The sequence below is a fragment of the Mesorhizobium sp. M0909 genome (genome assembly GCF_040319515.1).
Classification (GTDB): Bacteria; Pseudomonadota; Alphaproteobacteria; order Rhizobiales; family Rhizobiaceae; genus Mesorhizobium.
Genome location: NZ_JAMYOA010000005.1, coordinates 166,115 through 223,785, shown reverse-complemented (window position 1 = coordinate 223,785; position 57,671 = coordinate 166,115). Strand labels below are relative to the sequence as shown.

At 60.9% G+C, this 57,671-nt stretch carries 48 protein-coding genes and 2 pseudogenes (2 of these 50 running past the window's edge); 24 read left to right on the top strand and 26 right to left on the bottom strand.

The features are described from left to right. A protein-coding gene (locus tag NKH83_RS09855; RefSeq protein ID WP_352480481.1) for a type I secretion system permease/ATPase crosses the window boundary here: on the bottom strand, positions 1 to 808 show its 5' end (the start). The gene continues 944 nt to the left of window position 1, outside the view; the window shows 808 of its 1,752 coding nt (coding positions 1-808); the start codon lies at positions 806 to 808; the stop codon falls past the left edge of the window. Between the two features lie 406 nt (positions 809 to 1,214). Here NKH83_RS09855 and NKH83_RS09850 point away from each other — a divergent pair, with 406 nt between their 5' ends. Beyond that, positions 1,215 to 1,907: a N5-glutamine methyltransferase family protein gene (locus NKH83_RS09850; protein WP_352803661.1), complete on the top strand. Its 693-nt coding sequence runs from the start codon at positions 1,215 to 1,217 to the stop codon at positions 1,905 to 1,907. An 85-nt stretch (positions 1,908 to 1,992) separates the two neighbouring features. Here the strand turns inward: NKH83_RS09850 and NKH83_RS09845 are convergent, their stop codons facing one another. The 7 genes and pseudogenes from NKH83_RS09845 to NKH83_RS09815 form a co-directional block, all read right to left on the bottom strand. Beyond that, the gene (locus NKH83_RS09845) at positions 1,993 to 2,259 is read right to left on the bottom strand and encodes an acyl carrier protein (RefSeq protein ID WP_254819389.1); all 267 of its coding nucleotides are present in this window, start codon (positions 2,257 to 2,259) and stop codon (positions 1,993 to 1,995) included. 56 nt (positions 2,260 to 2,315) lie between these two features. After that, the gene (locus tag NKH83_RS09840) at positions 2,316 to 3,872 is read right to left on the bottom strand and encodes a class I adenylate-forming enzyme family protein (protein ID WP_352651107.1); all 1,557 of its coding nucleotides are present in this window, start codon (positions 3,870 to 3,872) and stop codon (positions 2,316 to 2,318) included. Next, the gene (gene asnB, locus NKH83_RS09835; RefSeq protein ID WP_352803658.1) at positions 3,869 to 5,890 is read right to left on the bottom strand and encodes an asparagine synthase (glutamine-hydrolyzing); all 2,022 of its coding nucleotides are present in this window, start codon (positions 5,888 to 5,890) and stop codon (positions 3,869 to 3,871) included. Before asnB (NKH83_RS09835) ends, NKH83_RS09840 begins: the two co-directional genes overlap by 4 nt. A gap of 3 nt (positions 5,891 to 5,893) precedes the next feature. Further along, positions 5,894 to 6,877, bottom strand: coding sequence for an NAD(+) synthase (nadE, locus tag NKH83_RS09830; protein WP_352803935.1), 984 nt, complete (start codon positions 6,875 to 6,877; stop codon positions 5,894 to 5,896). Continuing rightward, on the bottom strand, positions 6,874 to 9,612 hold the full coding sequence (locus tag NKH83_RS09825) for an AMP-binding protein (RefSeq protein ID WP_352803655.1): 2,739 nt from the start codon (positions 9,610 to 9,612) through the stop codon (positions 6,874 to 6,876). The genes nadE and NKH83_RS09825 overlap by 4 nt, the downstream gene beginning before the upstream one ends. 260 nt (positions 9,613 to 9,872) lie before the next feature. Continuing rightward, positions 9,873 to 10,121, bottom strand: a complete 249-nt coding sequence (locus tag NKH83_RS09820) for a hypothetical protein (protein WP_352489813.1) — start codon at positions 10,119 to 10,121, stop codon at positions 9,873 to 9,875. A 261-nt stretch (positions 10,122 to 10,382) separates the two neighbouring features. Beyond that, positions 10,383 to 10,694: pseudogene (locus NKH83_RS09815) on the bottom strand (proline iminopeptidase-family hydrolase); the annotation flags it as partial. A 151-nt stretch (positions 10,695 to 10,845) separates the two neighbouring features. Here NKH83_RS09815 and NKH83_RS31605 point away from each other — a divergent pair. From NKH83_RS31605 to NKH83_RS09785, 6 genes are all read left to right on the top strand, one after another. Further along, entirely contained in the window at positions 10,846 to 10,926 is an 81-nt protein-coding gene (locus NKH83_RS31605; protein ID WP_502895561.1) for a hypothetical protein, read from the top strand. Positions 10,927 to 11,235: 309 nt separating this feature from the next. After that, positions 11,236 to 12,444, top strand: a complete 1,209-nt coding sequence (locus NKH83_RS09805) for an ABC transporter substrate-binding protein (protein ID WP_352803651.1) — start codon at positions 11,236 to 11,238, stop codon at positions 12,442 to 12,444. 11 nt (positions 12,445 to 12,455) lie between these two features. Continuing rightward, positions 12,456 to 13,229 (top strand): ABC transporter ATP-binding protein, encoded by a 774-nt coding sequence (locus tag NKH83_RS09800; protein WP_352803648.1) that lies wholly within the window; start codon positions 12,456 to 12,458, stop codon positions 13,227 to 13,229. Beyond that, positions 13,222 to 13,932 (top strand): ABC transporter ATP-binding protein, encoded by a 711-nt coding sequence (locus tag NKH83_RS09795; protein WP_352803645.1) that lies wholly within the window; start codon positions 13,222 to 13,224, stop codon positions 13,930 to 13,932. The genes NKH83_RS09800 and NKH83_RS09795 overlap by 8 nt, the downstream gene beginning before the upstream one ends. A gap of 7 nt (positions 13,933 to 13,939) precedes the next feature. Further along, entirely contained in the window at positions 13,940 to 14,827 is an 888-nt protein-coding gene (locus NKH83_RS09790; protein WP_352803643.1) for a branched-chain amino acid ABC transporter permease, read from the top strand. Position 14,828: 1 nt separating this feature from the next. After that, positions 14,829 to 15,806 carry a branched-chain amino acid ABC transporter permease gene (locus NKH83_RS09785; protein WP_352803640.1) on the top strand — a complete coding sequence of 326 codons (978 nt, stop codon included), beginning with the start codon at positions 14,829 to 14,831 and terminating at the stop codon, positions 15,804 to 15,806. Between the two features lie 19 nt (positions 15,807 to 15,825). On the opposite strand, the gene NKH83_RS09780 is transcribed toward NKH83_RS09785, so the two are convergent. From NKH83_RS09780 to NKH83_RS09765, 4 genes are read right to left on the bottom strand one after another with little or no spacing between them, the layout of a single operon-like run. Continuing rightward, positions 15,826 to 17,001, bottom strand: coding sequence for an ABC transporter ATP-binding protein (locus NKH83_RS09780; RefSeq protein WP_352803637.1), 1,176 nt, complete (start codon positions 16,999 to 17,001; stop codon positions 15,826 to 15,828). Then, positions 16,994 to 18,136: an extracellular solute-binding protein gene (locus NKH83_RS09775; protein WP_254819524.1), complete on the bottom strand. Its 1,143-nt coding sequence runs from the start codon at positions 18,134 to 18,136 to the stop codon at positions 16,994 to 16,996. Before NKH83_RS09775 ends, NKH83_RS09780 begins: the two co-directional genes overlap by 8 nt. Before the next feature lie 22 nt (positions 18,137 to 18,158). After that, positions 18,159 to 18,980 carry an ABC transporter permease gene (locus tag NKH83_RS09770; protein ID WP_352475712.1) on the bottom strand — a complete coding sequence of 274 codons (822 nt, stop codon included), beginning with the start codon at positions 18,978 to 18,980 and terminating at the stop codon, positions 18,159 to 18,161. Further along, complete coding sequence (locus NKH83_RS09765) at positions 18,977 to 19,855, bottom strand: ABC transporter permease (protein ID WP_254819522.1); 879 nt, start codon at positions 19,853 to 19,855, stop codon at positions 18,977 to 18,979. Before NKH83_RS09765 ends, NKH83_RS09770 begins: the two co-directional genes overlap by 4 nt. Before the next feature lie 252 nt (positions 19,856 to 20,107). Between NKH83_RS09765 and NKH83_RS09760 the strand changes: the two genes are divergently transcribed. The 6 genes from NKH83_RS09760 to NKH83_RS09735 all read left to right on the top strand — a co-directional run bounded on the left by NKH83_RS09760 (position 20,108) and on the right by NKH83_RS09735 (position 27,064). Then, positions 20,108 to 21,034 carry an ArsR/SmtB family transcription factor gene (locus NKH83_RS09760; RefSeq protein ID WP_352803634.1) on the top strand — a complete coding sequence of 309 codons (927 nt, stop codon included), beginning with the start codon at positions 20,108 to 20,110 and terminating at the stop codon, positions 21,032 to 21,034. Between the two features lie 184 nt (positions 21,035 to 21,218). Next, positions 21,219 to 22,730: an arabinosylfuranosidase ArfA gene (arfA, locus tag NKH83_RS09755; protein WP_352803631.1), complete on the top strand. Its 1,512-nt coding sequence runs from the start codon at positions 21,219 to 21,221 to the stop codon at positions 22,728 to 22,730. Between the two features lie 49 nt (positions 22,731 to 22,779). After that, the gene (locus NKH83_RS09750) at positions 22,780 to 23,871 is read left to right on the top strand and encodes an ABC transporter ATP-binding protein (protein WP_352475709.1); all 1,092 of its coding nucleotides are present in this window, start codon (positions 22,780 to 22,782) and stop codon (positions 23,869 to 23,871) included. Position 23,872: 1 nt separating this feature from the next. Beyond that, on the top strand, positions 23,873 to 24,808 hold the full coding sequence (locus tag NKH83_RS09745; protein ID WP_352475708.1) for a carbohydrate ABC transporter permease: 936 nt from the start codon (positions 23,873 to 23,875) through the stop codon (positions 24,806 to 24,808). Then, the gene (locus NKH83_RS09740; RefSeq protein WP_352475707.1) at positions 24,805 to 25,650 is read left to right on the top strand and encodes a carbohydrate ABC transporter permease; all 846 of its coding nucleotides are present in this window, start codon (positions 24,805 to 24,807) and stop codon (positions 25,648 to 25,650) included. The genes NKH83_RS09745 and NKH83_RS09740 overlap by 4 nt, the downstream gene beginning before the upstream one ends. A 94-nt stretch (positions 25,651 to 25,744) precedes the next feature. Next, positions 25,745 to 27,064, top strand: a complete 1,320-nt coding sequence (locus NKH83_RS09735) for an ABC transporter substrate-binding protein (RefSeq protein WP_352475706.1) — start codon at positions 25,745 to 25,747, stop codon at positions 27,062 to 27,064. A gap of 183 nt (positions 27,065 to 27,247) precedes the next feature. Here NKH83_RS09735 and minE read toward each other — a convergent pair whose 3' ends face one another. From minE to minC, 3 genes are read right to left on the bottom strand one after another with little or no spacing between them, the layout of a single operon-like run. After that, positions 27,248 to 27,520: a cell division topological specificity factor MinE gene (minE, locus tag NKH83_RS09730; protein ID WP_023677151.1), complete on the bottom strand. Its 273-nt coding sequence runs from the start codon at positions 27,518 to 27,520 to the stop codon at positions 27,248 to 27,250. Continuing rightward, positions 27,517 to 28,332, bottom strand: a complete 816-nt coding sequence (gene minD, locus NKH83_RS09725) for a septum site-determining protein MinD (RefSeq protein WP_254819515.1) — start codon at positions 28,330 to 28,332, stop codon at positions 27,517 to 27,519. The genes minE and minD overlap by 4 nt, the downstream gene beginning before the upstream one ends. A gap of 19 nt (positions 28,333 to 28,351) precedes the next feature. Continuing rightward, entirely contained in the window at positions 28,352 to 29,071 is a 720-nt protein-coding gene (gene minC, locus NKH83_RS09720; RefSeq protein WP_352803627.1) for a septum site-determining protein MinC, read from the bottom strand. A 238-nt stretch (positions 29,072 to 29,309) separates the two neighbouring features. On the opposite strand from minC, the gene NKH83_RS09715 reads away from it, so the two are divergent. After that, entirely contained in the window at positions 29,310 to 30,170 is an 861-nt protein-coding gene (locus NKH83_RS09715) for an alpha/beta hydrolase (RefSeq protein ID WP_352475704.1), read from the top strand. Between the two features lie 93 nt (positions 30,171 to 30,263). Here the strand turns inward: NKH83_RS09715 and NKH83_RS09710 are convergent, their stop codons facing one another. Both NKH83_RS09710 and NKH83_RS09705 read right to left on the bottom strand, forming a co-directional pair. Further along, positions 30,264 to 31,370: a glycosyltransferase gene (locus NKH83_RS09710; protein ID WP_352475703.1), complete on the bottom strand. Its 1,107-nt coding sequence runs from the start codon at positions 31,368 to 31,370 to the stop codon at positions 30,264 to 30,266. Between the two features lie 8 nt (positions 31,371 to 31,378). Continuing rightward, the gene (locus NKH83_RS09705) at positions 31,379 to 32,761 is read right to left on the bottom strand and encodes a GumC family protein (protein WP_352475702.1); all 1,383 of its coding nucleotides are present in this window, start codon (positions 32,759 to 32,761) and stop codon (positions 31,379 to 31,381) included. Positions 32,762 to 33,252: 491 nt separating this feature from the next. On the opposite strand from NKH83_RS09705, the gene NKH83_RS09700 reads away from it, so the two are divergent. Both NKH83_RS09700 and NKH83_RS09695 read left to right on the top strand, forming a co-directional pair. Beyond that, complete coding sequence (locus NKH83_RS09700; protein ID WP_352475701.1) at positions 33,253 to 34,320, top strand: acyltransferase family protein; 1,068 nt, start codon at positions 33,253 to 33,255, stop codon at positions 34,318 to 34,320. A gap of 159 nt (positions 34,321 to 34,479) precedes the next feature. Further along, positions 34,480 to 35,859 carry a VpsF family polysaccharide biosynthesis protein gene (locus NKH83_RS09695; protein ID WP_352475700.1) on the top strand — a complete coding sequence of 460 codons (1,380 nt, stop codon included), beginning with the start codon at positions 34,480 to 34,482 and terminating at the stop codon, positions 35,857 to 35,859. Here NKH83_RS09695 and NKH83_RS09690 read toward each other — a convergent pair. Then, positions 35,808 to 37,250: a glucosamine inositolphosphorylceramide transferase family protein gene (locus tag NKH83_RS09690; protein ID WP_352475699.1), complete on the bottom strand. Its 1,443-nt coding sequence runs from the start codon at positions 37,248 to 37,250 to the stop codon at positions 35,808 to 35,810. The genes NKH83_RS09695 and NKH83_RS09690 overlap by 52 nt on opposite strands. A 201-nt stretch (positions 37,251 to 37,451) precedes the next feature. On the opposite strand from NKH83_RS09690, the gene wecB reads away from it, so the two are divergent. The 3 genes from wecB to NKH83_RS09675 are packed head-to-tail and all read left to right on the top strand — an operon-like array spanning position 37,452 to position 40,730. Then, the gene (gene wecB / locus NKH83_RS09685; protein ID WP_352475698.1) at positions 37,452 to 38,606 is read left to right on the top strand and encodes a non-hydrolyzing UDP-N-acetylglucosamine 2-epimerase; all 1,155 of its coding nucleotides are present in this window, start codon (positions 37,452 to 37,454) and stop codon (positions 38,604 to 38,606) included. Next, on the top strand, positions 38,599 to 39,930 hold the full coding sequence (gene wecC / locus NKH83_RS09680; RefSeq protein WP_352475697.1) for a UDP-N-acetyl-D-mannosamine dehydrogenase: 1,332 nt from the start codon (positions 38,599 to 38,601) through the stop codon (positions 39,928 to 39,930). Before wecB ends, wecC begins: the two co-directional genes overlap by 8 nt. Then, positions 39,927 to 40,730, top strand: a complete 804-nt coding sequence (locus NKH83_RS09675; protein WP_352475696.1) for a WecB/TagA/CpsF family glycosyltransferase — start codon at positions 39,927 to 39,929, stop codon at positions 40,728 to 40,730. The genes wecC and NKH83_RS09675 overlap by 4 nt, the downstream gene beginning before the upstream one ends. Before the next feature lie 44 nt (positions 40,731 to 40,774). Here the strand turns inward: NKH83_RS09675 and NKH83_RS09670 are convergent, their stop codons facing one another. Then, entirely contained in the window at positions 40,775 to 42,214 is a 1,440-nt protein-coding gene (locus NKH83_RS09670; RefSeq protein ID WP_352475695.1) for a lipopolysaccharide biosynthesis protein, read from the bottom strand. 169 nt (positions 42,215 to 42,383) lie between these two features. Here NKH83_RS09670 and NKH83_RS09665 point away from each other — a divergent pair, with 169 nt between their 5' ends. Next, positions 42,384 to 43,502 (top strand): glycosyltransferase family 4 protein, encoded by a 1,119-nt coding sequence (locus NKH83_RS09665; RefSeq protein ID WP_352803616.1) that lies wholly within the window; start codon positions 42,384 to 42,386, stop codon positions 43,500 to 43,502. Here NKH83_RS09665 and asnB (NKH83_RS09660) read toward each other — a convergent pair. Then, on the bottom strand, positions 43,476 to 45,401 hold the full coding sequence (gene asnB, locus NKH83_RS09660) for an asparagine synthase (glutamine-hydrolyzing) (RefSeq protein WP_352803613.1): 1,926 nt from the start codon (positions 45,399 to 45,401) through the stop codon (positions 43,476 to 43,478). The two genes, NKH83_RS09665 and asnB (NKH83_RS09660), sit on opposite strands and share 27 nt — an antisense overlap. A 168-nt stretch (positions 45,402 to 45,569) precedes the next feature. Further along, complete coding sequence (locus NKH83_RS09655; protein ID WP_352803610.1) at positions 45,570 to 46,811, bottom strand: glycoside hydrolase family 5 protein; 1,242 nt, start codon at positions 46,809 to 46,811, stop codon at positions 45,570 to 45,572. Between the two features lie 116 nt (positions 46,812 to 46,927). Between NKH83_RS09655 and NKH83_RS09650 the strand changes: the two genes are divergently transcribed. From NKH83_RS09650 to NKH83_RS09640, 3 genes are all read left to right on the top strand, one after another. Beyond that, positions 46,928 to 48,856 carry a heparinase II/III family protein gene (locus NKH83_RS09650; RefSeq protein ID WP_352475691.1) on the top strand — a complete coding sequence of 643 codons (1,929 nt, stop codon included), beginning with the start codon at positions 46,928 to 46,930 and terminating at the stop codon, positions 48,854 to 48,856. A 236-nt stretch (positions 48,857 to 49,092) separates the two neighbouring features. Further along, the gene (locus tag NKH83_RS09645) at positions 49,093 to 50,088 is read left to right on the top strand and encodes a sterol desaturase family protein (RefSeq protein WP_352475690.1); all 996 of its coding nucleotides are present in this window, start codon (positions 49,093 to 49,095) and stop codon (positions 50,086 to 50,088) included. Between the two features lie 332 nt (positions 50,089 to 50,420). Continuing rightward, positions 50,421 to 51,254, top strand: a complete 834-nt coding sequence (locus NKH83_RS09640) for a GNAT family N-acetyltransferase (protein ID WP_352475689.1) — start codon at positions 50,421 to 50,423, stop codon at positions 51,252 to 51,254. A 221-nt stretch (positions 51,255 to 51,475) separates the two neighbouring features. On the opposite strand, the gene NKH83_RS09635 is transcribed toward NKH83_RS09640, so the two are convergent. The 5 genes and pseudogenes from NKH83_RS09635 to NKH83_RS09615 form a co-directional block, all read right to left on the bottom strand. After that, positions 51,476 to 51,787 carry a UBP-type zinc finger domain-containing protein gene (locus NKH83_RS09635; RefSeq protein ID WP_352475688.1) on the bottom strand — a complete coding sequence of 104 codons (312 nt, stop codon included), beginning with the start codon at positions 51,785 to 51,787 and terminating at the stop codon, positions 51,476 to 51,478. Then, positions 51,784 to 53,341, bottom strand: a pseudogene (locus NKH83_RS09630) (FAD-dependent oxidoreductase). The gene NKH83_RS09635 and the pseudogene NKH83_RS09630 overlap by 4 nt, the downstream one beginning before the upstream one ends. 360 nt (positions 53,342 to 53,701) lie before the next feature. Further along, on the bottom strand, positions 53,702 to 54,628 hold the full coding sequence (locus NKH83_RS09625) for an NADP-dependent oxidoreductase (RefSeq protein ID WP_352475687.1): 927 nt from the start codon (positions 54,626 to 54,628) through the stop codon (positions 53,702 to 53,704). Between the two features lie 113 nt (positions 54,629 to 54,741). Continuing rightward, on the bottom strand, positions 54,742 to 55,179 hold the full coding sequence (locus NKH83_RS09620; RefSeq protein ID WP_352472517.1) for a CBS domain-containing protein: 438 nt from the start codon (positions 55,177 to 55,179) through the stop codon (positions 54,742 to 54,744). Between the two features lie 490 nt (positions 55,180 to 55,669). Then, positions 55,670 to 56,467 carry an AraC family transcriptional regulator gene (locus tag NKH83_RS09615; protein WP_352475745.1) on the bottom strand — a complete coding sequence of 266 codons (798 nt, stop codon included), beginning with the start codon at positions 56,465 to 56,467 and terminating at the stop codon, positions 55,670 to 55,672. A gap of 277 nt (positions 56,468 to 56,744) precedes the next feature. Between NKH83_RS09615 and NKH83_RS09610 the strand changes: the two genes are divergently transcribed. Further along, positions 56,745 to 57,671: the 5' portion of an alpha-glucosidase/alpha-galactosidase gene (locus NKH83_RS09610; RefSeq protein WP_352803603.1), read on the top strand. 540 nt of this gene lie beyond the right edge of the window; the window shows 927 of its 1,467 coding nt (coding positions 1-927); it begins with the start codon at positions 56,745 to 56,747; the stop codon falls past the right edge of the window.

Sequence of the window (57,671 nt, the reverse complement as noted above, 5' to 3'; positions counted from 1 at the left end):
CCTCGCCCCCGATCACAAGGTAGGCACCAAGCCCCAGCACACATGATTGCAAGGCCATTCGGAGCGTCTTCGACAGTGAGCTCGCTGCGCCGACGACGTCCGAAAGCCGTTCCTGGTTCTTCAGATAAAGATGACTGACCTCGTTCCAGCGCCGGCTAAGCGGAGCAGACAGGCCCATCGCCTGAACGACCTCTGCATTGCGGCGGCCGGAATCCGCCAGCAGCCGCTGCGCGACGAGTGTTTCAGATGCACGAGCCGCAGGTTTGCGGCCGATGATCTCGGCAACCACCGTCAAAAAAACAACGGCGCATGCACCGAGCGTTGCCAGCACGCCAAGGGCGGGGTGCAGCAGATAGATGACCACCATATAAAATGGTATCCAGGGAGCATCGAATAAGACCGTCGGCCCCAGCCCGGAAAGAAAGCCACGTAGCTGGTCCAGATCACGAAGCGGGTGTATCCGGTTCGCATCCGGCCCGGCGACGAGGGGCAGGGAAAGCGAGGCTGCAAACGCCTTTTGCTGCAGATTTTTATGCAGGCGGCTGCCGATGCGGACCAACAGGCGAAGCCTCACGAAATCGAGGAGCCCATAGGCCGCGTAAAGTCCCAGCATCCCGACGGTAAATCCGATAAGAGTCGGCACGCTCTGCGAAGGCAGCACGCGGTCGTAGACCTGGAGCATGTAGACGGAGCCGGTCAAGGCGAGGATATTTATCAATGCGGAGAAAACGCCTACGCCGACGAGGCCGTGCACACAGCCAAACATTGCGGAGCGTAGATCGAGCGAGCGCTCTTTGGTCGACTTCATGATGCGCGCTCGTTGACGCGAAATTGCCGCGCAATCTCGTCGATTCTTTCGATGAGGGACAAACTTTAACCTTCCGGGAAGCAGCAGCTCCGCCCCGCTGCTGGAACATTACGAATTGCTTACATATGTGCCTTCTTTGATTAAAATGTAGCAAAATCGTGACGCCAGGCTGAGAATTCGGCAACTGGCTCGCCAGCCTGGGGATAACCGGCTCGAGTAAGGAGATATTCCTAATCATGACACGGCGCAGAAGCTTATGGTCATCTTTGTAGCATCAGGGCTTCAAAGCGTCTGAGGCGGGATTGGGTTTTGATTTTGTCGATCGAGAGTTAAGCGGTTTTAAGATACACTTTATCGGTGCGCCATTGTCGGCCACCAACGCCGGGTAAAACGGGAGGTGAGTGTCGTGAGCGAAGAGATCAATGTCGCCGATGCCTATGGCAGGGGCCGCAGCACCTTCATGGGACTGCAGCTGCTCGTCTCGCCCGGTGCGCTTGTTCCTCGACCGGAAACGGAACTGCTCGGCAACGCCGCTCTCGATGTTCTGAGCCAACTGAACTTGCCGGTACCTCGCGTTGTCGACATGTGCTGTGGGGCGGGCAATCTGGCGTGCGCCATCGCGCACCACGCCCCCACCGCGCGCGTGTGGGCAAGCGATCTTACCGACGGATGCGTGCAGGTCGCGCGCCGCAACGTCATCCATCTTGATTTGGAGGAGCGGGTAACGGTGCTTCAGGGCGACTTGTTCAGCGCCTTCTCCGGCCTGGAGCTTGACGGCACGATCGATGTGGTCGTTTGCAACCCGCCCTACATTTCGGAAAAACGGCTCGAGGGCGACCGTTCGCACCTGGTCGAACTCGAGCCGCGTGAAGCATTCGCAGCCGGCCCCTACGGCCTGAGCATCCACATGCGGGTGCTGAAGGAGGCGCCGCGTTATTTGCGGCGCGGAGGCATCCTGCTTTTCGAGGTCGGCCTTGGCCAGGACCGGCAGGTCATGAGTTTGCTCGAGCGTTCCAAGGTCTATGAGAGTATCCGGGCAGTCACCAATCCAGCCGGCGAGGGCCGGGTGGTTGTGGCACATACAAAGGCGCAGGCATAAGCGCCACAGTCGCGGCAGGCTTCAGACGCGCTGTCGCGGCTTAAAACAGCCGGGGATTTGAAACAGAGCTGCGGGCTTTCGGCAATCAGTTTCTCTTGCGCATAACGTATCGCGCAATTCCCTGGATGGAATCGAGGTTCTCGGGCAGCAGCTCGCTGTCTTCGACCGTGATGCCGAAGGTCTCCTCGATGAAGCCGATAACCTCGAGCACCCCCGTCGAGTCCACGATGCCCTGGTCGAGAAGCGAGGTGTCGCTCTCCAGACTGTCCGGATCGGCTATATAGAAATTCGAGGCCAGGAAAGCGCGAATTTGTTCACTGAAGGTATCGGTTCTATCCTTGGTAGATAACATTGATTTCGCCTCCGGTACAAAAGATGAATGCTGATCAACTTCGCTTTGGTGCCGACTCATGACAGGGCCGTTTTTTTGAGTTTGCCCGTGTCGGTCATCGGCAGACTGGGTACGATGACGATGGACTTCGGAACCATGAAGTTTTCCAGCCGTCTCTGGCACTCTTTCTGCAACTGCTTTTCGCCGAGCATGCTTCCCTGCTCCATCACGACAAACGCCTTCACTGCTTGCCCGAGCAGCTCGTCCGGAACGCCGATGACCGCGGCTTCCCGTACGCCGGCAATGTTCATCAACGCGTTTTCCACCTCCTTCGGCGCTATCTTCTCTCCGCGCGATTTTATGATCTCGTCGCCGCGACCGACAAAGTAGAGATAGCCCTCGGCGTCCATCCGGCAGTAGTCGCCGGTGTACAGGACCTGCTCACCCGGCAGCGGTCCGGGTTTGAGCTTTCTGGCTGTCGCCTCCGGCTTGCCCCAATAGCCCTTCATCACCGTCGCTCCGCGGATGACGAGCTGACCAACGACGCCGGGTCCGACCCGCCTGTCATGCTCGTCGACAATCCACATTTCCGTGTTGGGGATGGCGATGCCGACGCTCAACGGCTTTCGCTCCAGATCGTCCGGCGGCAGGTAGGTGCAGCGCTTGCATTCGGTAAGGCCGTACATCGAATAGATACGGGCGCCAGAAAACAGCTCCTGCAGCAGGAGAATGTGCTTGAGCGGCAGGGCGGCCGCAGTGTTGGTGACATAGCGAATGCTCGAAAAATCCTGATCCCTCAGAGACTTGAGCTCCCCGAGTGCGGCAAAGATGGTCGGTACGCCGGGAAAGCCCGTCACCCTTTCTTGCTTGATCAGCCCAAGGATCTGCGCCGGGAAGGCGAACGAGCGCTCAAGCACCAGCCGGGCGCCCGCGCCGAACGCCATGATCATCTGGTAAAGACCGTAGTCGAAGGCGAGCGGCAGGACATTGAGGATCACCTCGTCTTCGGCAAGCGCCAGGTACGAGGAAATCGAGGCGCATGCGGCGATCATGTTTCGATGCGTCAGCATCACGCCCTTGGGCTCGCCCGTCGAGCCGGACGTATAAATGATCGCAGCGAGATCGATGTCGATGCAGCGGCGCGCGGGCGGCGTGCTGCGGGCTGCCGCGACCGCAGTATCCCAGCGCACAGCATGCGGAAGTTCTTGCAGGTCGTTGCGTTCGATCGGCCCGGAGACGATCATGCGGCGCAACGATGGGCAATTCCGCGCCGGATCCCTGAAAATCGAGTGCAGGTGTTTGTCGGTGATCAGTGCCGTCGGGCGGCAATCGTTGAGCAAATAATCGAGCTTGTCGCTTTTGGTGAGTGGATTGACGATGCACACCACGGCGTTGGCCTTGAGCACCGCCCAGAAAGCGACGACGGCCTCGACAGTGTTGTCGGCGAAGATCACCACTCGATCGCCACGCGCAATTCCAGCCTCGGTCAAATGGTGCGCTATGGCGTTCGAGCGCATGTCGAGATCGCCATAGGTGACACGTTGATTGCCGCACACCAGGGCCACCTTGGCGCCGAGCCGGCTGGCAGAGTTGGTGAGATAGTCGTGCAGGAGGGGTACGGCGCCATGCATCATGCGAGCACCTCTTCACGATGCTCGCGGTCGATATCGATGCTGAGCTTGAGCGTGCGAGCCCCACTTGGACGGCTCGCGATAAATTGCCGATGGAGAAGCTGCGTCGACAGCACTCCGACCAGCGCCATATTGTCGGAGTTGGACAGGTCGCCGCCGCCGGCGCTGGCTTGGCACTTGCTCAGGAGCCGGGTCACGGATTTGGGATCGAAGACGTTCGCTTCGCGCAGCGCCGCCTCCGAAAGTGCTTCGCGAATGTAGGCCGGAGCGCCATCTGCGACGAAGCAAAGCGCGTTGGGGGCCCGGTAAGGCTGTTTCTTGCGGGTGACGATTTCCGACGGCACGATCGGTTGCGCCAAACGTTTCAGCACATGCTTTTCGTCGAGCACGCGCAGCTTATAGGCGGCCGGAAGCGAATTCGCGAGCCTCACGAGGTCATGGTCGAGGAACGGGAAGCGCCCTTCGACGGAATGAGCCATGAGCATCCTGTCCCCTTGTGAGGACAGCAGGTAGCCCGACATCAGCGTCTGGATCTCGATATACTGGTCCTGCGCAAGAGAGCCCCATCGCGAAAACTCCGGCGGCAGGCGGGCAAGCAGCTCGGACACGGCGTTATGGCGCTCCGTTTGGGCGCGCATGTCTGGCGAAAACAGCCGCTTGATGGCGCTTGTGGTACGCCAGCGCGTGCCATGCGCAAAACCAGGCGCATCACAGGCATGGATGTCGCGCCCGAAGAACTGGCGTGCCATCGCTTGCTGCTGTACCGGCGAGCGGCTGAGATAAGGATAGAGGCGCTCCAGCAAACGGGAGCGTCGCTTCGAGGCGGGCTGGCGTCCCCAGAAGCGGCGGACCTTGCCTTCGCGGAACAAATCGTAGCCGGCGAACATTTCGTCGGCCCCTTCGCCGGTCAGCACGACCTTGATGCCATGCTGGCGCACCAGTCTCGAGAGCAGGAACAGCGGCGCCGGCGCGGTTCTTAGGATTGGCCGCTCGGCATGGTAGATCACCTCAGGGAAGATGCCAGCGATATCGCTGCGCGAAACAACCACCTCATGATGGTCGCTGCCGGCCACGCCGGCAACCAGGCGCTGGAAATGCGTCTCATCATATTCGGCGTCGGCAAAACGCAGCGAGAAAGTCTGGAAGCGCTCGCCCGCGAAGCGTCTCCCCAGCGTGGCGACCAGTGAGCTGTCGAGCCCGCCGGACAAATAGCAGCCAACCGGCACGTCGGCGCGTACTATCCTGAGCGCCGTCGCGGTCTCCAGGGCGCTGCGCACTTCCTCCACCGCGTCATCAAGCGAGCCGCTGAATTCATCATCGCCAGGCCCGTCAACCTCTGGATAGGCAGGCTTCCAAAAAGCCCGCTCGCGAACGACGCCGCGGTCATAAATGCGGACATGCCCAGGCGTGAGTTCGCTTACTCCTCCAAACACGCCTTGTGGCGGCGCGACAGTCCAAAGAGTAAAAGTCTGATCGATGCCGGCTGGATCGAACGCGCGGGGTATGTCCGCATCGGCCGCGAAAATGGCCTTCACCTCGCTGGCGAAGTAAAGCCGTCCGCCATGCTCGCAAAAGTGCAGCGGGCAGATGCCGAACCGATCCCGCGACAAGACGAGACGACCAGCCACGGAGTCCCAGATGGCGACTGCCCACTGCCCATTCATTCGCTCGAAGGCGGCCTCGCCCCAGGCATGATAGGCATGGACGATGACCTCGGTGTCGCTGCGTGTGCGGAAGCGATAACCGAGCGCGGCCAGGTCTTGTCGCAGCTCGACGTAATTGAAGATTTCGCCGTTGAAGACGATCCACATCGTGTCGCCCGCGCCGGCGAGTGGCTGCTGGCCGCTCGCGAGATCGATGACGGATAGGCGGGCATGTGCCAATCCCGCACGTCTGTCCCGGTAGAGGCCACGCTCGTCCGGGCCGCGATGCGCCAGCGCGCCCACCATGCGCATCAGCGCATCCCGGGAAGGGGGAGCCGCGGCGCCGCTCAGCGACACAATTCCGGCGATGCCGCACATCGCCTAGCCCTCGCCCATTGAAGAGGACACCAACGGCCGCGCGTGAAGATAACGTGCGGCGCGCCGCTTGCTATCGATATCCTTGAAGACTTTCTGGACCTGCGCCACGGTGAGGCCGGTTGCCTCAGCGACCTCTTCGTTGGCTATGCCGTGGTTCAAGCCGTAGAGGCACAGATCCATCAAATAATAAGGCAGCGCGAAGTAGAACTCCTCCTGACTCTGCGGCATCGAGAAGGTGTCCGTGGTGGGCGGTCTTCGCCGGACCTCTTCCTCCACCCCAAGATATTCGGCCAATTGATAGACCTGGGTCTTGTAGAGGTGGACGATTGGCATCAGGTCGGCAATTCCGTCGCCTTGCTTGACAAAGAAGCCCTGGTCGTACTCCAGGCGGTTCGGCGTGCCCGCTACCGCGTAGTTGAGGCGGTCGGCATGGTAGTATTCGGTCATCTTGCGCAGGCGCTGCTTGTAATTGGTTGCCGCGACGATCTGCAGATAGGCTGCCGACGGCAGACGCACCGTGTCGGTCCTGCCCTCGGGATCCTGAACCGTGAGGCGAGTGATGTTGAGACCGTTGCTCTCGAGAACCGAGGCGAGCACCAGCTTGCATTTCCAGCCGTCCCCATATTCGGGAACGACAGTCTTGATTGCTTCGGTCTGCCGTCTGTAGGCGCCGATCGCTTCGAGGGCCGGCGTTATATCCTCCAGGACCGTATCGATACCAAGCTGCGCGGCGACGGTGCGGCCGAGCCTTAGCGAGTCGCCGGAGGAATGGCGCTCCGGCATGAATATCCCGAGGACCTTGTCTTTTCCAAAGGCGCGAACACACAACGCCGCGACGACTGAGCTGTCGATGCCGCCTGAGAGGCCGACAACCACCCCTCGACGTCGCAGGGTGCCAAAGACGTGCTGGCGCAAGATCTGGACGATGCGATCGACTTCCGCGCCAGCGTCGAGCACCAGGGCGTCTTTGCCGAATGTTGAGATCAGGTCGATGGCTTGTACTCCAGTTTGCGAGACTCGGTTGGCGAATAGGTTTGCGCCACCGCTTTCTCGATAAGGGGACGGTTGGTGGCGAGGTGAGGCTCTATGACCAGGTCGATATGGGTGCCGACGATCGGAATCACGTCCAGATGGGCGAAAACGCGATCCCAGCCGATGGCCAGAGTCATTCCGGGTCGAGCACAGCGAAACAGGGTGCCGGTGATCGGCAGCGCCGGCTTCGGCTCTGTCAGCCACTGGAAGAAGGCCCGTGCCCGCAAAACCTCCTGCAGTTCCAGTTTGGTTCTAAAGCTCGTCGCATTGAATTGTCCCTGAGCGTAGCGATCGAGAAACCGGACCAGTTGCGCCTCTCGCCGCATTTTCACGGCGACTTTCGCGAGGGCGCGGCAAGCCATCCGGGAAGCGGATACGCGGTTGGTCCGGATTCGATTGAATGTGCGCGTAAACGTCTCCAAGTAGGCGCTTCGCTCGCCGATGAGGCTGGTGTCGAGGATGCCGAGGAACTTTACAGTTCGCCCCGCGGCCAGCAGCCGCGCCGCAACTTCGAAAGCAACAGCCCCGCCGAGCGAATGGCCAAGAAGTCGTATGTTACCCGAAGGTTGAGTGCGGCGGATCTGCTCGACGGCGGCATCGGCCATGTCGGCGAGGCTGTTTTGCCCGCGCAGTATCAGAGCCAGGGCCGGATACCTGATCGGGGCAACGCGGGTGACCTTGCCCATCGCTGCTGCAAAGGCAGCAAGGCTCGGGCCATAGCCGACCGACCCCGGGAACAGAAAAAGAATGGGAGGGTCGTGCTTCTCGGCGCGCGCGCTTTGGTCGCCTGCCTGTGCAGACACGACCGCCTTGACCATTTCGTCCAGGCTCATCCCGACGGTGAAGGCCTCAAGACCGAGTTCCTGCCCGATAGCGCTTTCGATTTCCATGACGCAGTGCAGCAGCTTCAGTGAATCTCCTCCGGCGTCATCCCAGCGCCCTGCCGCCACCCGCGTATTAAGAATGCTGGTCCATGCCCGCTGGACGACCTGCTGCGCCGTCAGCTTGCCTCGCGGCTCGAGCGGACGCTCGATCGCTGCCGTCTCTCTGGCTGAAAGATCCATGCCTGCAAGTGTCGTAATGTCGACTTTGCCGCTCGGCAGACGCGGCATCTCGGCGATCGTGTGCAACCGCAGGGGACGCAGCGGCGGCGGCAGATTGGACCTGACAAGCTGGCGAAGCTCGTCTGAAAAGGTCGCTTCGGCCGAGCGCCGAGGAACAACAAAGGCGACAAGCTCATTCGCCGCAGCCACGATTGCCACAGCATCCGCAACAGAGGGTGCGCAACGCAGCACCCGTTCGAGCTCGGCTGGCTCGACGCGTCGACCATTGATCTTTACCTGGCGCCCCTTGCGACCGACGATGTGCAGTAGGCCTTGGTCATCAAGTCGAACGAGGTCACCCGTCGCAAAAATCCGAAGGCTTGGATCGTCCGGGTCTGATGTTGCCTGCACAACCGCCCCGTCCTCCCAATGGCCAAGCAAGACATAGGGGCTCCTGATCAGAAGCTCTCCGCGGTGGCCGGGTTGAACGCGGCGGCCCGCTTTGTCGACAATTGCAAAGGTGATGCCAGGCAGTAGCCAGCCAACTGGAACCGAATCTCCATGCTCCGGCCAGTCTCGCGGCAGGAACCATTGCGAGCCCGTGGTCTCGGTTGACGAGTAACCGATCTGGATGAGGCACGTATCGGAGACGGTCTTGCGCAGCAGGGCGATGTCGCTCCACGGCACCTTCTCGCCACCGATCCGGGCGACTCTGAGTGAATGAAACGCTTCCGCAGGTCCGTCTGCCATAAGCGCGCGAAGCAGTGCCGGCACCAGATAGGTGATTGTCACGCCCGCGGATCGCACCAGACGTTGCACGGCGCGCAAGCCGACCGCTTCGACTTCGACCAGATGCAAGGTGGCGCCGGTGAGAAGAGCCGCAAGAATTTCCCGGCACCCGGCGATTGTGGCGGGTCCGGTCAATGGCAGGAAAACATCATCCGAGTTTATGTGGCATGCATCGACATATTGCTGGACCCGGCACAGCAAGCTGCGCTGGCTGTTAACGATGCCTTTGGGCCGGCCCGTGCTTCCTGACGTATAAAGCACGATGGCGGGCGCATCGACCGAGGCGGAATAAGACTGAGGCACTTGCCCACCCTGCGAGGCCGCACTGGTCGACACACCGATCCAACTGACCCGGTGAGGCAAACCTTCGGGTCGGACATTGCCCTCGCCCAGAATAGCTGAGAGTCGCGCCCCGGCCACGATTTCAAGAATCCGCGAGCCAGGATCTCGTGCGTTGAGCGGCACCGAAGGGCGCCCAGCCGCCATGCTTGCCAGCATGGCGATGGGATACCAGGCTGAGTTGGCCTGAAGAATCCCTATCGCCTGTCCATCTGGGACGGCCGCCGCGATCTGGTAGGACAGCGTCTCGACTGACCGGAGAAGCTGGGAATAGGTCAGACGATTGGCGCCGTCGCTGATTGCAAGCTTGTCGGGGTACTGGCGGACGATATTTCTCAGGTGCTCGAAGGCCGCAATGTTGGCAAAATCGGCGCCCAATCTTTGAAATGGGCGCAGTACGGGACCACCCTGATCCAGTGGGTATTGTGGGACACTTGACCAATTATCGGAGGTCGTTGTCTGACAATCCACCGCTAGATCCTGATCCGCGACTTCTGATCCCAAATATGCCGAAGACATGAGTTGCCTACGCTAAGATTAGGGTCACTTATCGCCCCCCGCCCCGATCTTTTCATCGATCATTCTGATGATGCCCTTCGCCTGTTTCGCAAGCCGCGGGCCGAGCCAATCATGCCGAGCTCGCTGGCTGCCGTGGTGCGCATGACACGGCGAGCACTGGCGTTTGTGCCAAGTTGGCAACACCTGTTGGACACATGCCAAGGCGGGATCGAAGACCAAGGCGGGTTGAAGACGGAATTGCCGCTACGCAGGCATATTGCCTATTCTGTGGTTCTCCCGGGCGATACAGGCGATGCTTCGGTGTCGGAATAGCTGCCGGGGACGAAACAATATGCATAGATCTGTCCCCGATTTTCGTCGGTCACACGAATCCAATCCTTTTCCCACGTTCGGAAGGTAATACGCCCGCCCGTCATCATAGCTGCGGCTCTGAACGGACTCGGCGCGTTGACAACGCGCACCGATATAACATCGTCGCCGTCCATACGCTCGACGAGATACGTCTGCATGAAAGCCTCCCCATGCCCCGCTAGATCACCCGCACTTTAACGACGGCTAATCAATTCGGTTGCAACGTGTTTTGCGAAACTTGGAGGCGATGGTTTCCATACCCACCGGCGCCGGGGGTCCCTCCCACTCCGTATCCGTCAGATTTTTCAGCGACGGGAAGCCAGTACAGGTGAAGGCAGGCTGATTCGGGCTATGCCGGCCTTCATGACCACTGCGCCGTGTCGACGATCCGTTGGAGCAGAAGGCCGGATGCTGGAACGTCAATCGTGTTTGGCCAGGAAGCGCCCGACGGCGGTGAGGCACTCGTGCTTTTCCTCGACCTGCGGCATGTGGCTGGAATTCGAGAAGACCAGGCCTTCGACGTAGGGAATAAGATCCAGAAAGGGCTGGACGCAGGCCTCGGTCGCTTCGTCGTAGAAGCCGCGGAAGACCAGGGTCGGCGTCTCGATCCGATGCAGGCGGTCGACGATGGTCCAGTCCCGCATCGTGCCGATGACGTGGAACTCATTGGGACCATTCATGGTGTGATAGACGGTCGGATCTTCCTCGATTGCCGCAAATGTCCGGGCGACCATTACACCGCGGCGCTGCGTTCCGCCGTGCCGATACCCGGCATCGACCGGGCGCGGCGCGGCCGGCTGGTGCTCAAGGGTGACCTGTCCAGCCCGATGAACCCACCCCTCGGGGTGCCGGTTCCACACCCGTTGCCCAGCTGCCACCCCGATCTGCCGCAGCGAGCGCCCGCTTCTCCAAAGCATCGGCGAGGGCCGCCTGGTCGCCTGCCATCATCCAGCCGACGGCTGACGAGGGGAATTCTCGTTCAACGATACGGACCGTCAGCCGTAATCGTAGCTTCGGCGAGAATAGAGGCCGATCTGGACGCCGCACGATCCGGCGCTATGTTGCGCTTCGGCGGCCGGGCATCGCGGATGCCTAATACTAAAGTAACTGTTCTCGCGTTGCCGAGCGATGCTACGATTTGAGGACGGCGGCCGTACAGCGCTGCGTGATTTTGCGCCGGAGAGGATGGAATGTGGGAGGCCACTCTTCGTGTCGCAGCAGGCAGCCGCCGACATGTTGCTCGGTTGTCGACCATAAGGGAGGAAGTCACCAATGAAGCTATCGTACCTGGTCTCGGCCGCGCTTCTTGCAGCGACTGCGATGCCTGCCGCAGCCGCCGAGATTTCCGACGGCAAGGTCAAGATCGGCATTCTCAACGACCAGTCGGGCGTCTATGCCGATTTCGGCGGCAAGTGGTCGGTCGAGGCCGCCAAAATGGCGGTCGAGGATTTCGGCGGCAAGGTGCAAGGGGCGCCGGTCGAGATCGTCAGCGCCGACCACCAGAACAAGCCGGACATCGCCTCCAACATTGCCCGGCAGTGGTATGACACCGAACAGATCGATTCCATCATGGAACTCACCACCTCCTCGGTGGCGCTCGCCGTCCAGGGGATTTCCAAGGAAAAGAAGAAAATTGATATCGTCACCGGCGCCGCGACCACCGAGCTAACCGGTAAACAGTGCTCGCCCTATGGCTTCCACTGGGCCTACGACACGCATTCGCAGGCAGTGGGGACCGGTGGCGCTCTCGTCCAGCAAGGCGGCGACAGCTGGTTCTTCGTCACAGTCGACTATGCATTCGGCTATTCGCTGAAGGAGCAGACCGCAAACTTTGTCGAGAGCCATGGCGGCAAGGTGGTTGGCGAGGTGCGTTACCCGCTCGGCTCGACCGACTATTCATCCTTCCTGCTGCAGGCGCAATCGTCGGGCGCCAAGGTCATCGGCCTGGCGAATGCCGGCCTCGACACCTCCAATTCGATCAAGCAGGCGGCCGAATTCGGTATCGTGCAGGGCGGTCAGCGGCTTGCAGCACTTCTGTTCACGCTGGCCGAGGTGCATGGGCTCGGTCTCGAGGCGGCGCAAGGCGTGGTGCTGACCGAAGGCTTCTACTGGGATCGCGACGACAAGAGCCGCGAGTTCGCCCAGCGGTTCTTCAAGCGCACCAACCGCATGCCGAATATGATCCAGGCCGCCACCTATTCAGCGGTGACACAGTATTTGAAGGCGATCGACAAAGCCGGCACCGATGGAACCGAGGCGGTCGCCAAGGAATTGCATTCGATGCCGGTGAACGACGTCTTTACGGCGAACGGCAAAGTGCAGCCCGACGGCAACATGGTTCACGACATGTATCTTTATCAGGTCAAGTCGCCGAGTGAGAGCACCAAGGAGTGGGACTATTACAAACCCCTCGCCACGATCCCCGGTAACGAGGCGTTCCTGAGCGCCAAAGAGAGCGGCTGTCCCACGGCCGGCGAGTGATTGGCGGACCGATGGCGCCGCCTGAACCGGATCGGCCGCGGGTAGTGCTTTCCGCCCGCGGTTTGCGGCGTGACTTCGCCGGCTTTGTTGCGGTCAGGAATGTCGATCTCGACCTCTACCACGGCAATATCCACGCGCTGATCGGACCCAACGGCGCCGGCAAGACCACCGTGTTCAACCTGCTCACCAAGTTCCTGCCGCCGACCAGCGGCAGGATCGAACTGCTCGGCCACGACATCACTCGCACCTCGCCGGCCAAGGTCGCGCGGATGGGCCTGGTGCGCTCGTTCCAGATATCGGCAGTGTTTCCGCATCTCAGCGTGCTCGACAATGTGCGCGTTGCATTGCAGCGACCGGGCGGGCTCAGCGTTCAGTTCTGGCGCTCGCTGTCGGCGCTCGATAGATTGACGCCGCGCGCCGAGGAGCTTTTGCGGTCTGTCGGTCTCGACGATGCCAAGAACAGGCCCGCCGCCGATCTCTCCTATGGCAGGAAACGTGTGCTCGAGATCGCCACGACGCTGGCGCTCGAGCCGAAAGTGCTGCTGCTCGACGAGCCGATGGCCGGCATGGGGCATGAGGATGTGCGCACGGTTTCCGACATCATCCGCTCCGTTGCCAGGGATCGCGCCGTGCTGATGGTCGAGCACAATCTGACGGTGGTGGCCGATCTTTGCGACTGGATAACCGTCATGCAACGCGGCGAAATCCTTGCCGCCGGCGACTACGCCACGGTCAGCCGCGACGAGCGGGTGAGGATCGCCTATATGGGCACCGCCGATGACTGACGCCGCGCCGCTTCTTGCAGTCCGCGGCCTCAACGCCTGGTATGGCGAGAGCCATGCGCTGCACGGCGTCGATCTGGAGGTCTTTCCAGGTGAAACTGTGACGTTGCTGGGCCGCAACGGCGTCGGCAAGACCACGACATTGCGCGCCATCATCGGGCTGATCCGCCAGCGGACCGGCCAGATTTTTTTCGACGGCAAGGATCTGATGCGCCTGCCATTGCACCGGACCGCGCATCAAGGCATCGGCCTGGTGCCGGAGGAACGCGGCATCTTCGCGACGTTGACCGTGGACGAGAATCTTGTGCTGCCCCCGATCGTCGCCGAAGGCGGCATGAGCGTGGAGGAAATATTCGATCTTTTCCCCAATCTGAAGGAGCGCCGCAACAGCCCCGGCACCAGGCTCTCGGGCGGCGAGCAGCAGATGCTGGCGATCGCGCGCATGCTCAGAACCGGCGTGAAAATGCTGCTTCTCGATGAGCCGACCGAGGGCCTGGCTCCGGTCATCGTGCAGCGCATCGGCGATCTGCTGGCGACGATGAAAAAGCGCGGTATGACGATCCTGCTGGTCGAGCAGAATTTCCGCTTTGCCAGCCGCGTCACCGACCGTTTCTACCTGATGGAGCACGGCAAGGTCGTGGCGGCCTTTCCGGTCGGCGAACTGCCGGATCGCATGACGCTGCTGCATGAAGTGCTGGGTGTATGATGGCGCCATGACGATGATCTTCGGAATACCCGTTCAGGCATTCCTCGGCCAATTGCTGGTCGGCCTCATCAACGGCTCGTTCTACGCAATGTTGAGCCTGGGCCTTGCTGTCATATTCGGCCTGTTGCGCGTCATCAATTTCGCTCACGGCGCGCTCTATATGCTCGGCGCCTTCATCGGTTACCTGCTTCTCACCCGGTTCGGCATCGGCTACTGGCCGGCTTTGATCCTGTCGCCGCTGATCGTCGGCGGCTTCGGCGTCGTGGTCGAGCGCCTGGCGCTGTCGAGGCTTTACGACATCGACCCGCTCTACGGGCTGCTTTTCACCTTTGGCCTCGCGCTCGTGCTCGAGGGGGTATTCCGTTACTACTATGGCGTATCGGGAAGTCCTTATTCCGTGCCGCCGCCGCTGTCCGGCGGCACCAATCTCGGCTTCATGTTCCTGCCCAATTATCGCGGCTGGGTGGTGGTAGCCTCGATGATCGTCTGTTTCGGCACTTGGGCGCTGATCGAGAAGACCAGGCTGGGCTCCTATCTGCGCGCGGCAACGGAGAACCCCGGCCTGGTGCAGGCTTTCGGCGTCAACGTGCCGTTGCTGCTGACCCTTACCTACGGCCTCGGCGCCGCTCTTGCCGGGCTTGCGGGGGTTCTCGCCGCGCCGATCTATCAGGTGAGCCCGCTGATGGGATCTGACCTCATCATCGTCGTTTTCGCCGTTGTCGTTGTCGGCGGCATGGGATCGATCCTCGGGGCGATCGTCACCGGTTACATGCTTGGCCTCGCCGAAGGCTTGACCAAGGTTTTCTATCCCGAAGCCTCCAATCTGGTCGTCTTCGTCATCATGGCCATCGTGCTTCTGGTTCGGCCAGCCGGCCTGTTCGGAAGGGATGCCTGAGATGGCCGAACTGACCCTTCGCGAGACGCGTGCCAAGAATTCCGCACGGCTTGAATGGGCGCTGGTCGGGCTCGGCATCCTGGCGCTGCTGGTGGCGCCTTTCTTCGTCTATCCGATCTTCCTGATGAAGATGCTGTGCTTTGCGCTGTTTGCCTGCGCGTTCAACCTTCTGCTCGGCTACACCGGCCTGTTGTCCTTCGGCCATGCGACGTTCTTCGGCGGGGCGGCCTATTTCACCGCATACGCGGTCAAGGTCTTGGGCTGGCCGCCCGAAGCGGGTATCCTGCTCGGCGTCCTGGGTGCGGCCCTGCTCGGCCTTGTGATGGGCTTCTTTGCCATCCGCCGGCAAGGCATCTATTTCGCCATGATCACGCTGGCGCTGTCGCAGATGTTCTTCTTCTTCTGCGTGCAGGCACCGTTCACCGGAGGTGAGGACGGTATCCAGGGCGTGCCGCGTGGCAGGCTGTTTGGAATGCTCGACCTGAACGTCTCGATCAACATCTATTATTTCGTGCTGGCAGTCTTCCTGATCGGCGTCTTCGCCATCTGGCGCATCATCAACTCGCCTTTCGGCATGATCCTGCGTTCCATCCGGGAAAACGAGAGCCGGGCCATTTCGCTGGGCTATTCCGTCGCCAACTACAAGCTGGCGGCTTTCGTCATGTCGGCGACATTGGCCGGGCTGGCCGGCGCGCTCAAGGCGATCGTTTTTCAGTTTGCCACGCTCACCGACGTCACCTGGCAGATGTCGGGCGAGGTGATCCTGATGACGCTCCTCGGCGGCATCGGCACCATGGTCGGGCCGATCATCGGGGCCAGTCTGGTCGTCGGCCTGGAAAACACGCTCGCCACCTCGAGTTTTCCGGTGACCATCGCCACCGGCCTGACCTTCATGGTCTGCGTGCTGGTTTTCCGGCGCGGTATTGTCGGTGAGGTTTATGCGCGGTTTCTCGGGCCAAAGGGTGACGCGAAAGACTGAACGGCTCAGTTCCGCCTCGCTACGCGATGCGTAAGCCTTGCGCGTCGAGAAGCACGCAGCCCAGCGGATCGAAGCAGACATCGACCATTTCGCCTTCACGCAGCGGCTGGCCGTCGATCAGCGTGTTGGCGCGCACCAGCGTGCCGGCGCCGATGTCGATCTCGTAGACCGCATTGCCGCCGAGATAGGAGGTCGAAACGACCCGTCCCGCCAGTCTGTTGGCAGCACCGTCGGCACTGACGGTAAGCTTCTGCGGGCGAACGACGACGGTGACCGCGCTGCCGGTCGCGAGCGCCTTCGGCGCGGCCGCCTTGACGACGTGGCCGCTGGCCAGCGCGATCGTCGCCATCTTGCCGTCCATCACTGTCACGCTGCCAGGCAGCATGTTGGCCTTGCCAAGGAAATTGGCGACGAATGCGGTGGCCGGCTGGTCATAGACCTGCGCGGGGGAGCCGATCTGCTCGATCAGGCCGGCATTCATGACAACGATGTGGTCGGACATCGACAAAGCTTCTTCCTGGTCGTGCGTCACGAAGATAGCGGTGATGCCCGTCTCCCTCTGGATTTTCTTGATCTCGACGCGCATGTCCTCGCGCATGTTGGCGTCGAGTGCCGACAAGGGCTCGTCCAGCAGCAGCACTTCCGGCTCGAAGACGATGGCGCGGGCCAGTGCGATGCGTTGCTGCTGGCCGCCAGAGAGCTGTGATGGCAGCTTTGTCTCACTGCCGGGCAGCCGCACCATGTCCAGCGCCTTCTTGACCCGGCGCACGATTTCCGGTTTCGGCACGTTTCGATATTTCAGGCCGAATGCGACGTTGTCGAAGACGTTCTTGTGCGGAAAGAGCGCGTAGTTCTGGAACACCAGACCAATGTTGCGCTTGTAGATCGGGATGTCGTCGACCCGCTTTCCGCCGATCGAGATCTGGCCGCTGGAGATGTCGACCAGGCCCGCGATCGATCGCAGGATCGTCGTCTTGCCGCACCCGGACGGCCCCAGCAAGGTGACGAAACTACCCTTGCGGATCGCCAGTGAAAAATCGCGCACAGCGGCGAACTTGCCATAAAAAATATCGATGTCGCGAAACTCGACCGCAGGCTTTCCTGTCGGCTGCCTCTCGCCTTGGGCGAGCGGGTCGCCAGCGGCCCCGGCCGACGCAGGCCGAGGCCGCTGGTCGTGGCTGTCGTCGTCATGCACCTTTCGACACCCTGTCCCATTGCTTGGTCCAGGCGTCTTCGTTCTTCGCCCAGTAGAGCGGATCGGCGAAGGTCAACGACTTCATCGATCCGGTCGGATCGAAGGCCGGAAGTGCCGCGATCTTGTCGGTCAGCTTCACCTTGGTCGGGTCAAGCGATGGCGGATAGTTCTGGCCCTCGGCGACGGCGATCGACGTTGCCGGATCCAGCATGAAGTTGATCAGTTCCTCGCATTCGGCCATGGGCGAACCCTTGAGCACCAGCATGTCCTCCATCCACGCGTATGAGCCGGCAGGGTCGAGATAGCCGATTGGCTGGCCCTGCTGCTGCAGGGCGGCGACACGTCCTGACCAGGCGTCGGTGACGACGATCTCGTTTCGCGACAGGAGGTCCATCAGTTCCGCGCCGGAACTCCAGAACTTCTTGGCCAGGTCGCGGGTCTCGCGAACCTTGGCCCAGATGGCATCCATGTCCTGGATGTTGTTGGGATCCTGTTTCGTCTGCAGCGCCGCATACCAGACGCGCGTCGTCATATCGGCGTAGCCGCCGATCTTGCCGGCATATTTCTTGTCGGTAAGCAGGTTGGCGCCCTTTTCCTTGGCTTCCTCCGGCGAGATGACCTTGTTGTTGTAGGCGATGCCGGTGGTGCCGTAATCATAGGGCACAGCCGACAGCTTTGGCGTGATCTTGCGGAACGGCTCGATCATGGCGGTCAGCACATTTGCCATGTTCGGGATGTTCGCCTCGTTGATCTCCGAATTGAAACCGCCATTGACGTATTTAATGTAGTAGTTGACGCCGGAAGAATGGACGATCTGGAAGTCGCCCGGCTTCGACGTCTTGATCTTGGTGATGATCTCGTTCTCGTCGCCAAAGGTGCCCTGGACGACCTTGACCTTGGACTTGGCGGTGTAGGGCTGGAACGCGTACTTATCGATCGCTTCCTGCACCACGCCGCCCCATCCGTCGAAGCGCACTTCCGAAACCGCGGCCAGCGCCCGTCCCATCCAGGGCATGGAAAGTCCGGTGGCGGCGGCAGCGGCGGCCGTCAGCGTCAGGAATGATCGCCGGCTGATGTCGCCATCGGCATATCGTTCGTTGAGCCGTTCCAGTCGTTTGGTGGTTGTCACTTTCATTTCCGTTCTCCCATTTTCATTTTCACTTGCCTGCCTTGAACCAGGTGAGGCTTTGCAGGATGAGCCCGCCAGCCAAGGGAATGCCGACCGTCAAAAGGATCATGACGGTTCCGAGCGCGTTCACCTCGGGGCTGATCGAGATCTTCAGCATCGAAAGGATTTGCGTTGGCATGGTCTCGACGCCCGCCGGCCGCCAGAACAGGCTGGCCGAAGTGTTGTCGAACGAAATCGTGAAAGCGAGCAGGACGCTGGCAAGCACTGCGGGAATGAGCAGCGGCAGCGTAATCTCGCGGAATGTCGACACACGCGGCGCCCCGAGCGACAGCGCCGCCTCCTCATAGGAACGTTTTATGCCGACCATGCGCGCCTGGACGATCAGCACCACGTAGGGGAGCGTGAGCAGAATGTGGCCGAGCACCAGCAGCGTCATGCTGCGCGGCTGGTCGACGGCTTTGATCATGACCAGCAGGCCGACGCCGAGTATCGTTTCGGGGACCAGCGCGGGAAGAATGACAAGTGTGTTGATCGCCTGCTTGCCACGAAACTCGAAGCGCACCAGCGCCAATGCCGCCATGATGCCGAGCAGCGTCGTCACCGTCGCCGTTACCAGGGCAATCCACATCGATGTCCGGAAGGCGTCGAGAACCGGCTCGTTGGTGAGCAGCTTCTCATACCACCGCAAGCTGAAGCCGGTGAGGGGAAAGCCGCCGAACATCGAGGCGTTGAAGGAAAGCACGACCGTGGCGAGGATCGGCGCAAACATGAAGACGTAGACGCACACCGTGACCACGCCGGTCAGCCGCCAGGCCCATCTGCCTTCGCGATCGGGATGATCCGCTCTCATGCGCTGAGGCCCTTCATGATCTGCGACAGGCCCATATAGCGGCTGTAGGCGGCAGCGGCGGCGCCGAGCAGGACGAACAGGACGATGGAAAGCGTTGCGCCCATCGGCCAATTGAGCTGCCCCATAATGGTATCGTAAATCAGGTTGCCGAACAGCGCATCGCGGCTACCGCCGAGCAGCTGCGGCGTCACATAGGAACCGGCCGCCAGCACGAAGCAGAGCAGCAGCCCAGCGCCCAGCCCCGGCATCGATAGTGGCAAGGTCACTTCGCGGAACGCCTGCGCGCTGGTACAGCCCATCGAGCGGGCGGCGGCGATCAGCGTGCGGTCGATGCTTTCCAGGCTGACATAGACGTTCAGGATCATGTAGGGCAGCAGAAAATGCAGCAGCCCCATGATGACGGCGCCCTCGGTGTAGAGCATCGGCAACGGCTCGTTGATGACGCCCAGCCTGATGAGCGCGACGTTGATCAGCCCCTGTTCGCCAAGGATGTGGATCCACGAGAACGTCCGGATGGTGAAGCTGATCCAGAACGGCACGATGAGCAGCAGCAACAACAGCCATTTATGCCTAAAGGTCGTGGCCCAGATGAAATAGGCGGGGAAATAGCCAAGGATCGCGCAGATCACCGCGGTGATGGCGCCGACGCGAACGGTCTTCCAAAGAAAGCCGTGATAGTAGCTGTCGGTGAGGAATTCCTTCCAGTTATCGAAGGTCAGCACCGCCGACTCAACTCCGGCGGTGACGAAGGTGAAAAACGTGTAGACCGTCATCATCGCGATCGGCAGCAGCAGAAGCAGGGTAAGCAGTATAAGCACAGGCGCGACGAGGACCCAGGCCAGTCGCTGATCGTATAATTTCCACCCTTTGGTCACGACCCGTCCACACCAATTTATGTGCAAGCCGCCATCACCGGGGCTCGGCTCGGGACTAGATTGGGCGATTGGCGTTCAGGTGTCCACTCCGCATATGACTCCAGCACAAACTCTGTGCAGGGCCACTGGTTGACCCTCGCCCTGCCGGATTCAACAAATTGCCCGGCGTTCCGCCTGCGCATTGATTAAATCAGCTATCTCGATATACAGGGTAAATTTCGGATATGGATTTCGCATGGGCCGGGCAATTTCATGAGTCGCAATTTTCTGGTGATTGAACCTGAGGAAGGCATTGCCGTGCTAAAAGGGCTTGCCTCCTCGGCGCGGATCTCGATGCTGAAACTGCTGCATGAAAAGGGGCCGATGAATATCAACGAAATCGCCGCCGTGCTGTCGCTACCGCAGTCGACCGTCTCGACCAACATCCAAGTGCTGGAGGATGCGGGGCTGATCCGCACCGAGAACCTGAAAGCGAAGAAAGGCAGTCAGAAAATCTGTTATCCGACGGCCGAAGAAGTGCTCGTCGTGTTCAAGAGCGAATATCGTGCGGTCAAGAACGACGCGATCGAAGTGTCGATGCCGATCGGGCTTTACACCGGCTTCGAGGTTACCGCGCCCTGCGGCCTTTGTTCGCCGGACGGCATCATCGGCCTGCTCGATGTGCCGAACACTTTCCTCGATCCGGACCGCATGAAAGCCGGTTTGCTGTGGTTCACGCGCGGTTTTGTCGAATACCAGTTTCCCAACAATGCCAAGCTCGCCAATGCCGAGATCACCGGACTCGAAGTGGCGATAGAGCTGTCCTCGGAAGTGCCGGGCACCAGCGCCGATTGGCCCTCGGACATTACGCTGACGATCAATGGCGTCGATGTCGGCACATGGACGTCGCCGGGGGATTTCGGCGACAAGCGCGGCGTCTTCACGCCCTCCTGGTGGAAGCTCAAGGGCTCGCAATACGGTAAGCTGAAGAACTGGCGAATTGCCAATGACGGCACCTATGTCGACGGCCTCAGGATTTCCGAAACCGGTCTCGCCGCACTCGATCTGAAGAGCCATCATTCAATCCGCGTCCGTATCGGCGTCAAGGACGACGCCAAGCGCCCCGGCGGGATCAACATTTTCGGCAAGGGCTTTGGAAATTACGATCAGGACATCCTGCTCAGGATCAAAACTGGTTGATATCATGAAACCGGGTTCTGAAGATAACTTAGCAATTTCAACTAGCTGGCTTTCTGCCGCGCCAAAGCGTTCGTCTAATTGTCCTACATTTGGCTATTTTGGCTTGACGAAGGGCTGTCAATCCCGCTTTGATATCGGGCAAGATGATTTAAATCATCATTTTTGATATCGATGGGAGGAATGCATGAAGGCAGCCGTTACGGCTCATCCGCATTATGTTGTCTCGGAAATCGATCCGAGGCTCTACGGATCCTTCATCGAGCATCTGGGGCGGGCAGTTTACACCGGCATCTATGAGCCCGGCCATCCGACAGCGGATGCCAACGGCATGCGTCAGGACGTCATCGATCTCGTCAGGGAACTCAATGTTCCGATCGTCCGCTATCCCGGCGGCAATTTCGTCTCGGCCTACAATTGGGAAGACGGCATTGGCCCCAAGGAAGAGCGCCCGGTGCGGCTCGACCTCGCCTGGCACACGTCGGAAAGCAACGAAGTCGGCCTGCATGAATTTGCCGATTGGTGCACCTGCGCCAACACCGAGATGATGCTTGCCGTTAATCTCGGCTCGCGCGGCCTCGACGAAGCCCGCAACCTGCTGGAGTACGCTAACCATCCCGGCGGCAGCAAATGGAGCGACAAGCGCATAGCCAACGGCCGCAAGGAGCCCTTCGACGTCAAGCTCTGGTGCCTCGGCAATGAAATGGATGGCCCCTGGCAGATCGGCCACAAGACCGCGGACGAGTATGGCCGCCTGGCGCATGAGACAGCCAAGGCCATGCGCGCCTTCTCCAAGTCACTCGAACTGGTGGTCTGCGGCTCTTCGAACGCCAAGATGCCCACCTACCCTGAATGGGAAGCGACGGTTCTCGACCATACCTACAACGAGGTCGACTACATCTCGCTGCACATGTATTTCGACAACGAAGCCAACGACGCTCCGAACTATCTCGCCATGAGCGAAAAGCTCGACGCCTACATTGTCTCGGTCGCCGGCGTCATCGACTATATCAAGGCCAAGAAGCGCTCCAACAAGCAGGTTTACATCTCGTTCGATGAATGGAACGTCTGGTACCATTCCAAGGAACAAGACAAGAAGATACTCGGCGGTAGCGACGGTTGGCCGTTCGCCCCGCCGTTGCTCGAAGACATCTATAATTTCGAGGATGTGCTGCAGGTCGGCCTGATCCTCAACACCTTCATCCGCCGTTCCGACGTCGTCAAGATCGCCTGCCTGGCACAACTGGTCAACGTCATCGCGCCGATCATGACCGTTCCGAATGGCCCGGCATGGCGGCAGACGATTTTTTATCCGTATCTGTTTGCTTCCAACTATGGCCGCGGCAATGCGCTGGATCTCAAGGTGGAAAGCCCGACCTACAGATCCAGCGTTGCGGGCGACGTCGCCTATGTCGATGTTGCCGGCGTGCACGACAGGCAAACCGGCCACGTCACCTTCTTCGCCGTCAACCGCCATTCGAGCGAGGCAATCGAAACAGTGGTCGACCTCTCCGGCTTCGGCGCGGCGGAGATCGTCGATCACCAGGTGATGGCACACGCCGATCTGAAAGCCGTCAATTCGGCCGAAAACCCTGGCAATGTCAGCCCCAGGAAGGGTGAGGGCGCCGCAGTCGCCGGCGGCAAACTAAACCTGTCGCTGCCGGCGTATTCCTACCAGTTCATACGCCTGAGGCTCTGAGTTCGGGCGGATCATCGAGAAAGCGCAAACGCTGAGGAGGAGCGTCGACGTGACGGCCGATATCGAGATCAGGAACGTGAGCAAGCAGTTCGGTGCCATGACGGTGCTGGATCACCTGTCGCTCTCCATAAGGGCACGCGAATTCATCGTGTTCCTGGGGCCGTCCGGCTGCGGAAAATCGACGCTTCTTCGGATGATCGCCGGTCTTGAAGCTGTCGATAGCGGCGAGATTGCCATCAACAACGAGCGCATCGATCATCTGCCGCCGGGCAAGCGCGGCATTGCGATGGTGTTCCAGTCCTATGCGCTTTATCCGCATATGACGGTGCGCGACAATATGGCCTTCGGCCTTGCGAATATCGGCGTACCAGGCAAGGTCATCGAGGCGCGCATCAACGAAGCCGCCCGCATCCTCGAAATGCCGCATCTGCTCGATCGCAAGCCGGGCCAGCTCTCCGGGGGTCAGCGGCAGCGCGTCGCGATCGGCCGTGCGATCGTCAAGGAGCCGAAGGCCTTCCTGTTCGACGAGCCGCTCTCCAATCTCGATGCGGCGCTGCGCACCCGAACCCGCATCGAGCTTGCCCAGCTTCACCAGCGGCTGCAATCGACGATGATCTTCGTCACCCACGACCAGGTCGAGGCAATGACGCTGGCCGACCGCATTGTCGTCATGAACAATCGCAAGATCGACCAGATCGGTACCCCTATGGAGATCTACGAACGCCCGGCGACCAAATTCGTCGCGGGTTTCGTCGGTGCGCCGGCGATGAACTTCGTCGATGCGATACTCGACAGATCGGGCAAGAACGCCACGGCCAGATTTGCGGACGGCATCTCGGTGCAGACCGAGATCGCCTCCAGCCAATTGGCCGACGGCAACTACACTTTCGGCATCCGTTCGGAAGACGTGCGCATCGTTGCCGCCGGACAGGGCAATGCCGACGGCGTCGTCGATGTGCTCGAGCGGCTCGGCGAACGCACCCTGATCTACGCGCGGCTGGGCGATGGCCAGCAGATCGTCGGCTCCGATGCCGGCAACAGCCGCGTCGCCGTCGGCGACAGAATCGGGCTCGCCTTCGACGGCCAGAAATCGCATCTGTTCAACGAGACCGGCCGAGCCTGGCATGCGAGGGAGGCCTGAGATGGTTGACCGGCTGGCGACGTCCCCGACCGCGACGCTTGCTGTCGGCGTCAGAGCCCCTACCGCCGACATCTATGCGCCGCAATGGCGAAACTTCATTTTCGTTGCGCCATTCTTGTTCTTCTTCACCACGCTGCTGCTCTTCCCGCTGCTCTGGGGGATGTGGCTGAGTTTCCACAAGGCCGACACGTTTTCGTCCGGAAATTTTGTCGGTCTCGGCAATTACGCCAGGCTGTATCACGACAAGGTCTTCCTGCAATCGATCTGGAATACCTTCTACTTCGTGCTTCTGACGGTGCCGACGCTGGCGCTGATCGGGCTTTTCCTGGCGCTTTGCCTCAAGCGCCGCACGCGCACTGCCGCGGTTTTGCGGACGCTGTTCTTTTCCTCGTCGGTGCTGTCGGTCACCATCGTCACGCTGATCTGGCGCATCGTCTTCATTCCGAATGTCGGCCTGTTGTCGACGATCTACGGATGGTTCGGCGCAACCGCACCGGCCTTCATTTCCGATCCCAGCCTTGCGATGATCGGCATCGCCATTGCCACCATCTGGTGGTGCATCGGCCTGCCGATGATGCTCTTTCTCTCGGCGCTCCAGCAGATTCCACAGGATATTTACGAGGCGGCAGCGCTGGACAATGCCAATCGCTGGCAGACGCTACGCTCGATCACGCTGCCGTCGATCAAGCGGACCTTCATCCTGGTGATCATCATCCAGATCGTGCTGCAATTCCAGCTGTTCGGCCAGGCCTGGCTGATGACGCGGGGCGGTCCGAACAACCTGACCAAGCCGATCGTGCTCTACATCTACGATACCGCATTCCGTCGCTGGGATCTCGGCCTGGGCGCCGCGGCATCGGAAATCCTGTTCATCCTCATCCTGGTCGCGGCCATGGCCCAGTACCTGGTGACACGCAGCAGGGGAGACCAGGCATGAGCGCCACAGCTTCCATCAAGGGCCGGGCATTTGGCGACCATTTGTTATTGGCCCTGGTCATCCTGCTTTCGATCGTCATGATCGCGCCGGTTCTGTGGGTCATCGGCCTGTCGCTCAAGGACAATACCGAGCTGATGGCCGATCCGAATTCGGTGTTTCACGCGCCCTATACGCTGAAGAACTACATCAACACCGTCGGCACCTCGTCGGTGTTCATCTGGGTGCGCAACAGCATCATCGTCTCGGGCGGATTGACGCTCGGCACGTTGATCCTGTCGTCGCTCGCCGGCTACGGCTTTGCACGGCTGAATTTCCCCGGCCGAGACGTGCTGTTCGTGATCGTGCTGTTCGGCCTGGCGGTCCCGGAACAGGCCGTGCTGGTCGCCCGTCACCAAATTTTCAGCATGCTGAAGTTCCACAACACCTATCAAGGGCTCATCCTGCCGGGCCTTTCGGCTCCGTTCGGCGTCTTCCTGATGACCCAGTATTTCAAGGCCATCCCGAAGGAGCTGGACGAAGCCGCCATGCTCGATAACGCCAGCCGGCTCAGGATTTTCTGGAAGGTGCTTCTGCCGCTCACGCTGCCTGCGCAGGCGACGCTCGGCATCTTCACCTTTCTCGGCGCGTGGAACGACTACTTCTGGCCGCTGATTTCGGCGACGAGGAAGGACATGTTCACGCTGACGGTCGGCATGGCCTCGACCCAGACCAATTTCGCCCAGTCCGAAGGCATCGGCTTCCTGATGGCGCAGGCGGTGTTCGCCGGTGCCCCGATCCTGATCGTCTACCTGTTCTTCCAGAAATACATCGTCACGGCGGTCTCCGGCGCTGCGGTGAGATAACGAAGATAGCCTGACGGCCGGGGGAATGCGCAGCGATTGAAGCACGAAAGCCAATCCAGGGTGGAGCGGCGGAAACTCAGTAGGAGGAACTGATATGAAACTGAAAAAAATACTGTTTGCCGCAGTCTCTGCGGGCGCAATGCTGCTCGCAGCTCCAAGCTTCGCGGCCACCGAACTGAGCGTGCAGCGCTTTTTCGGCGCCTGCGATGCTGATTTCGGCACCAACACCGATGCCACCAAGGCCGTTGGCGAATGCGGCATCATCACCTCGCTGATCAACAAGTTCAACGCCGACAATCCCGATGTCCACGTCAACGTCACCACCGTGGAATGGCCCGGCTATGATCAGCTGACCGCCCAGTTCGCTTCAGGCGACGCTCCGGACATCGTCACGATCCATGAATCCGTACTGTCGGATTATCAGTCGAAGGGCCTGTTGATGCCGCTCGACGATCTCTTGAAGTCGGTCGGCGTGACACCCGACGCCTTCACCGACGCGGCACGCAATGGCGCCACCAAAGACGGCAAGATCTATGGTCTGCCGATCGACAGCTGGACGATGCTCTATCACGTCAACATGGATCTTTTCAAACAAGCCGGCCTCGTCAATGCAGACGGCACGCCGATTTTTCCAAAGTCGCCCGAGGAACTGCTCGCCCAGGCCGAACAGTTCAAGCAGAAGACGGGCAAGCCTTATTTCGTCCAGAACCTGGCCAATGAGACTGCACTCTACACACGCAACCTCTACACCTATCTTTTCCAGCAGGATTCCGATTTCTTTGCCGATCCGAAGCATGTGAAATTGAATACGCCGGAAGCCAAGAAGGTCGTCGAGATGTACAAGGCGATCTTCGAGAAGGGCTACACCACCAAGGATCTCGACTATGGCGGCTCGATCAACGCCTTCCTTGCCGGCGAGGGTGGCGTCCATCTCAACGGTACGTGGGTGGTCGGCGATTACAACGCCCAGTCCGAGACCAAGGGGACGGCGCTCAACAAGGGCGGATATGCGGTCTATCCGTATCCGCAGCTGTTTGGCGGCGCCCATGCGCAATATGCCGACGGCCACACCTGGGCCGTTTCGCAGAAAGACCGCACGCCTGAACAGATCGCGGCTATCGGTAAATTCCTGAAGTTCTTCGCCGACAACGACTTCGAATGGTCGCGCACCGGCCACTTGCCAGCCTACAAGGCCGTCATCACCTCGGACGCCTTCAAGGCACTGCCGCATCGCAACACAATCTCTGCGGTCGCTGATCTCGGCAAGCCGCTGCCGTCCGCCGTACAGCGTCAGTTTGCGATCCAGGACATTATTGGCGAAGAGATGAGTGCAGCAATCAGTGGCCAGAAGGACGTCGACACCGCCCTTGCCGACATGGAAAGCCGCGTCAACGAATTGCTCGCCAACATTTGACCACGGGTTTCGAAAGGCCCTCCCAAGGCCCCCCGCGGCTGGAAACGGCCGCGGGGTTTTGGTGAGGGAGTGGTTACTGTCCTCGACTTGCGAGAACTTGCCGGTGGCGACCGGCTCAAGCACACCAACCACGGCGCCGCAATTTCGGCAGCAGCCGACGCAAGCCCTGACTGGAGGGTTTCGTTAGAACGCCGCGGCCATGGGCATTGCGACTTTGTTGGGGATCTGGATGTCGATCTCCAATCTCGACGTCGTTTCGCCGTGATCCATGCTTACCTGCAGGAAATCCTGGTCGACCTGAACATGCCGGGCGATCACCGCCATGATCTCCTCGCGCAACACGGAGACGAGATCGGGCTGGTTGCGGCTTCGACGCTCGTAAGCCAACAGCAGTTGCAAGCGCTCGCGCGCCACGGGCGCGCTGCCGCGGCGCTTGAAGATATCGAGCAGGTTCATGCTGCCCTCCTTCCCAACAGCCGGTCGAGGAGGCCCCTCCGTTCGAAAGGCAGAATGACCGGCAGGTCCTCGCCCTCGAGTCTTCTTGCCGCGTCGATATAGGCGCGTGCGGCGGGGTTGGTGTTTTCGCTGAGCGTAACCGGCGCGCCCACATTGGATGCGCGCAGCACGTCCTGGCTCTCGGGAATTATTCCCAGCAGAGGCGTGGACAGGATCTCGAGAACGTCATCAATGCTGAGCATCTCGCCGCGGGCAGCGCGGGCAGCGTCGTAGCGCGTGACGAGGACGTGTTTGGCAATCGATTCACCTTGCTCGGCTTTCATCGTCCTGGAGTCGAGCAGGCCGATGATGCGATCGGAATCGCGGACCGAGCTCACTTCCGGGTTGGTAACGATTACCGCCTCGTCGGCAAAGCGCATGGCAAGTTGCGCGCCCCGCTCTATGCCGGCCGGGCTGTCGCAGAAGACGTAGTCGAAAACCGATCGCAGCTTGTCGATGACATCGGCGACTCCTTCCTCGGTGAGAGCATCCTTATCGCGCGTTTGCGAGGCCGGCAGCAGGAACAGCGTTTCGAGCCGCTTGTCACGGATCAGCGCCTGCGAGAGCTTGGCGGTTCCCTGAATGACGTTGACGATATCGAAAACAACGCGCCGCTCGGCGCCCATGATCAGATCGAGGTTGCGCAGCCCGACATCGAAGTCGACGAGGGCCACCCGCTTGCCGGTTTTCGCGACCGCGGCGCCGAGAGCGGCCGTCGAGGTCGTCTTGCCGACACCCCCTTTGCCGGATGTGACAACCACTACCTTGCCCATATTTGTGCCTCCAATGTTGTTAGTTGAGCGGTGCGACGCAAAGTGCGCCGTCCTCGAGAAAGGCCTGTACCGGCCTTCCTCGCGAGGAGGCGTCCATCTCCTCGGCGGTGCGGTACCAGCCGTCTACCGCCAGAAGTTCGGCTTCATTTTTCCGGCAAAAGATGCGAGCTGCGGAATTTCCCGTGGCGCCGGCGAACGCACGTCCACGCAACGTGCCGTAGACGTGGATCGATCCTCCGGCGATGATCTCGGATCCGGAACTGACGGAGCCGACAATGACCACGTCGCCATCGGGGTGAAAGATCGACTGGCCGGAGCGGATCGGTGCCTTGATCATCAATGAGTTCGGCGCCTGCGGCTCTTCCGTCTTGGCCTCAGCGGCGGCCTTCGGGTTCGGCTGCGCGTAAAGCGCATCAGCGGTGGCCTCCTTGGTGCCAACGAGGAGCGGCGGCAGATCGGCATCAAGAGCAACGTTGCCATCGACCTCGATCGCGTAAATGCGAATCCCGCGCTCCGCGAGTTGTGAGACAAGATCCCGCATCTCGCCCACCTCGGGCTTGAACATGGTCAGATCGAGCACAACCGGGCGGCCGGCAAAGAAGCCGGGAGAGTTTTCGGTCCAGTGATCGAGGCTTTGCAGCCATTCCCCTAGCGGGGCCTCAGGGGTGAGGGTGAAGGCTACAAACGAGCGCGCTCGAAAGCGTATGGACTTGTTTTGGATGGGAGCGACGCAGGTCACAGAGGCGAGTCCTTACTGATTGGTTAAGGCTAGCCCGGCATGGTTAACGAAAAGTTAATGGCGGCTGCCCGAGGCGTTGGCGGAGGCATTCTTTTTGCCTCCGATCGTCCCGCCGGCGACCTGCTTCCGGTGCAAGACGAGGTCCTCCTCGCGGCTGCCTGGAGGCGCCTCCAGTTCACGAAGTCGGCCGACCGGTATATTGTTGTCGGAATGCCGGGCCTATTAAGGAGTTATCGGTTTGACAAGCGTTGCCAAGGGGCCTGTCGCGGATCGCGGTCGCGCTACCTATGACCTTGGCGCGACCGCCATCTTTGCTTCCAAATCAGACCCGCGCTTTCACTATTGCCTGTATGTGCCTCCCGCGGTTGGAGAAGGGGCCAAAGTCGACCTGATGGTCGCCGTCCATGGCACCGGCCGCACCTCTTTTCTTGGATTCCGCGACGCGTTTTCCGAGTTCGGACGCTGGAACGGCTGCGCCGTGTTGTGTCCGCTGTTTCCGATCGGCGTTCTCGGGGACGATGCCCGCAGTGGGTACAAATATATGCTCGAGGGCAACATACGCTACGATCAGGTGCTGCTCGCCATGATTGAGGAGGTCAGCGCCAAATACAGTCAGGATTGGAGCCGCTTTGCCATGTTCGGATTTTCCGGCGGCGGGCATTTCACGCATCGTTTTGCTATCCTGCATCCCGACAGGCTCTGGGCGGCCTCAATCGGCGCGCCAGGCTCGGTGACCTTACTCGATCCGACGCATGACTGGTGGGTGGGCATTCGCGATCTGCCGGAGAAGTTCGGCATCACCTTCGATGCCGCAGCGCTGGCAAAAGTGCCTTTCCAGATGATCGTCGGCGACGCTGACCTGGAGACTTGGGAAATCACTCATGTGCAAGGCAGCACCCATTGGATGCCAGGCGCCAACGATGCCGGGCGAACACGGCCGGAACGCCTCATGGCCTTGTGTCGATCGTTCGAGGAGGCGGGTGCGCGCGTGCGCTTCGATTTGCTGCCAGGCGTATCTCATGAACGGGACGCGGTTCTCGATTCGGTCAAGGACTTCCTCGCCCAACAACTCAAGGAACGAGGAAACGCCCGACCATGAGCCGCTGCGCTCCAGCTTGTGAAGAGATTACGGCAATCAAGACCCGCCCGCGTCGATCGCATCCAACCGCGATCTGCTGGCCGTGCGCGACAACTAGAGCAACGCTTCGTAGCGATCGCCGATCTTGTCGACTGTGAAATCCAGCGCCCTGTTTCTCAGCACGGCAGCAGGGATGGGGTGATCCAGCATTTCGGCCATCGCCTTCGCAAGGGCTGCGGCGTCACCGACCGGCACCAAGGCGCCGAAGCGGCCGTCACCGAGTATTTCTCGCGGGCCATGCGGGGCATCGGTGGAGATTACGGGGACACCTGCAGCCATGGCCTCGACCAACACGTTGCCAAAGCCTTCGCTGGTCGATGACAGAACGAACAGATCGGCTGCGGCATAGCAAGCTGCGGGGTCGTTGACGTAGCCGGCAAAGAGCACGTGCGCGCCGATGCCGGTCTCTTCGGCATAGGCGTGCAATTCGGCAGCCAGCGGACCTTCGCCGAAGATGACAAGCCGGGCAGGGCGGCCGGCGCGCAGGGCAGCGAAGGCCCGCAGCAAAGTCCGGTGGTCCTTGACCGGCACCAGGCGTCCGGCGGTGGCGATGACGGGGCCATCGCCCATCGCCGCCAACGCTGCCTGCCAGGCATAGGAAGTCCCCTGCGGTGCTTCAGCCGGCGGCAGCGGGTTGTTGATGACGACGACCTTGGATTTGGGGAAGCCGCGGGCGATGATGTCACGGCCGACACCCGCCGAAACGGCGATGGCTTTGGTTGCACGCGCTGCAACCAGCGCGGAAAGCCCGATCGCCAGTCTCGCGCCGAGGCCGCTGGCAGGCAGCGAGGCGGCCGCGTGGAAACTTGGAAAGAATTTTGCCCGGCTTCTGGCCAACATGAGTGACAGCGCCATCACCAGATTGGCGAATTCCGGGGCACTATAGACCGCATCAGGATCAAGGCGGCGGAACAAATTTGCGCTTCGCACGATGCCTTTCAGCGTCGCCGACTTGGCGTAACCCTCGCCGCGCAAGAGAAGGCCGAAGTCGACCAGATGCACGGCAGCGGAACGCAGCGCGGCGTTAGGGCCTTCCGCGTTCCAGGTAAAAAGCGTGACCTCGTGGCCACGCGACGCCAGTTCATTTGCCATCAGGACGAAGACACGTTCGGCGCCGCCGCCCCTCAGGCTGGCGATGTGGAAAACGATGCGCTTCACCATGCCTTGCTTCAGGCTCGGCTGGCGGCAAGGCCTGATCGGTTCGGCGGCCGACGCATGTCGCGGATGATGCCCATGCCGATGGCCAGCAGCATGCCCAGGGCAAAGCCTGCGAACGCTCCTGCGCCTGCTACCAGGGCAGTGCGCGGGGGCCATGAGCGCGCGGGCGGGGGCACCGCGGTCGAAATCACCTGTACGTTTGTCGTGTCGATCTGCTCGCGCTCGCTGATTTGGCGTGCACGTGACAGGAAACTCTCATAGACGGCTCTCTTCGAGGCGGCATCGCGTTCAAGTTCACGCAGGGCGACTTCGGACTCGCTGTCGGTGAAAACATTGCTCTTCAGATCGTTCATCCTGGCGTTGAGAGAAGCCAACGAGGCCCTGGCCTTGTCCAGGCTGGCCTTTGCCGTGCCGACGGTGCGGGAGAACTCGGCCCGGAGTTGCGAGTTGACGGTCTCGAGTTCCGTCCTGAGTCTGACAATCGTCGGGTGACGCGGGCCGAAGGTCATCGACTGTGAGTCGATCTGCTGCCGCAGGCTGTTTGACCTGTCGCGCAGCGCTGCGAGCGCTTCCGAAACCGTGGGGTCGGGATTGGCCCCATTGATGCCGGAGGCAACCAGGGCGTCGTAGCTTGCCTGCGCGGCGATGACGCGCGATTGCGCATCGACGATTTCGCCATTGAGCTGCGTCATTGTCTGCGAACTGACAAGCTGGCCATTGCTGGAGGACAGATTGTGGCTACGCCTATAGCTCTCGACCTTCTCTTCGGCAGCCTGCACGTCGCTCTTGAGTTGGCCAAGCCGGCTGTCAAGGGCTGCCGCGGCACGGCTGGCGCCGGCAGCTTCGGCCTTGGCCAGTTCTTCCTGGAAGTTTTTGACTAGGGCCTGCGAGATCAGGATCGCCTTGGCGGTGGTTTCCGCAGATACCGAGAGGGTTGTGACGAACGATGTCGGGTCCGCGATGGCGTCTACCCGGTCCGCCAGATTCTTCAAGGCGATGAGCCTCGGGTCGGGCTTCGCCACAGCGCCAGACGAGGATGTGCTCCGGTCCGGATCGAAGAATTCTGGATCGTGAGTCAGATTCAGTTCGTCCACCACACGGGAAAGCACGTTGCCCGAGGTCAGGATGCGCTGCTTGCTGCGCGTGCTGAGCAGCTGGCTATCGACCTGGCCCGGTTGCGAGTAGAGGTCGTTTTCCACAACCTGCAAATTGGAAGGGTTGATGAGGACCTCCGTCGTGACGGTGTAACGCTGCTTGCTCAGCAATGCATAGGCGCCGCCGACAATGCCGCCGATTACCGCCAGCATGAGCGCCAGGGCGAGGCCGGCCCGCAGCCAGACGAACAGGCGTCGAAAATCGAGCTCGAGGAAATCGCCGATCTTGTCCAGGGTCACCGTGGCGACAGGCTCCGGAGTTTGCGGCGTCACCGGTGCGGAGCTTAGCGCCGCGACTGGGCCATGCTGTTGCAGCAATGCCCTGCGCCGTGCATTGGCAATACGCTCGAATGCACTGTTGTTGGAAGCCGCTGCGGAGATAGGGGGGGTGCCGGAACCGGCAGACATGGTGACAACCCTTGTTAAATCATTACGCTTGGCCTGCTCTACAGAAACATCGTTAACATCTTATTTTCCAAGTTGGCCCATTTTGCCGTTCATACCCGTTCGTCCGGTGGACGTTGAACGGATCCGTTGCCCAGAATCTGGTGCGAATCCTTGCCATCGCCGGATTGGCGCCCGAACCGGGTGCGTGATTTTCATGAAATCGGTAACGCGCACTTAACGGCGCGCTTGTATTGAAAGCATCGCAACGCCTTTTGGATGACAACTGAAGCACTGACCGCGACCTGCAGGATGGCATCAGTCGCCTGCAATTGCAGGAGGGGAACGTGAACAAATTCTATTCGATCCAGTATCTTCGCGCCTGCGCTGCCTTGCTGGTTCTGTTCGCGCACGCTTTTTCTTACCAGATCGGCATCGACAATCCGATTATCGTGACCGCGGGGCGCCTTGGCGTTGTTCTGTTTTTCGTCGTTAGCGGGTTCATAATGGTCTATATTACAGGAAATGGTGTTTTCTCTGCTCCAACCTTCCTGAAACGCCGGGCGATCCGGATTGTCCCCCTCTACTGGCTTTTCACAAGCGTCGCCGCACTTCTGGCCGCTCTTGCACCAAGTCTCTTCCAGACGACTGTCTTTACGTGGCCCCACTATCTCCAGTCGCTCTTCTTCGTTGTCCACGAAGCGCCCGAACGAGATGGCGTCAGCCCAATTCTGGCACTCGGCTGGACGCTCAATTATGAGGTCTATTTCTATATCGCATTTGCGGCGCTCGCGTTCCTGTCAGTGACCGCGCGCGTAATTGTGCTGACGGTCTTTTTCATTGCGATGTGGCTGGCCGGGCTGCTGATGGCTCCCACCAACCCTGTTATCCAGTTCTATCTGAACGCTTCTCCGGTGGCGTTCGTCATCGGCATGTGGATAGGCCGGCGCTATCTGGATGGCGGCCTTGTTTCCGGCACACGCCATGCCTGGCTACTCGGCCTCATGGCCGCTGCAGGTGTGGTGCTTGCATTCGTCGATGACGGCACGCCGCTGATGAGCCAGATCAGCTTCGTAGGGCAGGTAATGTGGGCAGCCAGCCTGCTTCATCTTGGCCTCATACTGGAACCGAAACTGAAGCACTGGAGCCTGCTCGAAGAGCTCGGCGACGCCTCCTACGCGCTTTACCTGTCGCATATCTTCGTGATCGGCGCCGTGGCCTATTTGGCCAGGCGCACCATCGGCTACGAACATCCGGCGACGGTGTTGCTGGTCTCCGTGGTCAGCATCGTGACGGCCTGCATAGCCAGTCTGGTGATCCACCAGATGATCGAGAAGCCGATTCTTCTCGCTCTGAACGGCAGAAGAACGATCAGAAACACATCGCTTCCTTACGCTGTCACGGGGAACAAATAAGGAGACCGTGCAAACGTACGGGCATCGAATTTAACGGTTGTGGCAAACGCATGGCCCGGCGCATATTTCGCCGGCACACACAGGCCGCCTCCCTTCGGCGGTCCTTGAATGGATCTCGTTGGCCGGAATGCCGTTTGAACATCTTCACCTGGATGGACCATGAGCTATCCCGCTGCCGCATCGGAACGATTGTTGTCCACCCAGGCGCGCCGTCAGAACGCGCTGTCGCTGCTGTTTTTCCTGTGCGCAGCGTTCGCGTTCCTGCTTCGCTTTACGGTGTCGCCGCAGGTGATGAACATGGTCGTCGACTATACGGCCCAGGGAGGCTCGTTCTACGAGAAGCTGCATTTCGGCACCTATGCGATCTTCCTGCTGCTTGCTGTCGTTCTTTTCAGCCGACCGTTTCTGCTGCAGGGCGACGAAATTGGAATATTCAAGGCGTTGGTCCGCTATTCGGTGCTGATGTTCGCGCTGGTGCCTTATCTGTTCGCTACCGGCCGCGCGGGCTCCTCCGGGTTCATCATCGATACCTATCTGGTGGCCGGCGCCGCAGGCCTGTTGATGCTAGCATTAAACGCGGAGTCGCGGCGGGCGCTGGGCGACGTCGTGCTTGGCATGGCTATCCTCAGCGCCGTGATCGGCACGATCGAGGCCGTGACTCAACATCGATTTCTGCCGTACGGTATCAACGAACTGCAGTTCAGGCCGATCGGCCTGGCAGCCCACCCGCTGTCACTGGGCGCGCTCTGCGCCACAGTCATCGGATTCGTACCGCTGACGCGCTGGCGCATATGGGTGCGGGTGGTGGCGATCTTCGTATTGGTCGTCGGTTGTGCTGCATCGGGCGCTCGCGCCGCACTGCTGCTCGCTGCCGGAGAAATCCTCATTCTACTGCTGTTCGTGCCTTGGCCGGGCCTGTCGCTCAAGTATGAGCGGCAGGCCAAATTTGTCGTGCTGATGTTCACCGTGACGGGTGGCGCGGTGCTCGTAGCGATGCTGTTTGCGGGCGGTCTGCTGAACCGGTTCAGCAACACCATCTTCGACCAAAACTTTATGGCCCGGGTGACGATCTACCAGGTGTTCGGACTTGTCAGCTGGAAAGACATCCTGTTCGGCATGAACGGCGACGAACTCCTGAAGATCGTCAACGAGAAGCTGCATCTCCCCTTCATCGAGAGCGCGCCGGTGGTCATCATCATGCTCTTCGGCCTGCCCATAGCAGTGCTCTTTACAGTGTTGATATTCTGGTTCATTTTTCGGCTGCTGCGCGGGGCGCCGCTGCCTGCCTGGATAGGCACCATGACTTTCTTGCTTGCCGCGCTGTCGAACAACGCGCTCTCTTCAAAGTCGCCGGAGATTGCGATTATGGTGGTGTTGCTGCTTGCCTTCAGAAAGCAGCCCTATCGGGGCCAGATCGAAAGCATTCCTTCGGCCGCTGCGTCCCACCCAACCCGGCTGGATCTCGTTAAGCCCGACCTCAGATCCGGTCAGCCGGCGCTATCCACGACCTCAACACTGCCGGCGCGGTTGAGCGTGTGAATGCCCGCGCGGGCCCATGCCGGCCCCGGATCGATTGGGCGGGGTAGTTCGAAACGGATATCGAAATCATCAAGCCGATCCAGTCGCATTAACCCCAGGCCGCCACCATAGGCTCTTGAGCCGTTTTGCACCGGCAGCAGCAGCGAGCCCTCCTGGCGGATAAAGGCGCCGCCTGGCCGAGTGGCGGAGTGGTCGACCGCGACGGGATTGAGCGCGTGCGCAGCCCACGGCCCACGCAATGCCGGGGCGGAATAGACCGCCATCGTGTCAGACGCGCTACCGTGACCGAACCGCTCTGTCCCCAACAGCCAGAAGCGGCCGTCGGATTCGAGCAGCGTGGCGTCGTTGAAATCCCTGTTCGTCATCAGCACCGTATCGCGTACCCAGCGATCCGGAAACTGCACGGCACGGTAGAGCACCAGTTCGCGCGCCGCAGCGCTTTCCGGGATCATGAAAATCTCGCCGGAGTGAGCGAACACCTGCGGATATGACAGGTGATGCGCTTCCTCCAGCACCACCTTCGGCACGCCGAAAGTGCCGTCGGTGCCGAGTTCGGCCACCGAAATCACGCCGCGGCCCGTGGCATAGGGAAATTCCTCGACAAACAGAAAATGGCGGCCGTCGCGCTCGAGAACGAACGGATCGGCGTAGAAGCGCTGCCCGTCATCGGCAAGCACGGTGAACGGCTTACCGTCGAGTCGTCCGGTCTCGGCGACGCCTGGACCGTCGATCAGCCGGTAAGCAACCTGCCAATAGAAGGGGCGCCGACCACGTCGCAGTTTTTGCACCGCGCGGTCGACCATTCCCCTGCCGAAAAAGGGCAGATAGTGCCTGATAAATCCGCCCTTCTGCAGGGGCGGCGCCGGCCTCTCAATAATCGGCGCAAGTTTGCCCGCTGAAAAGCCGGCGACACATTGGGCAATCACGGAGATGGCGCCGGCGAGCAGGTCGTTGCTGGTCCGGGAGAGCCATAGCCGATCGCTGATCATCGGCCGTGCCCTGGCGACGGCAACGCCGTCGAGGCGCGCGGTGAGTTCGGGCAACCGCCCGCTCGCCAGCATCTCGGTCATACCCGCGGCAAAGCTGCTGTGGCCGCAAAATTCGAGCGTCAGGACAGGCGTGCCCCGTCGTGCGGCGCTAGCGGTGAGATCGACTATAAGATCGACTGGGCCGGTGTCGCCGGATGGCAACGGCCGGGAACGGCTTGCCAGTGAGGGGCCGAAGCGCCGGCCCTCGAGCGCCAGCACATTATCCATCGAGCGCGCATTGGGTTCAGGCGTCGGCGCGCGGCTACTCGAAACCGCATGTCCAGCCGCACTCAACCGCGCCAGAAGCTCATTTTCCCAGCGCCGGGATGCGCCGGCGTGGCCGATGATTAAAATATTAGTCAATCCAATATATTCTTTTTCAAGACTACTGCCATAGACTACTTGTCAGCCCAACCTTTCACAAGAGTTAACCCGGGAGAACGCGGCCTTGGTTGTTAATCATATATTAAGAATTGAGATCACGAAGGCGCTTCTCGACGCTATTATAACTCGTGCGGGCAATAGTCGGCATGTCCCGAAGGCTGCAGGCGACCAGGATCAGCGATGAACGTCCTTTCACGTCCAAAACTGCCATCGAGGCAGAAACTGCTGATCGTGTTCGGCACGAGGCCGGAGGCACTCAAATGCTTTCCAGTGGCGCGTGCCGCCCTTGCTCATCCAGGCTTCATCACCGAAATATGCATAACCGCCCAGCATCGCGAAATGGTCGACCAGGTTGTCGAGCTGACCGGCCTGCCTGTGCATCACGATCTCAACATCATGCAACCCGGCCAGTCGCTGTTCGACGTGACCTCGCGCGTGCTGCTGGGCATGGCCGAGGTGCTGGACAAGGCCAAGCCCGATATCGTCATGGTGCAGGGCGACACCACCACGGCGATGGCTGCGGCTCTGGCTGCCTTCTACAAGCGTATCCCGGTCGCTCATGTCGAAGCAGGATTGCGCAGCCACAACATCAACTCGCCGTTTCCTGAAGAACTGAACCGCAAGATTGCCGGCGACATCGCCACCTGGCATTTTGCGCCGACCGTTCAGGCGCGCGACAACCTCATCGCCGAAGGAAAAGCCGAAAGCACCATCTTCGTAACCGGTAACACGGTGATCGACACACTGTTGCATTTTTCAAGCGCGATCGATGCCGACAGGTTGATGAACGCGAAGCTCGCTGCCCGCTTCCCTTTCCTCGACCCTTCCAAGAAGATGATCCTCGTCACCGGCCATCGCCGCGAGAATTTCGACGGCGGCATCCAGCGCATCTGTACGGCGTTGAAGGGATTGGCGGCGCGCGGAGACGTGCAGATCGTCTACCCTGTCCATCCAAACCCCAATGTGCGCTCAGTGGTCAACGCAGACCTGGAAGGCGTGCCGAACATCCACCTGGTCGAGCCGCAGGACTATCTGCCGTTCCTGTACCTGCAGAAGCAGAGCTATCTGGTGCTTACCGATAGCGGTGGCGTGCAGGAAGAAGCGCCTTCACTCGGCAAGCCGGTGCTGGTAATGCGCGAAAATACCGAGCGACCCGAGGGGATCGTGGCCGGCACCGCCCGTCTTGTCGGCACCGATGTCGAGAAAATCCTGTTCAACGCCAATCGCCTGCTCGACGATCAGGCTGCCTATCGCGGCATGGCGGAACGACACAACCCATATGGCGATGGCCGGGCCAGTAACCGGATTGTTGAGGAACTGCTGCATCATGGCTGAAATCAAAACCGTTTCCGTAATCGGCATGGGCTATATCGGCCTGCCGACCTGCGCCATTTTCGCCAGCCGCGGGCTCAACGTCATTGGCGTCGATGTCAACGGAGCGGTGGTCGAGAAGGTCAACCGCGGCGAAATCCACATCGTCGAGCCGGACCTTGACGGTCTGATCCAGAAGGTCGTGGCGAACGGCAAGCTCATGGCCTACAGCACGCCGCAGCCGGCGGACGCCTATATCATCGCCGTGCCGACCCCGATGACCCACGACCATAAGCCGGACGTAACCTACGTGCTCGCGGCGGCACGAAGCATCGCCCCAGTGCTGAAGCGGGGAGACCTTGTGGTATTGGAGTCGACATCGCCGGTCGGAACCACGCGGATCATGACCGGGCTGCTTGCCGAATTGCGGCCCGATCTCAAATTTCCTGTCCAGCATGGCGAAGACGCCGATGTGCTGGTCGCCTATTCGCCCGAGCGCGTGCTGCCGGGAAAGGTGCTGACCGAGCTGATCAACAATGATCGCTCGATCGGTGGATTGTCCCGCAAATCGTCGGAACGGACCGCGGCACTCTATTCGACCTTCGTCACCGGCGACCTGTTCATGACAACGGCCGAAAGTGCTGAGCTGGTGAAACTGACGGAGAACGCATTCCGCGACGTCAACATCGCCTTTGCCAACGAGCTTGCCGCAGTGTGTCAGGATCTGTCGCTCAATGTATGGGAAGTGATCGATCTCGCCAATCGGCACCCTCGCGTGAACATCCTCCAGCCGAGCCCGGGCGTTGGCGGTCACTGCATTGCGGTCGATCCATATTTTATCATCGATGCCGCACCCAACAGCACGCGGCTGATGGCTTCGGCACGCCGGATCAATTCCGAGCGGCCCATGTCGGTGGTCAGGGATATCGAGGCCTTGCTCGATCCCTCCCGCAAGCAGACGATCGCCTGCCTTGGCCTCAGCTTCAAAGCCAACATCGACGATTTGCGCGAGAGCCCGGCCGTCGAAGTGGTGAAGCTTCTGTCCGATATCCCCAATGTGAAGATCATTGCGGCTGAACCCAACACAAATGCGCTGCCGCACGAGCTCGAGGGCAGGGGCATCGTGTTCACCGATGCACTTTCGGCCATCGACAAATCCGATATCGTCGTCCTCCTGGTCGACCATCGGCAATTCAATCTGGTCGACCCCGAAGCGCTCAAGGACAAGAAGCTCGTCGATACGAGGGGCCTGTGGACGTGGCGCAAGGCGCGCAAGCCGGACGCCCGCATCGACGGCAAGAAACCAGAGATCGCACAAGTGCCGCTTGCAAGGGAGCAGGCCGCATGAACGCGCACGCCCCGGCATGGGCGCAGCATTCCCTGTTGGCGTCACGGCGCCGGGAGTTCCTTGGCGCACCTATCCATGCGCTGACCATGGCAGAGACGCTGGCCATCGCCGAAGAGGCGATGACCCTGCGGCGGCCGCTGCACCATGTGGTCGTGAATGTCGCCAAGCTGGTGACCATGCGCCAGAATGCCGAACTGCGCGACGACGTGGCCGGGGCGGACGTCGTCAATGTCGATGGCATTGGCGTGCTTTGGGGTGCGCGTTTGTGCGGCGTCGCGCTGCCCGAGCGCGTGGCGGGCGTCGACATCATGATCAATCTGCTGAGCCTCTGCGCGATGCGTGGATTCAGGCCGTATCTGCTGGGGGCCGAACAGCACGTTCTCGATGCGGTCGTAGCGAGACTTGCCAATGACCATCCGAGCCTCAGCATAGCGGGGACGCGCAACGGCTATTTCAAGCCGGAGGACGAGGCCGGGATCGTCGCGGCGATCAACGCCTCTGATGCCGACTGCCTGTTGGTGGCCATGCCGACACCGCGCAAGGAACGCTTTCTCAAACGCTACCGCGATGAACTCGCCCCAAGCTTCGTGATGGGCGTGGGCGGCAGTTTCGACGTCTATGGCGGCAAGGTTGCCCGTGCGCCGAGGCTGATACAAGCGGCCGGCCTGGAGTGGCTGTTCCGCGTCATCCAGGAGCCGCGACGCTTGTGGCGCCGCTACTACGATACCAACACTGCCTATGCCGGGCTGCTCTGTCGGGAGTTGTGGGAGCGTCGCTGGCGCCGAAACGCCGGTTTATAGATTCGCGTTCCCTCACAAAACAGGCGTCGGCCCTGAACTTCGCCTTACGCGATCCGCAGCCGCGCCCGCAACTGGGCGACGAATTGCGTCGCTGCTACAGGATGGAACAACGAGGTCAACCCGAAGAAGACCGCAGCGCCGGCGGTGCCGCCGGCGACAAGCGAGAAGATCGCCGGCACGTCGCCGGCCACCATGCTGGCAAGCTTGGCGGCCACCCCCGTGCTGAGCGAGATGACTACCGAGACACCGATGTCGCGCCACGGCACCGGCACCGGCGTGAGCCGCTCGCTGATGACAATGCAGGTTATGGAGCCCACTACCGAGCCGCCCGCAAGCGCCAAAGCCGCACCGATCTCGGCCATCGGGGGGATCAACAGCAGGGACAATGCGATTGTTGCCACCGAGCCGAAGAGGTTGGCGATGATCAGCAGCCACGGCCGCTTGTGCGCGTGCACCACCACGCCATAGACGAAGCTGGTGAGGTTGGCGCACAGCACGCTGAAGGCAATGATTGGAAACAGCAGGCCGAAGCGGCCGTGATATTGCGAGGGCAGCATGAGCTCGGTGATATCGCCGCTGAGCGCGACCAGCATCGCTGCAATAGGCAGGCAAAGCCGCATCATCAAGGCCATCAACTGCGACAGCAACCGACCCGATGCCGCGGGCCCGTCCTCGTCGAAGCGGCTGACCACCTCGGGAAAGGCGCCCATGTTGATGGCGTTGGCGACCATATCGATCGGTTGGCGGGCTAACGCATAGGCTGCGGCGAAGATCGCCACGGCGCTGGCATCGTAATAGAACTTGAGGAACAGACGCTCCGCGCTGTTGAGCCCAAACCCAACCAGCGCCATGATGATCAGCGGCACACCGAGCGCAAAGAAGTCTCTGTGGGTGAAACGCGGCGGACCGGTAACAACGCGTCGGGATGCCATGATCCCCGCCACGATGCCGGCAATCAAGGCGCCGAGGCTCGAACCGAGCGACACCGTCAGAAAGCTGTCCTGAAAGACAAGGATAGCGCCGATCGGTAACGCGAGTTGCAGCAACGCACGCAGGGCTTCTAGCATTGAATAGACCGAATGGCGCTGCTGCATCTGCAGCACCGTCAAGGCGAAGCGGCTGATGGATCCGGCGACCAGATAGCCGCAGACCGCGATCGCGAACTCGACCCAGCGTTCAGGCACGATCACCGCCGACGCGCCTATCGATATGACCAGCGCCAGGGCCGTGGTCGCAAGCAACACCTGCCCCGCCAGCATCAGGCTGCCGCGGCTGACCTCGCCCTTGCCGCCAAGCCTGAGCAAGGCGATGCGCAGCCAGTTGGTGACGGCAATGTCGGTCATTTCACCGACGGTCACCACCAGGGTGAGCAGGCCATACTCGGTCTGGTCGATCAAACGCGTCACGACGACCAGCAGGAGCAGCGCCGAAATTCGCGTCAGCAGGATCGCCGGAGCATAAATGAGCGTGGAACGGAGCAGCAAGGGCGTGTCCCTGGAAAACTCACCTTCGACTAGCCGCCGACTGGCGGAAAATCCAGCGCGATGACGGCGAAGGGTGAACAGATTCAGTTTGAACTAAAAGATTTGCCGTAAACCTTGTTGGGAACGTTTGCTTTGCAGTTACCCGGTCTGTGTTATTTAGGGTACCATCATGTTGCAGCGCCTCATATCCGATCGAAAAATACATGTCCTGGTCGCGACGCCGTCGGGCGTTTCGGGGCAGGGCGGCATCGACCGCATCATGGGGGCGCTGAAGCAGGAGTTCGAACGGCAAGAAATCGCCGACATCGATGTGTGCTTCCTTGCCAGCCGTGGCCCGGGGCATGTCGGACTTTCGATCTTCTATATGCTCGGCTTTTGCTTACGGATGCTTAAAGCGCGTCTGGCTGGGCGTGCCGATGTCATTCACATCAACATCTCAGTTTCCGGCAGCACCTACCGCAAGATGGTGATCGCCGCCTGCGCACGGCTGCTGTCGATACCCTATGTCCTGCATTTGCACGGGGCGCAGTATCAGACATTCTGGAAAGCCGACCGCGGTTTCATAAGCCGCCGTATCAAAGCTCTGTTCGAGCACGCCGATCGGGTGATCGTTTTGGGCAGGCTTTGGCGCGATTTCGTCGCCAGCCGGGCGCCGGGCGCAGCCGGCAATATTGTGATCGTGCCCAATGCGACCGAAGTCCCGTCGCTGGCGCATGTCGGCGGCGGCGACCATGTGCATATCCTGTTCCTGGGCCGCATCGGCGACCGCAAGGGCGTACCGCAATTGCTGGAGGCACTGCACCGCATGAGCCCTGTCAAGAATTGGCGCGCCACGATTGCCGGAGATGGCGAAGTCGAGGCGGCACGGACAAAGTCAGCCGCGCTGGGGATTGCAGACCGGATCGCCTTTCCGGGTTGGGTGGGACCTGACGATGTCGCATCGCTGATCTCTTCGGCCGATATTCTGGTTCTTCCCTCCTTCGCCGAAAATCTGCCGATGTCGGTGATCGAAGGCATGGCAGCCGGTTTGGCGGTGGTCGCGACCCCGGTTGGCGCGGTCGAAGACATAATCACCGACGGGCAATCCGGGCTGCTGGTGCCGCCAGGCGATGTTACAGCGTTGACCGACGCGTTGAGCCGCCTCGTGCAGAACCCGGCACTGAGGGCAAGGCTTGGTGCCGGTGCCATGGCCGTGCATCGGGAACGGCTTGAGCTCGCCCCGTTTGTCGGCGCAATCTGCGATGTCTGGCGGTCGGCCGCGTCAAGCCGTCAACCGGTCAAGCGCTGAGGCCGATGATCGCGGCGGCGCTTCGAGCCTGAATTCGCGGTGGAATATCTCCAAATTCAACAGCGCCCATATCAGCTTTTCGTGGTCGGCGGCGCGCGTGGTGTGTTCGGAGACGATTTGATCAAGCTGTTTCGGACTCAGATAGCTGCGAATGACGGAGTGAGGCGAGCAAAGATGGTCATGCACGTAGTTCCTCATCGATCCGCGAAACCACTCGGCGACCGGTACCTTGAACCCGACCTTGCGGCGGCTGAGAATTTCCTCCGGGAGGATATTGGCCATGCTGTCGCGCAGGATCTGCTTGCTGTGCAACCAACCCAGCCTGTAGCGATCGGGCAATTTGCTGACGAACGAAACCAGGTCGCGATCGAGGAACGGCATTCTTCCTTCGATTGAACCGGCCATCATCATGTGGTCGCCTCGTTCCAGGAGATTGTCAGGCAGCCACGACGTCTGATCGAAAAACAGCACGCGGCGAAGATGGGAGGCCGCAGCGCTTGACGAGAACGGAAACTCATTGCGCTCATAACGGCGATTTGCGGACGCACCGATCAGGCACGCGCGCTGCTGCGCGGAAACGGCTCCAAACCAGGAGACCATCCGGGCGGCAAAGTCCCTTTCGCCCGCGGTGCGGGCAAACGTATCGACCTTGGCCGACGCGCCCGGCATCGCGCGTACCACAGGGGAAAGGACGTTATCGTGCAGCGAGGCTGGGACAAGCGACTGGTAGATCCCGGCCAGTGATTCCGCGCGATGCTTGGGATAGCCGCCGAGAATCTCGTCGGCTCCTTCGCCGGTGAGCACCATCTTGACGTCTTGCGAGGCTCGCTCCGACATTAGGTAAATTGGAATATCGCTGCTTTGCGAAACAGGTGCCCCGCGTTGGCGAACCATCGCCGGCAGGTGATCCATCAGATCGCCTGGCTGGATTACAAGTTCGCAATGATCGGTTTTGAAATGATCGGCAACGCGTCGGGCGAATGCAAATTCGCTATAGGCTGCGTCGTCGAACCCGACAGAAAACGTGCGAATGGGCGTGGGGCTGTGCCTGGCCATCAGCGCGACGATAGCCGAGGAGTCGAGCCCTCCGGAGAGAAAGGCCCCAAAAGGTGCATCGCTGCGCATCCTGATCTCGACGGAATAGTCGAGCAGTTCCAGAAATCGCCGCTTGGCGGTTTTTCCGTCGACCCGCTCGGTCACGGCCGCCTGGTCCGGAGGCGTATAGTAGCGCGTTTCCTTGACTACCCCTTGCGACCAGACAACATAGCTTCCGGGATTGAGCTTGCGGATCTGTTTAAAAAGCGTGCGTGGTCCCGGCACGTAACGCCAGTTCAGATACTCGTCCACGGCATCCAGATCGAGTTGCTGCGCATCTTGCTGCGCCGACAACAATGCGTTGATTTCCGAGGCAAACAGCAGCAATTTTTCGCTTTGCATGAGGTAAAGCGGCTTTTCCCCGAAGGGATCCCGGGCGAGAATCAATTCCTGCCTCTGAGCATCCCAGAGTGCAAAGGCGAACATGCCGCTCAGCCGGTCGAACATGGACAAGCGCCATTGATCGTAGGCTCGGAGCAGCACCTCGGTATCGGAGCGCGTTCGAAATTGATGGCCAAGGCCGATCAGTTCCTGGCGCAACTCGATGTAGTTATATATCTCTCCGTTGAAAATTATTTTGAGACGGCCGTCCTCAATCTGCATCGGCTGATTTGACTCAGGCGCCAAGTCAATGATCGCCAGGCGGCGATGGACCAATGCCAATTGTTGCTCGCCGGTATTCAGGTCCAATATCTCGGTGCCTTCGGCATCGGGACCGCGATGCCGCAATGCGTTTGACATTCTGGCGGCCCGCTCTTGTGAATTTTTAGCCCTTCGACCGATCCATCCGGCAATTCCACACATTGTTCACCCCCTAGGCGCGCATTCCTCACTCCAGTACAACAAATGTGTTAAACACTTCGTGCCAACACAACCCAACCGGGAGAACAGCTGCCACAGGCCGTTCCTCGATCAGGCCCGGCGGTCAAGGTTTGCCGCCGGCTATTCACCGGTGAGAGGGAGTGACGGCACCTATGGCAGGCCCAATGCCTGCAGCATCTCCGGGTCGGGTACCGGGGGGCCATCGGGCAGGATGAGGCTCATCCCATAGGGATTGGAGAACTCCCAGACAGACCATGGGATCGCAAAGCGTTCGGCCTCTCCGCGCACTGCCTTGAGATAGCGCGAACGGTCGGCCTCAAAGGCGCCCATGCGGCCGTCCGCGGACATGAGGATAGCGCCGAATTCGCCCATGAAGAGCCGCCGGCTGGGAATGCCATGGCCTTCAGCCCAGTCGACAGCCTGGCGAAAGCTCGCCTTCAGTTGGCCCTGGCCCCAGTTCTGCTCGAAATACTTCGCGATTGCTTGGCGCGCGGTGGCCATGTTCATCATCTGCTCCACCCGGCTCAAGCCGGCAGCTTCCATCCGCGCTTTAAGGGTTTCGGACACCACTTCGGGTGTACTGCTGTCGGCCGGCCAGGGAAGTCCCGAAGCAAAGCTGATCGTGTCATCGGGCCGCTGGTGGGTGAAGCTGTGCGGCTCATACATATGGAAGCTGTAATAGAGGTTGGGGTCATCAAAGCCGGGGCTGAGGTTGACCAATCCGGCAATGCTGCCGCCGCAGGCGCCGGTTGCAACGATGGTAAGTTCACTGCTGACCGATCGAATGTCGTGGACGGTCCCTGCCATGATCCGCTGCCAGTCATCGCTGCCGCTCGCATCGCAAGGGTAGTATGCGGGCTCGTTGTAAGGTTCGAGGGCGACTTTGTCGGTGCCTATCTTGACCAGCATGGCGGCGACCGCCACAACCATTTGACGATAGCGGGCAACGCCCTCGCTGTCGGCGCCGCCATAGATCATCTCCATGCTGTAGTCGGGAACCTGAGTGACGCCATGCAGGTCGAAAACCACCTTGAGGCCGGTCGACGTGATCCGCTCGACGGCGGCGGCAAGTATGTCCAGCGCCTGTTGCCGCTTGACGCCCTCGCTGGCAAGCAGCGGGCCGGGATCGACGCTCAGCCGGACGAAGTCGAAGCCCATCGATCGGATGTGGGCAAACACCTCCCCGGACGGCCAGTCGGCGAGCGGCCTGCTTTCCGCAAGCCACTCCTTTTCGCTGCGATAGGGCGGCCAAACGTAGATTCCATCTTTTTCCACCGGCGACCAGTTGAGCCACTGATGCACGCCAATGCCGCGTTTGAGAGGGATGGGCGCTGCGTCGGCCGCCACAAGCAAGGCGAGCACCCAGGCAACAACACACGCCGCTTTTCGCATCGCTCTCTCCGTATGGTCGCCGGAGATATTAACCGCAACGAACGGGAAAGAAGATTGCCGGCCCGCAGCTTTTCGACGGCATGGTATACAAGGACCGAAACGTTGACGGGGCGTGCATGAGAATCGGCTGGTACATCAACCGATTGCGCAGCATGGGACCGGCCGAGGTGCTGCACCGGCTGGTGGAGCAACGTCGAAGAATCGCGTCGCGCCGCCGCGATGATGGGTGGGAGCGCTATCCATCGCCGCGGTTGCACCCAGTGCTGCCCGGATTTCGCCATGCTGTGCTGGCAGCGACCGACGCCCAACGGCAAGCCATAGCGGCGGCCGCGCAAGAGATGCTTCAGGGCCGGTTTTCTGCACTCGGGCGGACATGGCCAAAGCGTGAGCCCGAACTGTTGTTTCCTGCCGAGCTTTGGCGTCTTGATCCGGTGACCGGCAGGCTTTGGCCTGGCCCCGAGGCTCATACTTTCGACATCGATTTTCGCCATGGCGGCGACCTTGGCGATATAAAATATGTCTGGGAGATCAACCGGCTGCAGCAATTGCCGCCACTGGCTGCACACCTGCTCCTCTGCGAGGACGATCGATCCCGGAGTGCCATCGAGGCGGCAATCGGTAGTTGGCATTCCGCCAATCCACCGTTCCGAGGCATCGGCTGGGCGTCCGGTATCGAAGTAGCGCTGCGGGCCATCAGCCTGATCGTCACCCTGGACCTCGTCGGCGACCAGCTTGACCCAGTGACGCTGCGGAAAGCTGGTGAGATACTCGCGGCAAGCGCCTATTGGCTGCCGCGGTTTCCGTCGCGATATTCCTCCGCCAACAACCATCTCGTCGCAGAGTTGGCCGGCGAATATCTGGCCGGCCTGGCGCTCGGGGCCGGATCCGAAATCGCCCGCGGCGCCCTCCTGAATGAGACGCACAAGCAGATACTTGCCGATGGCGCAGGTGCCGAGCAAACACCGACCTATGCAGCCTTCAGCGCCGAACTCATCTTGCTGTGCGCCGCCGCGGCACGCCAGGCGGGAACGCCGTTTCCCTCGGCTGTCGAAGCGCGTCTGGGCGCCTTCGCCAATTTCGTCGGCTGGCTGCCACAGAAAGCCGCCCGCTTCGGCGACGATGATGAGGGCCACGTGCTGAAGCTGGGGGACGAGCCGAACTATATCCGATCCGTCGCGTCCGCCATCCAAGGCTTACTGGGGACGCCGGGCAACGCGCCGGAGCCCAACGACTTTCGTTCGCTTTTCTTTGGTACGCCCTCGGGTCCGGTGCCCGTGGTGCACGGCTTGCAGACATTCCCGCAAGGCGGGCTCTCAGTCTGGCGCGGAGCAATGAATGGCCGCAATGTCGAACTGACGTTCGACCATGGACCGCTCGGATATCTCTCGATAGCGGCGCACGGCCATGCCGACGCGCTGTCGCTCACCCTGTGCATCGACGGTGAGCCGGTGCTGGTCGATCCAGGCACCTGGCTCTACGGCTCGGGAGGCGCATGGCGCGACTGGTTCCGCTCCACACCGGCGCACAACACGCTGAACATCGAGGGCAAGAGCCAAAGTACCATCGCTGGAAATTTCAACTGGTCGCACAAGGCAGTCGCAGCGCTGGTGGAGAGCGAGCCGGGACCGCACTGGAGGCTGAGCGCCCGGCATGATGGCTATAGAAGCCGCTTCGGCGTCGTGCATCAGCGCACTTTGGCGCGCCAGGCCGATGGCATCCTCATCACCGACCAACTGCTCGGCGGCGGGCGTCAGTCCGAGATCGTCTTCCAACTGGCCGCCGGCCTCCATGCCGACCGGCACGAAGATACGGTCACGGTATTACGCGGCGACGAGGCGCTGTTGGCCATCCGCTTTCCTGACGCTGCGCTCGACGTCGGCGCCGGCGGTGACATGCCGGGGCAAGGCGGTTGGGTTTCACTGCGCTTTGGCACCAGGCAGCAGGCCGAACGCCTCGCCTGGCACGGTGAAGTGGGCGAAGCCGGAATCCATATCCATCTTGCCCCAATTCACCCGCCACAACGGCAAAAACCGGCGCCAACGTAGAGTTGCCGGGCGAGTTCCAGCCGTATTCGACATTAATTACGTTTGGACATTTAGCGGTTTCGTTACCGTTGATCTGCTAGTCTCGCACCATCCAGCCTGCTTTGCCCGCTGCGTCCGCAACAGCCACTGGTTGCAGGCGGCGTAGCAAGTTTGGCGGGAATTTTGTGCTTTGCTATTCGCCAGATCGCCTGCTTACAACCCCAGACTGCCTTCTTAGACCAGGAGCCGCTGCAACGATGTTTTCCGAATTTGCCAGAGCGATTGTGGAAAAGCTTTCGAACGTCAATCTGACCACGCTCGGCCTGCTTCTCCTCACCGCACTGGGCAGCGCGGTGATCGCCTACTGGCGAACTGCCGAACATAAGTCCCTCAGGGATTTTTTCGACTTCGCCTTCCCCCAGGAAGTCATCCTGCACCCGTCGGCGCGAGCCGACGCCCTGTTCTGGATCACGAAACGGGCGATGATGCCTTTCCTGCTTATTCCCGCCGGCGTCACCTTCGTCGTCGCCATGGGCTATGGCACACGCGAGGCAATCGGCTGGCTCCTTAACATCCACGCGCCGCTTCTCGGCGGCCCGGCGGGACCAGTGACGATCGTCATCTTCACCGCAACCATGCTGGTCGCCTATGATATCTCATACTACCTCTACCACGTCGCCCAGCACCGTTTCCCGTTCCTGTGGGAATTGCACAAGGTACATCATTCGGCCGAAGTGATGGTGGGGATCACCAAGGACCGGGTTCATCCGCTGGACGATCTGATGAACCGCATGTGGGATGGCGTCATTCCGGGCATCTGCTTCGGTATATGGAGCCTGATCGCACTCGATCCGGTAGAGGTCGCTATCTTCGGCATCAACGTCTACGTCATCCGTAACATCCTGATGATGGACTTTGTTCGTCATACGCATCTCAAGATCTCGTTCGGCCCGTTGAACAACATCATCCTGTGTCCGCACTGGCACCAGGTGCATCACAGCATCGACCCTCGTCATTATGACAAGAATTTCGGCCTGCTTTTTTCGTTCTGGGATCGTCTGTTCGGAACGCAATTTGTCCCGGAACCGGATGAAGACCTGAAATTTGGCCTGATCGATCGCGATGTGCGCGATTATCAGTCGCTCTTTGGGCTCTACATCCTGCCGCTCAAGAAGATGGGAAGGCATGTCATGCGACTGTTTCACAGGCGGCCCAATGTAGTCGCGCAGCCACAGGACAGTTCTCCTTCATGAACACTGTTGTTTCCATGGACGTCCTAGGCGCGGAGCGCCTGGAAATCGTCCGGTCGGAGGATCGCCTGGCTGCGGTCGAAGCCGCTTGGATGGACCTTTGGCATCGTACCGACGGGCTGATCTTTCAAAGCCATGCCTGGATTTCGGCATGGTGGAGTACCGTACAACGCCGTGACCAGCGTGCGTTGCGGATCGGCCTGGTCTGGAAGGGCGAGAAACTCGTTGCCGTCGTTCCGCTGGCGATCGGCAGGCGCAGGGGGCTGCGGTTTCTCGAATGGGCGGCCGGCAGCTATACCGACTATGGGGATATTCTCGTTGCTCCGGAATGCTCGTTGTCGGCGTTGCAGGAGCTATGGACCCAACTCTGCGATGCAGGTGGCTTCGATCTTGCCTTGATCAGTCGTCTCTCGCCGGATGCGGCGGCCCGCAAAATTTTCACGCCGGGAGCTTTCGGCGGCATCAGGCTTCGCCACTTTCACCGAACGGAAGTCAGCTATCGCGTTGCCGGACAATGGGAAAGCGGAGCGGCATGGTTCGCGGACCAGTCGAAAAAGACGCGCCAAAACTATCGGCGCGGCATCAAAGCGCTGGAAGAAACCGGAGAGGTGAGATTTCGCCTGCTTGCCCCCGACGAGCCGCTGCAACCGGTACTGGAGCGCCTCGCGGCCTTGAAGCGGAAATGGCTGACCGAGCGCATGCGTGAGTCAGACCTGTTCGAAGAGGGCGTGCCGGTACTCGCCGCGCTAGTCGATGCGTTGGCGCGCGCCGGCGTGCTGCATATCTTCGTCCTCGAATGCAATGGCGTGATGGTCGCGGTGTCGATCAACTTCGTCCAGCACGACGTGATGATGGCCTTCGTGACGACATTCGATCCGGATTTCGGCCGGGCGTCGCCGGGTGTGATCCTATTGATGGATTACGTGCAGTGGTCGATCGATCACGGCTTGAGCATGGTCGATTTCCTCTGTGGCGCAGAGTCGTTCAAACACAAATTCTCAACGCAGGCGGTTACACTGGAATCCGTCATCGGGACGCGCACGGCACAGGGTGCGCTTGCATCTCTTGCCGATCGTGTCCTCCAGACCGTCAGGCAAATGCGCGAGCGTTCATCGGCACTACCAAAGGGACGCGATACCCCCACTCAAGCCGAAGCAGCCTTGGACTAAAGCGCGTCGCGTTCGATCGGCCTCAATGCGACGCGCGTTAGATTCTCGTTGTATGCATGTCGTTATCGCAAAACCGCTGCACAGTTTTGCGCGACATGCTTTGGAACGGTCCATCGTTTCACGGAAACGCCGAACAGCTCCATCTTTTTTGACGCAATTGCGGACGAAAACCGTTCACACTTTTTCTGGAATTGCTCTAGCGGCCCGCTGGCAAAAAAAGCTCAAATGAAGCGCGGTATCGGTCCGTTTTGCGGCGTGGTGCGGTTGCCGAGGTCGAGGAAGATTTCGTCGATGTAGCACCATCCCCAGCCTTCCGGCGGATCGTAGCCTTCGATGACAGGATGGCCGGTTGCCCGAAAATGCTTGGTGGCATGACGGTTGGGCGAGTCGTCGCAGCAGCCAACGTGACCGCATGTGCGGCAGAGCCGCAGATGCACCCACTGCGAACCGCTCTTCAGGCATTCCTCGCAGCCGAGCGCGCTCGGCGTCACGTCGCGAATGTCCCCGGCGTGCCTGCATTCGTCTGCCATCATACGCTCCTGACCAGTTGTGGCGCCACGGCTAGGCTGCCGTTTCGCGCGAGATATGCATGCAGCGCCGCAACCACCTGGGCGCCTTCGCCGACGGCAGCGGCGACGCGCTTGATCGAGCCAGAGCGCACGTCGCCGATGGCGAACACGCCGCCGCGGTTCGTCTCCAGAGCGCCACGTTCCTGGCCAATGTCAGGCCCGGTGCGAACGAAGCCCTTCGCGTCCAACGCCACGCCGCATTGCGCCAGCCAGTCGGTGTTCGGATCGGCGCCGATGAACAGGAAGAGGTGGCGGATCGGACGTGTTGTCTCGGTGTCGCGGTTGCGCCAGCGCCAGCAGCCATACCTTCTTCACATGCGCCGCCAAATAGACAGCAGCCTGTCCAGCCGAATTGCCGGCGCCGACCAGGGCTACCTCTTGCCCGGCGCAAAGCCGCGCTTCGATCGGCGAAGCCCAGTAATGCACGGAGATTCCCTCGAATTGCGCCAGGTTTGCCATGTCGAGGCGGCGATAGCGCGCTCCGCTGGCGATCACCACCGACCGTGCCCGCACGGTCTCCCCGCCGCCGACGGCGAGCGTGTAGTGGGCACCGGACGTGTCGCTTGCGCTGCCCAGCAGCTTCGCCTCGTCCGGTATCACCATCTCGACGCCGAATTTCTGCGCCTGGTTGTAAGCGCGCGCCATCAGCGCCATTCCCGAAATGCCGGTCGGAAAACCGAGGTAGTTCTCGATGCGCGAGGAGGCACCCGCCTGTCCGCCGAACGCACGGCAATCGAGCACGATCGTCGACAACCCTTCGGAAGCCGCGTAGACGGCCGCCGCGAGGCCGGCCGGTCCGGCGCCGACAATGGCCACGTCGTACAGCTTGCCGGCGTCGATCGGCCTCACCAGGCCGATGCAGCGGGCAAGCTCGTTCTCTCCGGGATTGAGCAGCAGCTTGCCGTTTGGACAAAGCACGATCGGCAAATGGTGGATATCGACATGGAAGCGTTCGATCATCGTCCTGGCGCAGGGATCGGCAGCCGAATCGAAAACGCGATGCGGCTGACCGCTGCGAGCCAGAAAACCTTGCAGCCTCAAAACGTCGCCGCTGTCGACCGGTCCGACAATGATCGGGCCGGCCGTGCCGCTCTCGAGCAGGCCGACACGGCGCAGGATCAGCGCCCGCATGATGCGCTCGCCGAGGTTTGCTTCCTGGACCATCAGGTCCCTCAGCCTTTGCGAGGGGATGACGAGCGCCTCGACCGGCTCGACCGCCTCCACATCCACCAGTGAGGGTCGGGCTGAAAGCTGCGCCAACTCGCCGACGAAATTGCCTGCACCGTGCGTGACGATTGTTTCGCGCCGGCCGAAGCTGCCGCCCTGGATGATATCCACCTTGCCGGACAGGACCACGATCAGACCGGGCGCCAGCTCGCCGGCTTTGACGATCTGTTCGCCTGCGGCATAGGACACGGCTTCGCCGAAACGGCCGATGCGGTCCAGGTCCGCCTCAGCCAGCGCTGGAAACATCTGATCGCGACGGGCAATGGAGATCGGATTGGCGGGTTGAGACATGGTTCGAACCTATCGCCGGTTTCCGACAGTTTGAAGCGGTTTTTTGCGGCTTGCGGCCGGTAGGAACCTAGCCCGCCTGTCGGTAAACGCTGTGCCCTTCGCTTCGCAGTTAACTGACGGCGGCCGTGCGACGGTGTCGTCGTGACGTGCCTCACAATCCGTTGCATCTCCTTGATTTGTTTGATTTGCGCATCCCGGCAAACCCGGCGCATGCTGCTTCAACCGGCATCTGCCTAAGCCGGCCAGGCCCGGCGGGCCGTCCTGTGTCAAACTCTCGGCCGCCGGGCTTCTGGACGGCAGAAAACGGCCTGTGTCCGAGCGCTCCGCAAACTCGCCTGCGGCCTGTTGTTCGGCGAGTGCTCAGGCAGCTACCTGAAGCACAATCTTGCCGCGCGTGTGCTGCTTCTCGAGCTGTTCCTCGGCCCTGGCGACTTCCTCAAGAGGATAGATTGCCTGCACGAATGGCCTGACCTTCCCGGCGTCGATGAGGCGGCTGATCTCGGCAAGCTGCGCCGCGTTAGGCTTGGTCAAATAGGAAACGCCGCGAGCCCGATGCAGGCGGGCCTTCTCCGCCGACGGTTCGGAAAGCGTTGAGACGAGCGTCCCCCCGGGTTTGAGCACGTCCCACGAGCGGTCCTGTGTTTCACCCGCTACCAGGTCGAAGACGAGGTCGACGTCCTCGACAACCTCCTCGAAGCGCTGGTTCTTGTAGTCGACCGCCTGGTCGGCGCCAAGCCCGCGAACGAAATCGAAATCCTGCGCGGACACGGTCGTCGCGACAAACGCGCCCGCGGCCTTTGCGAACTGCACCGCCAGATGACCGACGCCGCCGGCGCCGCCATGGATAAGGACCCGCTGCCCGGATTTGAGGCCGCCGTGATCGAAAAGGCCTTGCCACGCGGTAAGGCCCGCGAGTGGCACCGCGGCGGCTTCGGCGTGGCTTAAGCGTTGCGGCTTCGCCGCCGCCTCCGTTGCCTTGACGACGACATATTCGGCGTTGCCGCCGCGGTCGTTGCCGAGCATGGCGTATAGCGGATCGCCCTTCTTCAGCGTATGGGCTCGCGTGCCGCACAGTTCCACCACGCCGGACACGTCGCGGCCGACCGTGACGGGCAGATCCGCGCCCGAAGAGCCCTCGCGAACCTTGTAGTCGACGGGATTGACGCTTGCCGCGTAGACCTTGAGCGTGACCTCGTCGTCATGGGGCTGAGGCAACGGAACCGCGTCCAGCGAAAGAACCTCCGGTCCACCAAAATCGTGGATACGGACGGCCTTCATAGTAATCATGGCTTGCTCCTCGTCGGGTTGAGTCCAATTCGCCTCTGAACTGTTTCGCCGGCAGACCGGCGTCTATCAAGCCGGCGGTTCGGTCGTGGCAAAGGCCGGCCGGTGGCGCGCCGTCAGTGTATCGTTTGCGAATGCTCGCCGCCGGGTTGCGAGATGCCGCTCAGCGCTTCACCTGCTGTCGCGGTCTCGCTGTTGGTGGCGAGGTCGCCCAGCGAAACGATGCCGACCAGGCGCTTGTCACGGTTTAGCACTGGCAAGCGGCGCACTTTCAGGTCAGCCATGTTGCGCAGAACATCCTCCGCGTCTTCGTCTTCGAAGCAATACCTGACCTCGGTACTCATCACTTCCCGTACCTTGGCGTCAGGTGTCTTGCCTTGGGCGACGCCGCGGATTGCGATGTCGCGATCGGTTACCATGCCGACAAGTCGATCGTTCTCGCCCACCGGCATCGCGCCGGCGTCGAGGCGACCCATCATTTCTGCCGCATCGCGCAGGGTTTGCTGCGGACTGGCGATCTCGACGTCCTTTGTCATGCAGTTGCCAACTTTCATTTTAACCTCCGTTGGTTGCAGGGCCCGCCGCCGAATTTCGTGATGGAAGGGTGAATGAGCGCCAGCGCAAAACGTTCCATGGCAAGACCCGTTTCGAGCGCTTCGCCAAATCACCCATCCTCCACTCCAACCGCCTTCAGGCGGTCGGCCCGGGAAAGGTCGGTTCCGAAGGAATTTCGGAAGGCGTGCCAGGAGGAACTCCAAGTGGCTCCTGATCCGGCGTCGGAATTGGATCCGGCGAGGGCGGGGGTACGCCTGGAGGTTCTCCCGGCGGAGTCTCCGGCGGGGCAGGCGGCCGCGCCGGCTCCGGATTGGGATTGTCCGGCAGTGGATTCGGGTTGTTCGGATCGGGGTTGTTCATCGATCACTCCCCTGATATCTGTGGCCTGATCTCCACCAGAGCGGGGTGCGGCAGCGGCGAGCGGGCTCTCTTGTCCTAAACCGAGGGGAAGCAAAAGCGTTCCCTCACCTGGTGCCAAGCGGGGCCAATCTATCGGGCGGTTCCCAGGCTGGCATACATTCCGTTGGTGCGGAATTGCGTCGGGTTGATACCGTAGAGGCGGCGGAAGACCTTGGAAAAATAATTGGCATCCTCGAAGCCGCACATGATGGCGACCTCCTTGACCGGCAGGAAATCGGCCTTCGTCAGCAACTTCGCCGCGCGCTGCAGTCGCTGCTGCAGCACGAATTCGGCGGGCGGAAGTCCCTCGCTCTCGGCGAAGCAGCGCGAGAAATGCGCGCGGCTCAGGCCGCTGATCTCGGCGAGATCGGCAACGCGGAGCGGCCTGTCGAGATTGGCCCTGATGTGGTCGATGACCGGCTGCATGGCGCTCTTGTCGTCGGTGACGGCATGCGAGCCGAAGACATCGTCGTAGAGCGCCATGGCGGCTTCATAGGCGACGGCCGAGGCGGCTCCCGGCGAGACCGCGCCCGTGATCAGGCGTACGCTGCAATCCGCGAGATGATCGATCGTCGAGGGCTGCAGCCGCAGGACCGGACCGACGGCGGCAAGGATCGACTTGTGGATGCGCAGTGCCTCCTCGCCGTTCATCGATATCCAGAAGAACTCCCAGCGTTCGCCCTTGGCCAGCCAGTAACGGTGGTTGTGCGGCACGAGGACCAGCAAAGTGTCGCCCTTTTGCAGGCGGTAGTTCCGGTTCTCGTAGCGCAATCGGCCGGTGCCGCTGATCGTATGCTGGAGCACGGTAAACGGCGTCTGGCCGCGCTTGCGCCCATCCCAGTCGTAGACCTCATTCTCGCGCACTTCATAGCCGGTGCTTGTCGGCATGGTGTGTAGACGCTGGCGCCCGCGCGGCAGCGATACCGTCCTGCCCGCCGGCCCGATGTCGATCAAGTTCCGCAGCACAAAATTACCCCTAAAAGCATAATCCTTCTCTGGTCGCGTGCCGAATAAGGCGCATAATCCCTCGAGAAAAGCAAAAGAAACTGCGGTCAACGAGCGGATGGGAGGAAGTGCCGGATTCCAGCCTGCATAATGTGGCAGGCGGGCCAGGCCTCTTTTCGCCGCCTTTGCCCTAGCGTTCGATCAGGTCGAGGTGAGGCTGATGAGTTTCAAGATCGCTATTATCGGTGCGGGAAGCGTCGGGTTCACCAAGAAGCTCTTCACCGACATTTTGTGCGTTCCTGAATTCAGGGATGTCGAATTCGCACTGACCGATCTCAGCGAACGCAACCTCCAGATGATCAAGTCGATCCTCGACAGGGTCGTCGAATTCAACAGGCTGCCGACCAAGGTTACGGCAACGACCGACCGCCGTGCCGCCCTCGAGGGTGCCCGCTACATTATCAGCTGCGTTCGCGTCGGCGGTCTCGAAGCCTATGCGGACGACATCCGCATTCCCTTGAAGTATGGCATCGACCAGTGCGTCGGCGACACGATCTGCGCCGGCGGCATCCTCTATGGCCAGCGCAACATTCCGGTAATCCTCGATTTCTGCAAGGATATCCTCGAAGTCGCCGAGCCTGGGGCGAAATTCCTAAACTACGCCAATCCGATGGCCATGAACACCTGGGCGGCGATCGAATATGGCAAGGTCGATACCGTCGGCCTTTGCCACGGCGTCCAGCATGGCGCCGACCAGATCGCCGAAGTGCTCGGCGCCAAGTCGCGCACCGAGCTCGACTACATCTGCTCCGGCATCAATCATCAGACCTGGTTCATCGACCTGCGTCTCAACGGCCGCAAGATCGGTAAGGACGAACTGGTTGCCGCCTTCGAGGCGCATCCGGTCTATTCGCAGCAGGAAAAGCTGCGCATCGATGTCCTGAAGCGCTTCGGCGTCTATTCGACCGAAAGCAACGGCCATCTTTCCGAATACCTGCCCTGGTATCGTAAGCGGCCGGACGAAATCACCCGCTGGATCGACATGTCCGACTGGATCCACGGCGAGACCGGCGGCTACCTTCGTTATTCGACCGAAACACGCAACTGGTTCGAAACGGAGTTCCCGCAATTTCTGGAATCCGCCGCC

Bases quoted from the DNA above. Each gene is read 5' to 3' on its own strand.
- NKH83_RS09770 (WP_352475712.1), bottom strand. From the start codon at position 18,980: ATGAGAGCGGATCATCCCGATCGCGAAGGCAGATGGGCCTGGCGGCTG.
- NKH83_RS09615 (WP_352475745.1), bottom strand. From the start codon at position 56,467: ATGCCGACAAGCACCGGCTATGAAGTGCGCGAGAATGAGGTCTACGAC.
- NKH83_RS09795 (WP_352803645.1), top strand. From the start codon at position 13,222: ATGACTGACGCCGCGCCGCTTCTTGCAGTCCGCGGCCTCAACGCCTGG.
- minD (WP_254819515.1), bottom strand. From the start codon at position 28,332: ATGGGCAAGGTAGTGGTTGTCACATCCGGCAAAGGGGGTGTCGGCAAG.
- NKH83_RS09760 (WP_352803634.1), top strand. From the start codon at position 20,108: ATGAGTCGCAATTTTCTGGTGATTGAACCTGAGGAAGGCATTGCCGTG.
- NKH83_RS09740 (WP_352475707.1), top strand. From the start codon at position 24,805: ATGAGCGCCACAGCTTCCATCAAGGGCCGGGCATTTGGCGACCATTTG.
- minE (WP_023677151.1), bottom strand. From the start codon at position 27,520: ATGAACCTGCTCGATATCTTCAAGCGCCGCGGCAGCGCGCCCGTGGCG.
- NKH83_RS09695 (WP_352475700.1), top strand. From the start codon at position 34,480: ATGAGCTATCCCGCTGCCGCATCGGAACGATTGTTGTCCACCCAGGCG.
- wecC (WP_352475697.1), top strand. From the start codon at position 38,599: ATGGCTGAAATCAAAACCGTTTCCGTAATCGGCATGGGCTATATCGGC.
- asnB (WP_352803613.1), bottom strand. From the start codon at position 45,401: ATGTGTGGAATTGCCGGATGGATCGGTCGAAGGGCTAAAAATTCACAA.
- wecB (WP_352475698.1), top strand. From the start codon at position 37,452: ATGAACGTCCTTTCACGTCCAAAACTGCCATCGAGGCAGAAACTGCTG.
- NKH83_RS09675 (WP_352475696.1), top strand. From the start codon at position 39,927: ATGAACGCGCACGCCCCGGCATGGGCGCAGCATTCCCTGTTGGCGTCA.
- arfA (WP_352803631.1), top strand. From the start codon at position 21,219: ATGAAGGCAGCCGTTACGGCTCATCCGCATTATGTTGTCTCGGAAATC.
- NKH83_RS09665 (WP_352803616.1), top strand. From the start codon at position 42,384: ATGTTGCAGCGCCTCATATCCGATCGAAAAATACATGTCCTGGTCGCG.
- NKH83_RS09710 (WP_352475703.1), bottom strand. From the start codon at position 31,370: ATGGTGAAGCGCATCGTTTTCCACATCGCCAGCCTGAGGGGCGGCGGC.
- NKH83_RS09805 (WP_352803651.1), top strand. From the start codon at position 11,236: ATGAAGCTATCGTACCTGGTCTCGGCCGCGCTTCTTGCAGCGACTGCG.
- NKH83_RS09645 (WP_352475690.1), top strand. From the start codon at position 49,093: ATGTTTTCCGAATTTGCCAGAGCGATTGTGGAAAAGCTTTCGAACGTC.
- NKH83_RS09650 (WP_352475691.1), top strand. From the start codon at position 46,928: ATGAGAATCGGCTGGTACATCAACCGATTGCGCAGCATGGGACCGGCC.
- NKH83_RS09840 (WP_352651107.1), bottom strand. From the start codon at position 3,872: ATGATGCATGGCGCCGTACCCCTCCTGCACGACTATCTCACCAACTCT.
- NKH83_RS09775 (WP_254819524.1), bottom strand. From the start codon at position 18,136: ATGAAAGTGACAACCACCAAACGACTGGAACGGCTCAACGAACGATAT.
- NKH83_RS09785 (WP_352803640.1), top strand. From the start codon at position 14,829: ATGGCCGAACTGACCCTTCGCGAGACGCGTGCCAAGAATTCCGCACGG.
- NKH83_RS09735 (WP_352475706.1), top strand. From the start codon at position 25,745: ATGAAACTGAAAAAAATACTGTTTGCCGCAGTCTCTGCGGGCGCAATG.
- NKH83_RS09825 (WP_352803655.1), bottom strand. From the start codon at position 9,612: ATGTCTTCGGCATATTTGGGATCAGAAGTCGCGGATCAGGATCTAGCG.
- asnB (WP_352803658.1), bottom strand. From the start codon at position 5,890: ATGTGCGGCATCGCCGGAATTGTGTCGCTGAGCGGCGCCGCGGCTCCC.
- NKH83_RS09820 (WP_352489813.1), bottom strand. From the start codon at position 10,121: ATGCAGACGTATCTCGTCGAGCGTATGGACGGCGACGATGTTATATCG.
- NKH83_RS09655 (WP_352803610.1), bottom strand. From the start codon at position 46,811: ATGCGAAAAGCGGCGTGTGTTGTTGCCTGGGTGCTCGCCTTGCTTGTG.
- NKH83_RS09845 (WP_254819389.1), bottom strand. From the start codon at position 2,259: ATGTTATCTACCAAGGATAGAACCGATACCTTCAGTGAACAAATTCGC.
- NKH83_RS09625 (WP_352475687.1), bottom strand. From the start codon at position 54,628: ATGATTACTATGAAGGCCGTCCGTATCCACGATTTTGGTGGACCGGAG.
- NKH83_RS09620 (WP_352472517.1), bottom strand. From the start codon at position 55,179: ATGAAAGTTGGCAACTGCATGACAAAGGACGTCGAGATCGCCAGTCCG.
- NKH83_RS09745 (WP_352475708.1), top strand. From the start codon at position 23,873: ATGGTTGACCGGCTGGCGACGTCCCCGACCGCGACGCTTGCTGTCGGC.
- NKH83_RS09800 (WP_352803648.1), top strand. From the start codon at position 12,456: ATGGCGCCGCCTGAACCGGATCGGCCGCGGGTAGTGCTTTCCGCCCGC.
- NKH83_RS09790 (WP_352803643.1), top strand. From the start codon at position 13,940: ATGACGATGATCTTCGGAATACCCGTTCAGGCATTCCTCGGCCAATTG.
- NKH83_RS09635 (WP_352475688.1), bottom strand. From the start codon at position 51,787: ATGATGGCAGACGAATGCAGGCACGCCGGGGACATTCGCGACGTGACG.